56 protein-coding genes and 1 other RNA gene (2 of these 57 only partly in view) are annotated in these 57,671 nt (G+C 41.2%); 34 read left to right on the top strand and 23 right to left on the bottom strand.

Annotated features, from left to right (window positions below; all coding sequences use genetic code 11):
• The 12 genes in view from cysN to ACW689_RS03625 are tightly spaced (at most 37 nt apart) and all read left to right on the top strand, a layout consistent with a single transcriptional unit that may run on beyond the window.
• Nucleotides 1-723, top strand: partial view of a sulfate adenylyltransferase subunit CysN gene (gene cysN, locus ACW689_RS03680; protein WP_476288546.1) — the 3' portion only. Its footprint begins 705 nt before the window's first position; 723 of the gene's 1,428 nt are visible here — the last part of the coding sequence; its start codon lies beyond the left edge, outside the window; the stop codon is at nucleotides 721-723.
• Nucleotides 723-1,889: a nucleotide sugar dehydrogenase gene (locus ACW689_RS03675; RefSeq protein ID WP_476288545.1), complete on the top strand. Its 1,167-nt coding sequence runs from the start codon at nucleotides 723-725 to the stop codon at nucleotides 1,887-1,889. Before cysN ends, ACW689_RS03675 begins: the two co-directional genes overlap by 1 nt.
• Entirely contained in the window at nucleotides 1,876-2,763 is an 888-nt protein-coding gene (locus tag ACW689_RS03670; RefSeq protein WP_476288544.1) for a sulfotransferase domain-containing protein, read from the top strand. Before ACW689_RS03675 ends, ACW689_RS03670 begins: the two co-directional genes overlap by 14 nt.
• On the top strand, nucleotides 2,753-3,520 hold the full coding sequence (locus ACW689_RS03665; protein ID WP_476288543.1) for a glycosyltransferase family 2 protein: 768 nt from the start codon (nucleotides 2,753-2,755) through the stop codon (nucleotides 3,518-3,520). The genes ACW689_RS03670 and ACW689_RS03665 overlap by 11 nt, the downstream gene beginning before the upstream one ends.
• Complete coding sequence (locus ACW689_RS03660) at nucleotides 3,520-4,752, top strand: hypothetical protein (RefSeq protein WP_476288542.1); 1,233 nt, start codon at nucleotides 3,520-3,522, stop codon at nucleotides 4,750-4,752. The genes ACW689_RS03665 and ACW689_RS03660 overlap by 1 nt, the downstream gene beginning before the upstream one ends.
• Complete coding sequence (locus ACW689_RS03655) at nucleotides 4,749-5,750, top strand: glycosyltransferase (protein ID WP_476288541.1); 1,002 nt, start codon at nucleotides 4,749-4,751, stop codon at nucleotides 5,748-5,750. Before ACW689_RS03660 ends, ACW689_RS03655 begins: the two co-directional genes overlap by 4 nt.
• 4 nt (nucleotides 5,751-5,754) lie before the next feature.
• Entirely contained in the window at nucleotides 5,755-7,041 is a 1,287-nt protein-coding gene (locus ACW689_RS03650; RefSeq protein ID WP_476288540.1) for a flippase, read from the top strand.
• 20 nt (nucleotides 7,042-7,061) lie between these two features.
• Nucleotides 7,062-8,801, top strand: a complete 1,740-nt coding sequence (locus ACW689_RS03645) for an SLC13 family permease (protein ID WP_476288539.1) — start codon at nucleotides 7,062-7,064, stop codon at nucleotides 8,799-8,801.
• A gap of 35 nt (nucleotides 8,802-8,836) precedes the next feature.
• On the top strand, nucleotides 8,837-9,493 hold the full coding sequence (gene cysC, locus ACW689_RS03640) for an adenylyl-sulfate kinase (RefSeq protein ID WP_476288538.1): 657 nt from the start codon (nucleotides 8,837-8,839) through the stop codon (nucleotides 9,491-9,493).
• On the top strand, nucleotides 9,490-10,446 hold the full coding sequence (locus ACW689_RS03635; protein WP_476288537.1) for a DHH family phosphoesterase: 957 nt from the start codon (nucleotides 9,490-9,492) through the stop codon (nucleotides 10,444-10,446). The genes cysC and ACW689_RS03635 overlap by 4 nt, the downstream gene beginning before the upstream one ends.
• Before the next feature lie 37 nt (nucleotides 10,447-10,483).
• Nucleotides 10,484-11,893 carry a mannose-1-phosphate guanylyltransferase/mannose-6-phosphate isomerase gene (locus tag ACW689_RS03630; protein WP_476288536.1) on the top strand — a complete coding sequence of 470 codons (1,410 nt, stop codon included), beginning with the start codon at nucleotides 10,484-10,486 and terminating at the stop codon, nucleotides 11,891-11,893.
• A gap of 1 nt (nucleotide 11,894) precedes the next feature.
• Complete coding sequence (locus ACW689_RS03625) at nucleotides 11,895-13,301, top strand: phosphomannomutase (protein WP_476288535.1); 1,407 nt, start codon at nucleotides 11,895-11,897, stop codon at nucleotides 13,299-13,301.
• Nucleotides 13,302-13,545: 244 nt separating this feature from the next.
• Here ACW689_RS03625 and ACW689_RS03620 read toward each other — a convergent pair whose 3' ends face one another.
• The 8 genes from ACW689_RS03620 to ACW689_RS03585 form a co-directional block, all read right to left on the bottom strand.
• Nucleotides 13,546-14,259: a hypothetical protein gene (locus tag ACW689_RS03620; protein ID WP_476288534.1), complete on the bottom strand. Its 714-nt coding sequence runs from the start codon at nucleotides 14,257-14,259 to the stop codon at nucleotides 13,546-13,548.
• Nucleotides 14,260-14,273: 14 nt separating this feature from the next.
• Entirely contained in the window at nucleotides 14,274-15,005 is a 732-nt protein-coding gene (locus tag ACW689_RS03615; protein ID WP_476288533.1) for a tyrosine-protein phosphatase, read from the bottom strand.
• 308 nt (nucleotides 15,006-15,313) lie between these two features.
• Nucleotides 15,314-17,512, bottom strand: coding sequence for a GumC family protein (locus ACW689_RS03610; protein ID WP_476288532.1), 2,199 nt, complete (start codon nucleotides 17,510-17,512; stop codon nucleotides 15,314-15,316).
• Nucleotides 17,512-18,033 (bottom strand): polysaccharide biosynthesis/export family protein, encoded by a 522-nt coding sequence (locus ACW689_RS03605; RefSeq protein WP_476288531.1) that lies wholly within the window; start codon nucleotides 18,031-18,033, stop codon nucleotides 17,512-17,514. Before ACW689_RS03605 ends, ACW689_RS03610 begins: the two co-directional genes overlap by 1 nt.
• A 6-nt stretch (nucleotides 18,034-18,039) precedes the next feature.
• The gene (locus ACW689_RS03600) at nucleotides 18,040-19,242 is read right to left on the bottom strand and encodes an outer membrane beta-barrel protein (RefSeq protein WP_476288530.1); all 1,203 of its coding nucleotides are present in this window, start codon (nucleotides 19,240-19,242) and stop codon (nucleotides 18,040-18,042) included.
• Nucleotides 19,243-19,262: 20 nt separating this feature from the next.
• Nucleotides 19,263-20,666 (bottom strand): undecaprenyl-phosphate glucose phosphotransferase, encoded by a 1,404-nt coding sequence (locus tag ACW689_RS03595; RefSeq protein WP_476288529.1) that lies wholly within the window; start codon nucleotides 20,664-20,666, stop codon nucleotides 19,263-19,265.
• A gap of 514 nt (nucleotides 20,667-21,180) precedes the next feature.
• A complete protein-coding gene (locus ACW689_RS03590; protein ID WP_476288528.1) occupies nucleotides 21,181-21,570 on the bottom strand; it encodes a DUF2750 domain-containing protein in 390 nt (129 codons plus the stop codon).
• A gap of 56 nt (nucleotides 21,571-21,626) precedes the next feature.
• On the bottom strand, nucleotides 21,627-22,172 hold the full coding sequence (locus ACW689_RS03585) for a GNAT family N-acetyltransferase (protein WP_476288527.1): 546 nt from the start codon (nucleotides 22,170-22,172) through the stop codon (nucleotides 21,627-21,629).
• Nucleotides 22,173-22,235: 63 nt separating this feature from the next.
• On the opposite strand from ACW689_RS03585, the gene ACW689_RS03580 reads away from it, so the two are divergent.
• From ACW689_RS03580 to ACW689_RS03560, 5 genes are all read left to right on the top strand, one after another.
• Nucleotides 22,236-22,904, top strand: coding sequence for a tRNA-uridine aminocarboxypropyltransferase (locus ACW689_RS03580; RefSeq protein ID WP_476288526.1), 669 nt, complete (start codon nucleotides 22,236-22,238; stop codon nucleotides 22,902-22,904).
• A 787-nt stretch (nucleotides 22,905-23,691) separates the two neighbouring features.
• Nucleotides 23,692-24,696, top strand: coding sequence for a Fe(3+) ABC transporter substrate-binding protein (locus ACW689_RS03575; protein ID WP_476288525.1), 1,005 nt, complete (start codon nucleotides 23,692-23,694; stop codon nucleotides 24,694-24,696).
• A 16-nt stretch (nucleotides 24,697-24,712) separates the two neighbouring features.
• Complete coding sequence (locus ACW689_RS03570; RefSeq protein WP_476288524.1) at nucleotides 24,713-26,329, top strand: ABC transporter permease; 1,617 nt, start codon at nucleotides 24,713-24,715, stop codon at nucleotides 26,327-26,329.
• On the top strand, nucleotides 26,326-27,357 hold the full coding sequence (locus ACW689_RS03565; RefSeq protein ID WP_476288523.1) for an ABC transporter ATP-binding protein: 1,032 nt from the start codon (nucleotides 26,326-26,328) through the stop codon (nucleotides 27,355-27,357). The genes ACW689_RS03570 and ACW689_RS03565 overlap by 4 nt, the downstream gene beginning before the upstream one ends.
• A gap of 25 nt (nucleotides 27,358-27,382) precedes the next feature.
• On the top strand, nucleotides 27,383-28,303 hold the full coding sequence (locus tag ACW689_RS03560; protein ID WP_476288522.1) for a Dyp-type peroxidase: 921 nt from the start codon (nucleotides 27,383-27,385) through the stop codon (nucleotides 28,301-28,303).
• Between the two features lie 33 nt (nucleotides 28,304-28,336).
• Here the strand turns inward: ACW689_RS03560 and argR are convergent, their stop codons facing one another.
• Together argR and ACW689_RS03550 are read right to left on the bottom strand one after the other, a co-directional pair.
• A complete protein-coding gene (argR, locus tag ACW689_RS03555; RefSeq protein ID WP_476288521.1) occupies nucleotides 28,337-28,804 on the bottom strand; it encodes a transcriptional regulator ArgR in 468 nt (155 codons plus the stop codon).
• Between the two features lie 98 nt (nucleotides 28,805-28,902).
• A complete protein-coding gene (locus tag ACW689_RS03550; protein WP_476288520.1) occupies nucleotides 28,903-29,028 on the bottom strand; it encodes a hypothetical protein in 126 nt (41 codons plus the stop codon).
• Nucleotides 29,029-29,060: 32 nt separating this feature from the next.
• On the opposite strand from ACW689_RS03550, the gene mdh reads away from it, so the two are divergent.
• On the top strand, nucleotides 29,061-29,999 hold the full coding sequence (mdh, locus tag ACW689_RS03545) for a malate dehydrogenase (protein ID WP_476288519.1): 939 nt from the start codon (nucleotides 29,061-29,063) through the stop codon (nucleotides 29,997-29,999).
• Nucleotides 30,000-30,118: 119 nt separating this feature from the next.
• Here the strand turns inward: mdh and ACW689_RS03540 are convergent, their stop codons facing one another.
• Nucleotides 30,119-31,444, bottom strand: a complete 1,326-nt coding sequence (locus tag ACW689_RS03540; RefSeq protein ID WP_476288518.1) for a peptidoglycan DD-metalloendopeptidase family protein — start codon at nucleotides 31,442-31,444, stop codon at nucleotides 30,119-30,121.
• A gap of 148 nt (nucleotides 31,445-31,592) precedes the next feature.
• Between ACW689_RS03540 and tyrS the strand changes: the two genes are divergently transcribed.
• Complete coding sequence (tyrS, locus tag ACW689_RS03535) at nucleotides 31,593-32,792, top strand: tyrosine--tRNA ligase (RefSeq protein ID WP_476288603.1); 1,200 nt, start codon at nucleotides 31,593-31,595, stop codon at nucleotides 32,790-32,792.
• A 62-nt stretch (nucleotides 32,793-32,854) separates the two neighbouring features.
• Here the strand turns inward: tyrS and ACW689_RS03530 are convergent, their stop codons facing one another.
• The 4 genes from ACW689_RS03530 to folE2 form a co-directional block, all read right to left on the bottom strand.
• On the bottom strand, nucleotides 32,855-33,802 hold the full coding sequence (locus tag ACW689_RS03530; protein WP_476288517.1) for a cobalamin biosynthesis protein CobD/CbiB: 948 nt from the start codon (nucleotides 33,800-33,802) through the stop codon (nucleotides 32,855-32,857).
• Between the two features lie 16 nt (nucleotides 33,803-33,818).
• Nucleotides 33,819-34,526 (bottom strand): 5'-methylthioadenosine/S-adenosylhomocysteine nucleosidase, encoded by a 708-nt coding sequence (mtnN, locus tag ACW689_RS03525; protein WP_476288516.1) that lies wholly within the window; start codon nucleotides 34,524-34,526, stop codon nucleotides 33,819-33,821.
• 134 nt (nucleotides 34,527-34,660) lie between these two features.
• Entirely contained in the window at nucleotides 34,661-35,251 is a 591-nt protein-coding gene (locus tag ACW689_RS03520; RefSeq protein WP_476288515.1) for a DUF2726 domain-containing protein, read from the bottom strand.
• Nucleotides 35,252-35,338: 87 nt separating this feature from the next.
• Entirely contained in the window at nucleotides 35,339-36,259 is a 921-nt protein-coding gene (folE2, locus tag ACW689_RS03515) for a GTP cyclohydrolase FolE2 (RefSeq protein WP_476288514.1), read from the bottom strand.
• A gap of 210 nt (nucleotides 36,260-36,469) precedes the next feature.
• Here folE2 and arcB point away from each other — a divergent pair, with 210 nt between their 5' ends.
• Nucleotides 36,470-38,785: an aerobic respiration two-component sensor histidine kinase ArcB gene (gene arcB, locus ACW689_RS03510; protein ID WP_476288513.1), complete on the top strand. Its 2,316-nt coding sequence runs from the start codon at nucleotides 36,470-36,472 to the stop codon at nucleotides 38,783-38,785.
• 93 nt (nucleotides 38,786-38,878) lie between these two features.
• On the opposite strand, the gene arcA is transcribed toward arcB, so the two are convergent.
• The 5 genes from arcA to trmB all read right to left on the bottom strand — a co-directional run bounded on the left by arcA (nucleotide 38,879) and on the right by trmB (nucleotide 43,916).
• A complete protein-coding gene (gene arcA, locus ACW689_RS03505; protein ID WP_476288512.1) occupies nucleotides 38,879-39,595 on the bottom strand; it encodes a two-component system response regulator ArcA in 717 nt (238 codons plus the stop codon).
• 107 nt (nucleotides 39,596-39,702) lie between these two features.
• On the bottom strand, nucleotides 39,703-40,218 hold the full coding sequence (locus ACW689_RS03500) for a YfiR family protein (protein ID WP_476288511.1): 516 nt from the start codon (nucleotides 40,216-40,218) through the stop codon (nucleotides 39,703-39,705).
• Nucleotides 40,218-41,837 carry an ATP-binding protein gene (locus ACW689_RS03495; RefSeq protein ID WP_476288510.1) on the bottom strand — a complete coding sequence of 540 codons (1,620 nt, stop codon included), beginning with the start codon at nucleotides 41,835-41,837 and terminating at the stop codon, nucleotides 40,218-40,220. Before ACW689_RS03495 ends, ACW689_RS03500 begins: the two co-directional genes overlap by 1 nt.
• Nucleotides 41,838-42,096: 259 nt before the next feature.
• Complete coding sequence (locus ACW689_RS03490) at nucleotides 42,097-43,131, bottom strand: methyltransferase (protein WP_476288509.1); 1,035 nt, start codon at nucleotides 43,129-43,131, stop codon at nucleotides 42,097-42,099.
• 59 nt (nucleotides 43,132-43,190) lie between these two features.
• Nucleotides 43,191-43,916 (bottom strand): tRNA (guanosine(46)-N7)-methyltransferase TrmB, encoded by a 726-nt coding sequence (gene trmB, locus ACW689_RS03485; protein WP_476288508.1) that lies wholly within the window; start codon nucleotides 43,914-43,916, stop codon nucleotides 43,191-43,193.
• 127 nt (nucleotides 43,917-44,043) lie between these two features.
• On the opposite strand from trmB, the gene mutY reads away from it, so the two are divergent.
• Both mutY and ACW689_RS03475 read left to right on the top strand, forming a co-directional pair.
• Nucleotides 44,044-45,105, top strand: coding sequence for an A/G-specific adenine glycosylase (gene mutY / locus ACW689_RS03480; RefSeq protein ID WP_476288602.1), 1,062 nt, complete (start codon nucleotides 44,044-44,046; stop codon nucleotides 45,103-45,105).
• A gap of 41 nt (nucleotides 45,106-45,146) precedes the next feature.
• Nucleotides 45,147-45,422 (top strand): oxidative damage protection protein, encoded by a 276-nt coding sequence (locus ACW689_RS03475; protein ID WP_476288507.1) that lies wholly within the window; start codon nucleotides 45,147-45,149, stop codon nucleotides 45,420-45,422.
• Nucleotides 45,423-45,484: 62 nt separating this feature from the next.
• On the opposite strand, the gene ispB is transcribed toward ACW689_RS03475, so the two are convergent.
• Nucleotides 45,485-46,456, bottom strand: a complete 972-nt coding sequence (ispB, locus tag ACW689_RS03470) for an octaprenyl diphosphate synthase (protein ID WP_476288506.1) — start codon at nucleotides 46,454-46,456, stop codon at nucleotides 45,485-45,487.
• A gap of 367 nt (nucleotides 46,457-46,823) precedes the next feature.
• On the opposite strand from ispB, the gene rplU reads away from it, so the two are divergent.
• The 5 genes from rplU to ACW689_RS03445 all read left to right on the top strand — a co-directional run bounded on the left by rplU (nucleotide 46,824) and on the right by ACW689_RS03445 (nucleotide 49,752).
• Nucleotides 46,824-47,135, top strand: coding sequence for a 50S ribosomal protein L21 (rplU, locus tag ACW689_RS03465; protein WP_070985693.1), 312 nt, complete (start codon nucleotides 46,824-46,826; stop codon nucleotides 47,133-47,135).
• Nucleotides 47,136-47,152: 17 nt separating this feature from the next.
• Nucleotides 47,153-47,410, top strand: coding sequence for a 50S ribosomal protein L27 (rpmA, locus tag ACW689_RS03460; RefSeq protein ID WP_010383519.1), 258 nt, complete (start codon nucleotides 47,153-47,155; stop codon nucleotides 47,408-47,410).
• Between the two features lie 169 nt (nucleotides 47,411-47,579).
• A complete protein-coding gene (cgtA, locus tag ACW689_RS03455) occupies nucleotides 47,580-48,737 on the top strand; it encodes an Obg family GTPase CgtA (protein ID WP_476288505.1) in 1,158 nt (385 codons plus the stop codon).
• Nucleotides 48,738-48,806: 69 nt separating this feature from the next.
• Nucleotides 48,807-49,298 (top strand): type 3 dihydrofolate reductase, encoded by a 492-nt coding sequence (gene folA, locus ACW689_RS03450; protein WP_476288504.1) that lies wholly within the window; start codon nucleotides 48,807-48,809, stop codon nucleotides 49,296-49,298.
• Nucleotides 49,299-49,377: 79 nt separating this feature from the next.
• Entirely contained in the window at nucleotides 49,378-49,752 is a 375-nt protein-coding gene (locus ACW689_RS03445) for a DUF3718 domain-containing protein (RefSeq protein WP_476288503.1), read from the top strand.
• Between the two features lie 120 nt (nucleotides 49,753-49,872).
• Here ACW689_RS03445 and ssrS read toward each other — a convergent pair.
• Nucleotides 49,873-50,055, bottom strand: a non-coding RNA gene (ssrS, locus tag ACW689_RS03440) — 6S RNA.
• A 194-nt stretch (nucleotides 50,056-50,249) separates the two neighbouring features.
• Between ssrS and ACW689_RS03435 the strand changes: the two genes are divergently transcribed.
• Genes ACW689_RS03435 through ACW689_RS03420 form a run of 4 tightly spaced genes read left to right on the top strand, consistent with a single transcriptional unit; the run spans nucleotide 50,250 to nucleotide 54,481 of the window.
• On the top strand, nucleotides 50,250-50,807 hold the full coding sequence (locus ACW689_RS03435) for a UPF0149 family protein (protein ID WP_476288502.1): 558 nt from the start codon (nucleotides 50,250-50,252) through the stop codon (nucleotides 50,805-50,807).
• The gene (pepP, locus tag ACW689_RS03430; protein ID WP_476288501.1) at nucleotides 50,807-52,117 is read left to right on the top strand and encodes a Xaa-Pro aminopeptidase; all 1,311 of its coding nucleotides are present in this window, start codon (nucleotides 50,807-50,809) and stop codon (nucleotides 52,115-52,117) included. Before ACW689_RS03435 ends, pepP begins: the two co-directional genes overlap by 1 nt.
• Nucleotides 52,118-52,126: 9 nt before the next feature.
• Nucleotides 52,127-53,311, top strand: coding sequence for a 2-octaprenyl-6-methoxyphenyl hydroxylase (ubiH, locus tag ACW689_RS03425; protein WP_476288500.1), 1,185 nt, complete (start codon nucleotides 52,127-52,129; stop codon nucleotides 53,309-53,311).
• Entirely contained in the window at nucleotides 53,312-54,481 is a 1,170-nt protein-coding gene (locus ACW689_RS03420) for an FAD-dependent monooxygenase (protein WP_476288499.1), read from the top strand.
• 42 nt (nucleotides 54,482-54,523) lie between these two features.
• Here ACW689_RS03420 and ACW689_RS03415 read toward each other — a convergent pair whose 3' ends face one another.
• On the bottom strand, nucleotides 54,524-55,369 hold the full coding sequence (locus ACW689_RS03415; protein WP_476288498.1) for a LysR family transcriptional regulator: 846 nt from the start codon (nucleotides 55,367-55,369) through the stop codon (nucleotides 54,524-54,526).
• 131 nt (nucleotides 55,370-55,500) lie between these two features.
• Here ACW689_RS03415 and ACW689_RS03410 point away from each other — a divergent pair, with 131 nt between their 5' ends.
• The 3 genes from ACW689_RS03410 to gcvH all read left to right on the top strand — a co-directional run.
• Nucleotides 55,501-56,073 (top strand): hypothetical protein, encoded by a 573-nt coding sequence (locus tag ACW689_RS03410; protein ID WP_476288497.1) that lies wholly within the window; start codon nucleotides 55,501-55,503, stop codon nucleotides 56,071-56,073.
• A 120-nt stretch (nucleotides 56,074-56,193) separates the two neighbouring features.
• Entirely contained in the window at nucleotides 56,194-57,276 is a 1,083-nt protein-coding gene (gcvT, locus tag ACW689_RS03405; RefSeq protein WP_476288496.1) for a glycine cleavage system aminomethyltransferase GcvT, read from the top strand.
• A 55-nt stretch (nucleotides 57,277-57,331) separates the two neighbouring features.
• On the top strand, nucleotides 57,332-57,671 hold the 5' portion of the coding sequence (gcvH, locus tag ACW689_RS03400) for a glycine cleavage system protein GcvH (protein WP_476288495.1). It continues 50 nt past the right edge of the window; 340 of the gene's 390 nt are visible here — the first part of the coding sequence; the start codon lies at nucleotides 57,332-57,334; the stop codon falls past the right edge of the window.

Here is a 57,671-nt window from a genome sequence, read left to right as displayed (position 1 = left end):
GACAATAACTACACAGATTTCCGCTTTCCTGTGCAGTATGTTAACCGCCCAAATCTTGATTTTAGAGGTTTTTGTGGCACGGTAGCATCGGGCGTTGTAAAGCCGGGCGATGCAGTGACAGCATTACCATCAGGTAAAACAAGTACAGTTAAAAGCATTGTAACCTACGAAGGTGATATTGAAGACGCTTACGCAGGCGATGCAATTACCATTACCTTAAATGATGAAATTGACATTAGCCGTGGCGATATGTTGGTGCACTCCCACAATCTACCTGAAGTAACTAATAACGTTAGTGCCAATATTGTGTGGATGAGCGAAACTGAACTTGCGACAAACAAAGAGTATTTATTCAAGTTTGCATCAAAAGCAGTAACAGGCTTTGTTTCAAACGTAAAACATGAAGTAGACATTAACACCCTTGAAGTGAAAGCTGATAAGCAACAAGTCCTACCGCTAAATGGCATTGGCCTTGTAGATGTACAACTAAATGAAGCGATTGCTTTAGATGTGTATAAATCAGTAGAGCAAACCGGCGCATTTATTGTGATTGATAAGCTCACTAATGTAACAGTTGGCGCGGGTATGGTTGAAGCGTTATCTGAATCTGCTCAAAGTAGTATTGTAAAACGTGTTTATACAGAAGCTGAGATTGCCTTAAATCAATATGTAAGAGAGCACTTCCCTGAGTGGGGCTGTAGTAACGTTGAGGTTAGTAAGTAATGAAAATTGCTGTTGCTGGTACTGGCTATGTAGGCCTTTCAAATGCGATGTTACTTGCGCAACACAACCAAGTGGTTGCAATTGATATAGTAAAAGAAAAAGTCGATATGCTAAATGATGGCATATCACCTATTGTTGACGCAGAAATTGAAGAATTTCTTCAAAATAAAAATTTAGACTTTATAGCAACAACCAATAAAAAAACAGCCTATGAAGACGCTGATTACGTTGTTATAGCAACCCCGACTGATTATGATCCTGAGACCAATCACTTTAATACTAAATCAGTAGAAGCGGTAATAGCAGATGTACAAGCGATTAACCCGAAGGCTGTTATGGTAATCAAGTCGACTGTACCAGTGGGTTACACAAAACGCATAAAGCAGAAGCTATGTTGTAATAACATATTCTTTTCACCAGAGTTTTTACGTGAGGGTAAGGCCCTTTACGATAACCTACACCCATCAAGAATCATCGTAGGTGAAAAGTCTGAACGCGCAGAAGTATTTGCCAATTTATTAAAACAAGGTGCCATAAAAGAAAACGTACCAACGCTGCTTGTTGAATCAACAGAAGCTGAGGCTGTGAAACTTTTCTCAAATACCTACTTGGCTATGCGCGTATCGTACTTTAATGAATTAGACACCTATGCCGAAACGCATGGTTTAGATACAAAACAAATCATTGAAGGTGTTAGTTTAGACCCTCGTATTGGAAATCATTATAACAACCCGTCATTCGGGTATGGCGGCTACTGCTTACCAAAAGATACAAAACAACTGCTCAAAAACTTCGAAGATGTACCAAATTGTTTGATTAATGCAATAGTAGATGCGAATAGAACGCGTAAAGATCATATCGCTTTTTCTATTCTCAACAAACAGCCAAAAGTGGTTGGCATATACCGCCTTATTATGAAATCGGGCTCGGATAACTTCAGGGCTTCCAGCATTCAGGGGATCATGAAACGCATCAAGGCAAAAGGTGTTGAGGTAATTGTATATGAGCCGAGTCTAGACGATAAGCAATTTTACAATTCTGAGGTTGTGAATTGTTTAGCTGAATTTAAAGATAAATCAGATGTAATAGTATCAAACCGCCTGAACGAAGATTTAAGTGATGTGTTAGATAAAGTGTATACAAGGGATTTGTTTGGAAACGATTAAGTTTTTAGACTTATCTGAATTAGAGTTAATTATGAAAGTAAGTTTATTTTGTGTCGGCGCAGCCAAGGCTGGTACCACTTCCATTTTTGAGTTATTAAAGAACTCGAAACAATTAGAGATTCCTTTAGATAAAGAGCCACATTATTTTGGTGAATATTGTGTGGGGCCGAAAAAGTTTGAAACATTAAACGAATATCATTCGAATTACAAAGATATTAATTCAAATAGAAAGGCACTAGATTTTTCTACTTCATATTTATATTCAGAAACTGCCAGTAAAGAAATTTTTGAATATAACCCTGATGCTAAAATTTTGATCGTTGTTAGAAATCCAATAGATAGGGCTGTTTCTTTATATAATCATCAGAGACGCAGTATGTTGGAAAGTAAAGATATAGAAGCTGCTTTTAGTTCTGAATATGAAAGGATAAAATCGGGTTATGATTACGGTTTTCACTATGCTACTAGTGGTTTGTACTATGAACAGATTAAACGCTTTTATAATACTTTTCCAAAAGAGCAAATTTTAGTGCTAACTTTTGATGAACTGGTTAAAGAACAAAGGAGCACCTTAAGGAAAGTGTTAAACTTTTTTGATATCAGTGATATAGATGAGTCTGAAACGCTATTGCCACAAGAAAATAAAACCGGTATACCTAGAAATAAATTTATTCAAACCCTTTTAGTTAAGGACTACCCTTTGAAAGGAATTCTAAAAAAAATAGTTCCAGCTAGCTTAGTACAATCAACAAGAAAAAATAATGTCGGAAGTAAACAAAATGCTAGCGTTTCTCTTAAAAAATACCTTGCAGACTTTTTTAGAGAAGATCAACGAAAACTTCAGGAGTTTCTAAGTAATATAAATGACACGTAAAAATTTCTGTGAGATTACAATAGCAATCTCTACTTATAAAAATAGAGTTGTGGAAGCGTTAAAGATAGCTGAACAATTTATCGCTCAGGGTTTTAAAGTATTAATTGTTCATCAAGCTTCAGAACCTTTCGACTTTACTCATAAAGAAAACCTAGAGTATATCTTTGATAAAAGCAGAGGAGTGACTATTAGTCGAAATATTGCAGTATCAAATGTTAAAACAAAATATATTTGGTTTATGGACGACGATATCTCTATAAATATTCTAATTTTAAAAAGATATGCTGAATATGTTTTGGGTAATGATGGTGATTGTTACTTGTGCCGAATATCAGATGAAAATGGAAAACTACGTAAAAGATATCCTGATTTAAATAAAAAGATTAACAAGTTTAGTGTTTTAAATGTAGGTACAATAGAAATATTGGTCAAAGTAAGCCTGTTAATCCAAAAAAACATTATTTTTCCTGAAGATATGGGTGCTGGAAGCGAACTCCCCGTAGGCGATGAAAGCGTTTTTATGGCTAAGTTAATTGATGCGGGTCTTGACATCAAAGCTACTAATTTGATTCCCATAATTCATCCTGAAGATTCGTCAGGTACTTCATTCACAGCAAGTTTTTTAAGATCGAAAAAGTTATCTTTTAAACGAATCTTTGGATGGAAAGGTCATTTTTTATATATAATCTTTTGCATCAAAAACAAAGATAGTATTAAACAAGAAGGGTTAAAACTTTATCAGGCTGCGCTCATATAATGTTACTTTCCAAAAAAAGATTATCAACAGGCATAGTATTGACAATTTTGTTCTTTTCACTTTATGTTACGCCAGAAATTTCAGTTGGCAGCATGAAAATCCCTTATATGGTGCCTTATTTACTATTTTGTTTAGGTGTACTTTTACAACTGGTGCAATTGAAAATTGATAAGCAATTATTAAGGGGGTTTCTATTAATAGTAACCTTAAGCGTTTTATGTGTATTCATTGTGCCTAAAGTTGGTTCTTTTTTTACAGAGCGCCTGACGGGAGCTATTCAACTTATTTTGAGCTTTTCTTTGTTTGCTTTTCTTTTAAGAAGTGTAAAGCATATTGACATCGATATATTTCTGAAAGCTTTGATTAGCTTTTTGTATTTTCTTCTAATCATTGTGTTTGTTGAAAGACTAGGTTTCTTGAATCAGGAGTTTGATATAATAAGGGAGTTTTTATATGCAAATAGCCTTTACGTTGGCTATGAAAGAGACCTTATAATTTATGGATATAGACGGCCAATGGGACTAATGAAAGAACCAGCGCACTTAGCGTGGCTATCAGCGCTTTTACTTTTTGCAATTTATAGAATGAGGGCGCTTCCATTAGTGAATGTAATAGTAATTGGTTTATTATTCATGATTCTAATTAGCTCCCCAATTATATTACTATTTTTTCTTGCAATAGGCTTAGATAAGTTTATGGAAAGTAAGAAAAATGTGTTTTTTTTGTTTGTGTTCGGCTCTGCATTTTTAATAATCATAACTAAACTATTTTTCTTTGAAAGGTTGGATGGTTTTTCATCTGGAACTGACATTAGTTTTCTATCAAGAGTTCTAGGTCCCCCTATTGTTGCATTCAATGTTATAAAGGACTATCCGCTATTTGGACTCGGTTTAACGGCTGATACGTTAACTTCGGATTATGTTTATAGAGCTTTTTTCAATTTTGCAGATGCAAGTGCATTGAACAGGCTTGATGATGAAATACTTGCAAAGCGGGTAACCAATTATTTTTTTCTGTCATTTGTATATATGGGGTTGGTGGGGGTGTTAATATTTTATTTCACTATTTATTCACAAATAAAAGGTTGTCTAGCTACAAAAAAAACATCAGTAATCCTTTTACAGTTTATGTTGTTCTCATTAGGTATGGGGGGAATTGTTACTGCTAAGGTTTTCGTGGCACTTTTTCTTTTATCTTTCATATATTATTATAGAGAAACAAAAAACCAATGAAGTCAAAAATATCCATAATTATCCCCATATTTAATGAAGAAGATTTTATTGAAAAATGTCTTGATAGTATTTTTGAGTCTGTATTTGATGATCAGTCTTATGACTATGAGGTTTTATTAAGCGATGGGCAGAGTACAGACAAAACATTATCAATATTAAGAATGCTTAGTAATAAATACACTTTTAAACTTCTGACAAACTCAAAAAGAAAGCAAGTGTATGCGCTTAATCAAATGATAAAGTATGCATCAGGTGACTACATAGTGCGTTGTGACGCACACGCTACTTATCCTAAGGGTTATTTTAAAACATTAGTTAATTACTTAACTGAAAATGAAAATGTTGGCAATGTTGCTTATAGAGTGAACACTGTTCCTCTGGGAGATGGTCCAATCGAAAGTGCTATTGCTTTTTGTTTAGGCTCTAAATTCGGCGTAGGTTCGTCACATAGAACTCATGAGACTAATAATGTTGAAGAGTGTGATACTGTACTTTTCGGTGCCTGGAGAGCATCGATTTTTAAAGAAGTTGGTGAATTTGATGAATCATTCATACGTGGTCAAGATTTAGAACATAATATTAGAATAAAGAAAGCTGGCTTTAAGATTGTACAAATTCCGGGTGATTGTATTAATTATTTCTCCAGGAACAAACTTGGAAAGTTAAGTAAAATGATGATGCAGTATTCATCAGTTAAACCAGCAATTTACAAAAAGCATTCAATTTTCCCTAATGTTAGGAGCTTTGTACCCTTACTTTTTGTCATTACTCTTATCACTTTACTATATGTTAGCTTTAACGCTTTTACAGTTCTAATACTTGCATATATATTTAGTGCTTATACATTCTCTCTACCGTTACTGAGAAGTAAAGGTCTTAAATCCTACCTGGTTACTCCTTGCGTTTTTTTTATACAACACATCTCTCATGCCTTTGGATGGTTTGCAGGTATGTATAAGGTGATTAGTAATAAAACAGACTGGGAATCTACAAGGTAGTATTGTGTTAAGGAGAGTAGTCGAAGTTTTTTTCGTAAGAGGATTTGGTGCTGCGGCAGGTTTCTTAGTAACCCTTACCGTTGCCCGCTTTTTTAATGCCGTTGATGCAGGGTATTTACTGTTTTCTCTTGCTCTCGTGTCGCTGCTTGGAACATTAATTACACTTGGTTCACCTACTTTATTAATTAAGCTTGTGGGTGCTGAGGCGGATAAAAACTGGTGTAAAATTAATTTTGGATTCAGTAGCCTCACATTTTATACTTTGCTCTTAGGGTTATTATGTTTTACAGTTTTTATCTCTTTCGATAATTATATAGCTGAAATTTTTGATAAACCCGAATTAACTCCGTTAATGCCAATTGTTGGTGTTTCGTTAGCTGTGTTTGCGCTTGTACAGTTAATTGCAGGTGCTTTGCAAGGTAAGCAAGTTACCGTATTTGCAAGTATTGTACAAAACGTTGTTACGCCTTTGTGCTTCTTAATGCTGATAGCACTTGCCTACTTTTGGTCAGTGAATTTGGATGCGATACAAGGTTTAACCCTTTATTGTGTTTGTTTGCTATTTTCAGCACTTTTAGGTTTAACCTTTTGGTTTAAAGATAAACGCGCAAAGTTTAACTTATCTTTAAAGCTAGATAATTCTTTAAAACAAGCATTATTACCATTGTTTATGGTTATGATTATGACGCAGTGCGTGCAGTGGGCAGGGCAACTTGCTACAGGTAAATATTTAAGCGCTGAAAATATCGCTTATTTTGCATCTGCTCAACGTACTGCATTACTTGCAAGTTTTGTTCTCATTGCTGTTAATTTGGTCGTCGCACCAAAATTTGCTAATGCGTTTTCAAAAGGTAATCATACTGAGGTTGATAATTTATCTAAACTATCAAGCAAATTAATGCTTGTTATGGCCACACCGGTTTTGTTGTTTATGTTGGTGTTTCCTGAGTTTTTAATGGACTTGTTTGGTGAGGAATACGTTATTGCAGCACCTTTACTACAGATAATGGCAGTAGGGCAATTTATCAATGTCATTACTGGTTCAGTGGGGTACTTATTGAATATGACAGGCCATGAAAAAGATTTTAGAAATGTGGTGTTATTTTCAGGCCCACTCGCGATTTTTTTAGCGTTTTGGTTGACTAAAGATTACGGACTTTATGGTGCCGCTTATGCGACTGCTATATCAGTAGCGACGCAAAACCTACTTGCTGTATGGATGGTAAAAAAACGTTTGGGCTTTAATACCCTTAATATTTTTCGTAAATTACCTGTTAATGGCCCGCAGTAAAAGAGAAAAATAAGAATAAAATGGAATTGTTTTTTCAAAGTCAAACTTGGGTCGCGTGTAATATAATGGCACTGTTAGTTGCGCTAGTGGTGTTTAAAATTAGGCCGCTATTAGTGTTTGCTGGGGTGGCATCAGTGCTTTTTTTAACGGGTACGATTGCGCAAACAACGTATTTATCTGGTTTTACTAATAGTGCCTTGGTTACCCTCGTGCTGTTGTTAACCTGCAGTTTTGCTATAGAAAAAACAACCTTCATACGCAAGATTGGCAATGTGTTAAGTAAAGGTCGTTTTATTGGTAACTATTTTAAACTCCTAGTATGTGCTTGTTTTATGTCATCTGTTACAAATAATACAGCAGTGGTTGCCACCTTAATGGCAAGTATAAAACAAAGCTTACCCAATGATGCGAGTCGCTATTTATTACCGCTGAGTTACGCAAGTATTATTGGCGGTACGCTTACCCTAGTTGGTACCTCAACCAATTTGATAGTAGCCAGTTTTGTTGAAGATGCGGCGCTAACACCACTTTCGCTTTTTAGCACTACGCCAGTGGCAATATGGGTAGTGTTAGCATGCTTGCTTACTTTAATATGTACTATTCCACTATTACCTAAATTAACGTCACAAGATTCAGCTAACACGAATGCTTATTTTTTAGAAGCAAAAGTGCGGAATGACTCTAACTTAGTTGGTAAAACGCTACTGGAAAATGGCTTTCGCGATTTAGGCAGTTTGTTTTTAGCTGAGGTTATTCGTGGCGATAAGCTCATTAGCCCAGTAAGGCCAAGCGATATTATAGAAGCAGGTGATAGGTTGTTATTTTCTGGTGATTTAACTGATGTTGCTACGTTAGGGCAGTTCGATAAATTACAAATAGTCGGTGAAACCAGTTATAGCAATAACTTAAACTTAGTTGAAGTCATTGTATTACACGAAAGTAGCTTATTAGGCAAAACCATTAAAACAGCGCAGTTTCGAGCACGTTTTAATGCGAGTGTAGTGGGTGTAAAACGTGGTAACCAAACGCTATCAGGTGGGTTAGGTAAAGTTGTTATAAGTGCAGGTGATGTATTGTTACTTGCAGTGGGGAGTGACTTTAAAACGCGCAAAAACCTTAAACGAAACTTTATTATTTTGAATGATGATTTTGCGAATAACCTGCTAAGTAAACGTGCAAGTTTGCTTTCAGTGGTTGGTTTTATTGCCGTACTGGGTTTAGCGGCATTTAATATACTGCCTTTGTTAAAGGGCTTATTGTTATTGCTCGCCAGCTATATCTCGTTTGGGCTTATAAGTGTACAAGAAATAAGGCGAAGATTACCGTTTGAAATAGCCATTGTAGTTGGCTGTGCGCTTGCCATTGCGAGTGCCGTTTATAGTTCAGGTTTAGCTAATACGCTCAGTGACTACGTATTACTTATTACCAGCTATTTCGGTGTTTATGGTGCTTTTATTGGAGTGTTTATTGTGTCACTTATACTCACAGAGCTTATTACGAATAATGCAGCAGCGGCATTAGTGTTTCCTATTGCGTTAAGTGTAGCTAACTCCTTTGGCCTTGACCCAATGCCATTCATTATGGCAGTCGCATTTGGTGCAAGTGCAAGCTTTATAACCCCTTATGGTTATCAAACAAACTTGATGGTATATTCTGCTGGCGAATACCAGTTTAAAGACTATTTAAAACTTGGCTTGCCCGTTTCGTTTGCTTATACAGTCACTGCTTTATTTGTAATTCCTATTATTTACCCCTTTTAAACTTTTAATAAATTGACGGACTAACGTTTAACTCCATGACAAATACTCCATACATAAATAAAGAGACGGAAGCTAAATCGTCAGACGTTGTTTGGCATCAAGCAAGTGTTACGCATCAAGAACGTGTTGCCAGCAATAACCACAAACCACTCGTAATTTGGTACACAGGGCTAAGTGGCTCTGGTAAGTCAACCGTGGCTAATGCGGTAGATAGACAATTACATGATAAAGGCTGTAAAACTTACGTGCTTGACGGTGACAATGTACGCCATGGACTCAATGGTGATTTGTCGTTTACCGATGAAGACCGGGTAGAAAATATTCGCCGTATTGGCGAGGTCGCAAAGTTATTTGTAGATGCAGGCTTAATAGTCAGCTCTGCGTTTATTTCGCCGTTTAGGGCTGACCGTCAAATGGTAAAAAACCTGTTAGAGCCAAGTCAATTTATTGAAGTATTTATAGATACACCTATTTCTGTGTGTGAAGAACGAGATCCAAAAGGGCTTTATAAAAAAGCGCGCAGTGGCGAAATTAAACACTTTACTGGTATTAGCTCAGATTACGAAGCACCGATAACCCCTGAAATATGTGTTAAAACAGCAGAACAGTCTATTGAAGCCTGTGCAGAGCAAATTGTTAGTTATTTAATTCAAAATGAATATGTGCAGCCTACACAGGATACGCGACTATGATTTATGATGTTTTTAATGGTGATGCTGACGGCATCATTGCGTTACTACAGCTTCGTTTGAATGAGCCTGTAGAGAGTAAGTTAATCACAGGTGTAAAACGCGATAATAACTTACTAAAACATGTTGATTTATCACTTGCTACAAAAGTAAATGCCCTTGATATTTCGATGGAAAAAAATACGCAAGCGCTAGAGTTAATTTTAGCAAATAGTATTCATGTGTTTTATTGCGACCATCACAGGACTGGCAAAGTACCCAACTCTAGCTATCTTGAAACATTAATAGATACTGCACCGGAAATTTGTACTAGTTTATTAATCAATAAGATGCTTGATAATAAATATATACTATGGGCAATTGCAGCTGCGTATGGTGATAACTTGGTCTCTGTTGCCGATGAGCTGGCAGAAGAAAATGAGCTGACAAAAGAACAAAGGTCATTTCTAAAAGAGCTTGGTACATTGATTAATTACAATGGGTATGGTGCTAGCTTGGCAGATTTACATTTTGACCCGGCTGAGCTCTATAAGAAATTGAGTAATATTGAAAATCCGCTCCAACTGGAAAGTGATACCAGCTCTGTGTTTTATACTTTGCGAACTGGCTATGAGAAAGACTTAAAATACGTCAGCGATATAGAGAGTTACTTTTGTAGCGAATTGTGTGAAGTTTATGTTTTACCTTGTGAAGCTTGGGCAAGAAGAATTAGTGGCACGTATGGAAATCTGCTAGCAAATAGTAACCCAAGCAAAGCACACGCAGTGCTTACGCTTAACGAAGACGGTACATACTTAGTCAGCGTAAGAGCTCCCTTAGAAAACCGTATTGGCGCAGATGAAATTTGTACTCAATTTGTAAGCGGGGGAGGCCGAAAAGCAGCTGCGGGAATAAACAAGTTACCGCAAGACCAACTTACTAAATTTGTGCAAGTATTATCGAACTACTATAGATAATTTGTATCGATAATTGGAATCTAAGGCTATAGTGCTTATGTTTTTACCAATCGTATTAGCAGGCGGTTCTGGAACTCGACTATGGCCGATTTCAAGAGAGCGCTTTCCAAAACAGTTTCATCGGTTCGGAAAAAGTCAGCACACCTTGTTGCAACAAACCTTGCAGCGTTTAGAGGGACTAGAGCAATCATCGCCTTTGCTTATTTGTAACGAAGAGCACCGTTTTATTGCGGCAGAGCAGTTGCGTCAAATGAATGTGAATGATGGCAAGATAATTTTAGAACCAGTTGGCAGGAATACTGCACCAGCTATTGCATTGGCGGCTTTTAAAGCCATTGAGCAGGGGGAAGATCCTCTATTACTGGTACTGGCAGCAGATCATGTAATTAAAGATAGTAAGGCATTTCATTTAGCAATTGAGCAAGCATCAAATTTGGCCAGTGTTGGGCATTTAGTTACGTTTGGAATTGTGCCGACTCACCCTGAAACTGGGTATGGTTATATTAAGCGTGGCAATAGTGTTGATGAGAAAGGCTATGCTGTTGCTCAGTTTGTAGAAAAGCCAGATCAAGCTCGCGCTCAACAATATTTAGACAGTGGTGACTACTACTGGAATAGTGGCATGTTTATGTTTAAAGCAAGTCGTTATCTAAATGAGTTAAAGCGCTTTCAGCCTGAGATTTATAAAGCGTGTGAATTAGCGCTGGGTGAGCAAACGCCGGATTTAGATTTTATTCGCATTAATAAAGCTGAGTTTGAAGCATGCCCAGGTGATTCCATTGATTATGCGGTAATGGAAAAAACAGAGCATGCTGTAGTGGTGCCACTTGATGCAGGTTGGAGTGATGTTGGCGGTTTTGCTGCGCTTTGGGATGTCTCGGACCAAGATAAGAACGGCAATGCATTTCGTGGCGATGTCAAAGCGGTTGATACCCACAACACTTTGGTGTGCAGTGATGATAAATTAGTGGCTACAGTGGGTGTTCAAGATTTAGTGGTCATAAACACCAAAGATGCGGTTTTGGTGGCTCATAAAGATAAGTCACAACAAGTTAAAGCCATTGTGAATGAATTAAAAGCTGAGCATCGCCCTGAAGTGACTTTTCATCGTGAAGTGTATCGCCCTTGGGGTAAGTATGATTCTATTGATAATGGTGAACGTTTTCAGGTTAAGCGTATCACGGTTAAACCGGGCGCGAAGCTATCAGTGCAAATGCACCACCATAGAGCGGAACATTGGATTGTAGTTTCAGGTACAGCTAAGGTACTAATTGGTGATACTGAGCAGTATGTCACAGAGAATGAGTCGGTATATATTCCTATTACCCAAGTACATGCGCTAGAAAACCCCGGTAAAGTCAATTTAGAGTTGATTGAAGTGCAGTCAGGCTCTTACTTGGGTGAAGATGACATTGTGCGCTTTGAAGACAAATACGGACGGGCATAATATGCAAGCATGCGAAATCATTAAGCAAAGCGGGATTAGCTTTGGTACCAGCGGCGCAAGGGGCTTAGTAAGCCAGTTTACCCCGCAAGTATGCGGTGCGTTCGCCAGTGCATTTGTGGCGAGTCAAACAGAGGTAGCGCGAGTCGCGATTGCCATTGATAATCGTCCAAGCAGTCCTGCAATTGCACAGGGCTGTATTGCAGCTTTGAAAGCGCTCAATATTGATGTGGAGTATTATGGCGTAGTACCTACGCCAGCGCTTGCTTATGCAGCGCAGCTTAAGCAGATCCCTGCGATCATGGTAACGGGCAGTCACATTCCTTTTGATAGAAATGGCTTAAAGTTCTACCGCACTGATGGGGAAATAACCAAGGCGGATGAACAGGCTATTTTAAACAGCCAAGTGGCTGTAGAAATGTTTGATTTGACTGAGTTGCCTATAGCCGATAGCTTTGCACGTCAACAGTATTTAGCTCGTTATTTGAATGTATTCACAGGTCAACCGCTTGCAGGTAAACGTATTGGTATTTATCTACATTCAAGCGCGGGAAGAGCGTTATACCCAGAGCTATTTAAAGTTTTAGGGGCTGAGGTTGTCGAACTGGGTTGCAGTGATGAATTTGTGCCTATTGATACTGAGGCGGTTGCAGAAGAAGACAAGCAACAAGCTCGTGTTTGGTCAAAAGAGTATGATCTAGATGCGATTTTTTCCACAGATGGTGACGGTGATAGACCTTTATTGGCCGACGAAAATGGTGAGTACCTAAGAGGCGATATTCTGTGTTTATTGGCAGCTCAATATTTGAAGATTGAAGCGCTTGCTGTGCCTGTTAGTTGTAATACAGCCATTGAGCTAACAAACAGTTTTAAACAAGTAGTACGCACTAAAATAGGCTCACCGTATGTGATTGAAGTTTTTTCTGAACTTGCTAAATCTCATGCAAGTGTTGCTGGTTTCGAAGCCAATGGCGGCTTTTTATTAGCCTGTGATTTGCAGTTAAACAGCCAGACCATGCAACAACTGGCGACGCGTGATGCGCTTCTACCTGCTTTATGTGTACTCGTTGCTGCAAAATCGGGATCGATAAGTCAGCAGTTAAACAAACTGCCACAACGTTTTACGCATAGCGATCGAATCAAAGACTTTGCTACAACACGAAGTCAAGCAATTATAGAACAAGGCAAAGCAAAACCCTTAGTCCTGTTGGAGAAATTGGGGATTAAGGGAATTGTTGAGCAGGTAGATGTAACCGATGGCCTAAGGCTAACACTCAATTCTGGAGATATCGTTCACTTGCGCCCCTCTGGGAATGCGCCAGAACTTCGCTGTTATGCTGAAAGCGAGTGTGAGCCTCAGGCACAAAGAATCGTTTCAAATGTATTAGCAAAGGTTTCTGGGGGTTTTTAATACGCTTAGAAGACCCTGAAATAAATTCAGGGTGACGTGGTTATGGATTACTTTATTCTTGAGAAGACTATACGGCGACCCGATCCTGTTCGATACAATTTGGAATGACAAAAAGCGCTACAATATTTGCTGTTTCGTCATCCTGACGGAGGTCAGGATCTTACAAATATAAAATGTGTTCAAATAGCTAACATACCGTCATCCTGACGAAGGTCAGGATCTTCCAGAGAAAATACAGTTCCAGTTAGCACAGCTTTTTCAATAAATACTCTCTGCGCTTTTTATCTTCTGGTTGCTTTGAAAACTTAAAGTACGTGCATAGTACTTGTTGTTGATTGTAAAAGCGTGCTGTTTCAATAAGCTTTGTTAACTTACCGCCATTAAATGAACTCATTTTCTCGGCACTTTTAAAAACTTGTTGCTTTTGAGCAACAGTCAGTTCTGGCCAATAGGCTAAGCCTATCATCATGGTTTGGTTGAGCACTTGCCATGTGTATGGGCCAAACTGATGAGCCAATTCTAGCGTGTACAACGCTTGTTTAATATCACGTGCAAAAAAAGCCTGCTGGTGGGCGAGGTCGGCATAGGTTTGTGGCCAAGCGGGGCGTGAGTTTATCGACTGGCTATATAAATCAGCAATTGTATCATCGGGTTGTGCTTCAAATTGAGAAGCGCGGCCCCATTCTAATAGTTTGGCTTGGGTGACTTGGTAGTAACTTTGCGCTGAGTCGAAGGCCAGAGATGTTTCAGCTGCTTGTTTTGCATCATTGTACGCAAGCTCTGTTACAGGCTTGCCTTTTTGCCATAGGTCTAAATAGTACTTAGCTTTAAAGTGATAGGCGCTCCCTAAGGCCAAGTGGTAACTTTTTACAATTAACCAAATGCACAGCGGTGCTATGGCAGCTAAAGCTATATATTGCATATAGCGATTTTGAACTGGGTTATTATTATTTTTCAAGCCTACAACCTGTATTAATCAAATGAAAAGTGCGCTTTGGCAATGTCTTTAGGCGTCGTGTAAGTGAGCTTGTGCGCATACTCATCACCACAAAGTGCTGCTATTTTCTCTCTTGCTTCTGCCATTTTGGGGGGGCGGCGGTGCATTGAGTGGCTGTCACTTGCGACTATGCTAAATAGCTTTTCCTGCAGCCAGTATTCCGCGAGGGCTTTGGGTTTACTACCCATATCATCTAATACTGAGGCGGCGGTTAACTGAAATAAACAGCCCATATTAACGAATTGTTTAATTTTTTCAGGGTATTGCTGTAGCTCACGGTTACGCTCAGGGTGCGCTATCATAGGTACTACATTGTTGCTGAGTAACCATTTTACTAATTTGTCGGCCCCTGCGGGTATTTGGCTATGAGGCATTTCCAGTAGCAGCACTTTTTTACCTTGATATTCACCGAGGAAAGGTAGCTTATTTTGCGGTAATAGTGCCAGCATTTCCGTGCCGATGCGAACTTCTGCGGCGGCGCTTACTTGTACTTCACAGGATGAGTAGCTGAGCGCGTGTTTTACTTCACCAAGCGCGTTCATTATCGTGGTTTTATTGTTATCGAATGTACCAAAGTGAATGTGTGGGGTGGCTACGATATGCGTGATACCTTGTTTTACAGCTGCGTCGATCAGCAAAATGGAGTCTTTTATTGTTTTTGCACCATCGTCAATACCGGGAAGTATATGGCAGTGTAAATCTATCATTCTAAGGCCTTGAGCTGTTTCACTATGGAGTATTTTCGGCCGTATTGTACCGACTATTTGGTGTGAAGACTATAAAGGGGAGGGGAAATAAAAAAGCGTGAATCTACAATTAATACAAATCGTTTAGGAGATCCGGGCTTTCGTCAGGAAGACGACAGATGTTGTTTGACTATTGTCGTCTCCCTAATTAATTGCATAATTGACACTATTGCGTCATTCTGAACTTGCTACAGAATCTCTGCACTTTAAACAAGTGCGGCTAGAATCAACATGCGCGCTTAATGTTGTTGGTACTATAACCAATCCAGCTAAGCGGCTTTCCCGCTATCACTTTGCTCATACGCTTGGTAGTAACCATATTGGCCATAGTAGCTTTGCGCATCTTTAGTATCAAACTGGTTGAGTACTACACCAAACACTTTTGCATGTGCCTGATTGAGCTTAGCTAAGCTATTTTTGATTAAAGCCGTACGAGTCGAATTGGCTTTCACAACCATTACTACCGCGTCAGCCAAAGGTGAAATAACTAAAGCATCACTGACAGCCTGTACTGGTGGCGTATCGACAATGATTTTATCGTAGCGACGTTGTAGCTCAGTCAATAGCTCTTTAAAGCGAGGTTGTGCCAATAGTTCAAGCGGGTTTAGTGGGATTGCACCTGCCGGCATAACATCAACATGCGGCTTAACTTCACTTACAATACAATCGTCGATTGAGTCTGTCATAGCTAGGTAGTTTGCCAAACCTGCTTGATAAGTAGGCAAGCCAAGTCGTTTGCCCAACGTTGGTTTACGCATATCCGCATCAATAATTAATACACGCTCAAGGGCTGAAAATGCATAAGCCAAGTTCATTGACGTTGAAGTTTTGCCTTCAGATGGGAATGAAGACGTTACTTCAATGATACTCATCGGTCTATCAAGAGCCAACAAGCTCATTGAGGTGCGAATAGAGCGCACCGACTCAGCAAACATTTTCTGATCTTTGTCAAAGAAGGCTTCATCACGTTGCTCAGCCGCCTTTTTATCAAGTAGAGGCACATAACCTAAAACGCGCTGTGCGAGGCTGGTTTCCGCATCATGGCTTGACTTAATGGTGTCGTTTAAGCTGTCGTGCACAAACGCAATAACAATACCAAAGCCAATTGTAGCTACAAACACCAGAGCCACAATTAGTGACTTTTTAGGTTTAACTGGTTCTGAGGTAACAATGGCTCGGTCGGTAAAGCGCGCTACAGGAGAGTCAAAGTCGCCCGTCACAGCCGTTTCTTTTTGACGAGAAAGGAAATTATCGAATAGTTGGCGGTTGGTTTGTACTTCACGCAACAAACGGCGGTATTCAGTTTCAACCGAGCTTAATTGACTAAAGCTGCTACGTGCTTGCTCAAATTGTTGTTTGAGCGCCTCGTAGTTTTGTGATGCGGTACGTGCTTCGTCTTCAATACCTTGCACTAAGCGCTGAATTTGTGCGCGCAGGCTTTCTTTTACAGCACTAAGCTCCGATTGCACCGCAATCATTTTTGGATGCTTAGGACCATATACTTTAGACAGCTCAGATAACTTACGTTCAACCATGATCACTTCGCGCTTCACGTTTTGGATAGAGCTGTGTGAGGTGATCTCAGGTAAGCTCTCTAGCCGTGCAATATCATTTTTTCCGTACTTTTGTACTAGTTTTAAAAATGCTTCCGCTTCAGCGGCGCGTGAGCGAGTGGTCACTAGCTCCTTATTTAAGTTTTCAAGTTCTTGGGCATCTAGTGACGTAATGCCTGCAATATCTACAAGGTTATGCTCTTTTCGATAAGATTCTAAACGGCGCTCGGACTCATCCAATTGAGTACGTAACTCACCTAATCGACTACCCAACCAAGCATTGGCTTTTTGTGTAATGCCTAGTCTAGCTTCTAACTGTGAATTAATATAAGCATCACCTACCGCATTGGCGACTTGTGCTGCAAGTGCTGCATCGTGAGTTTCAAAGCTGATCTTTACTAATTGTGTTTTTCTAACAGGGCTGATTGAGAGTTTTTCTATAAACAAATCAATTTGTTTCTGTTTTAAAAGGATTGAAAGCTGCTCTGAGTTCAATTCGTCATTGCTTGCTGGTAAGAAATCAATACTTGCTTTGAGTCGGCTGAGGGCCGATGGCTTCATTAGAAAGTCAGGGTGCTGCGCAAGGTTTAGCTGATCAAACACACGTTCGGCAATAGAACGTGACTTTAATATTTCAAACTGAGTGAGATAATACTCTTGCTGTGAAGAGTTGATACCGTACACTTCTTCAATCTTGATAGCGCGGGCTTGCTCAGCCTCAATTAATAATGTGGCGGTTGAGCGAAATACGGGTTTCAAGCTTAAAACCACAAATACGGCGATCACAGACGTTAAAATGGCCAGCATTAAAATGCGCCATTTGGCTCGCATAATCACGGTAAAATAATGACGTAAATCGATCACTTCTTCTTGCTGATTTTCAGTAGGCTGAAGTGCGTTATGTACTGCGGTCATTAGAAAAATCTCTGTTCAATGGTAATGGTGTCACCGGCTTTTATACGCGCGGTTAATGAGCCTTGCTCTTTTTCACTTTTGGTGCCTTCGCGGCTAATAAATATTTTTTCGCGAGACGCACGTTCGGTCAAACCGCCTGCCAGTGCAACTGCTTGGTTGACGGTCATGCCTGGTTGGTATGGATAGCCACCGGGTTTTTTAACTTCACCATGAATGTAAAAAGGGCGGTATTCTTGAATACCCACAAAAACATTCGGTTGTACTAGATAGTCGCCTTTTAAGCCATTATAGATAAGCTGCTCAGCTTCTTTAATGGTGAGGTTGTTTAGGCTAACGACTCCTAAAAATGGGTAATTGATGCTGCCACTATCGGTCAGTTGGGTTTCAAGCTCTAAGTCTTGATGGCCAAATACCTTGATAATGACTTTATCGCCTGGGCCAAGCCTGTAAACACTTTCGGAAGCATAAGCGCTTCCGAAAGTTAATAACAAGCTTAGTATTAAAAATACTTTATATTTCATAAGCTCTTATAGTGTGAAGGTTGCACCTACAAATACCACCAACTTGTCAAAACTGATGTTTTGTTGTGTAGATGTTTTGTCTTGGAAGTCGATACCTGCTTTTAGGTCGATCCAACGTTTTAAGTCATAATTTGCAGCAACTGTGTATGACTTAGTGGTATCTTTACGGTTGCTGATACCAACGTAGTTTTCTGATTTATGGCTATAACCAATGTCAGTACTTACAAACTCATTCCAAGTGTGTGTCCATGTTGCACCATAGTTGGTATCACGGATGTAGTCACCAATGGTGCTTGGGTCACGAGCAATACGTGAGGTGTTGAACGCAACAGACGTGTACGTTAATGGTTGCCAAGTTACGCCAGCGCTCCAAGATAAACCGCTAAAATCTTCACGTGCTGCTGAATCAAAATCTTTGTCTTGATAACCAATGCGCACGTTACCGCTGGTCATTGCTGTGGCTTGCCACTCTGCACCCACCTGGTAGAACATGGATGATGAGTCTTTAGTACCGCGAGCATCGCTGATGTCTAGTACGTCATACTCGGCATCTTCAGACTTGATCTCAGCCACTAGGCTTGTGTATGCACCTGTGTCGTAGAAAAACGTAGAACCTATAGTGGTTGTTTCAACATCACGGAACTTAGAAATAGCCTCAAAGTTGGTGTAGTCTTTGAATGACATATCCGCTGATAATTGAATACGTGCAGGTGTTGATTGCGCACCGTATTGGTAGCTCGCACCAAAATTCGCAAAGCGGTATTTAGTTACATCGTTCTGTGCGCCACCCAAGCCTTCAGAGATACCCGTACCGCGCTCTTCGTGCGCATTTTGGTAGCCGGCTTTAAGGCTGTAACTGTGGTTTTGGTTAAGCTCAATCGCCGCTTCACCTGATGCATTGAAGTCTAGGTAGTTATCATCACTACTTGAAAAATACGTACCCGAAGCCAAACCAATTTGACCTGTGTACTTGTTCGTGCCTTGTTCAAGTTGTGCATTCAGCGTTGGTGCAACTTCTAAAATCGAGCTTGATTTCTCGTTGTTGCTAGTACGGGCAATGTTACTGTCGTGCTTGAACGCTGTGTACAAGCTAGGAATTAAGTCAATGCCTGATGATGTTTTGATCACGCCAGAATCGGTTGCTTCATTTGCTTGTACTGCTGAGCATACACTGATCGCCAAAAGTGGCAGCGCCAATTTAAATTTCATTTGCTTATAGTCCTCAAATATTAGTAAGCGTTCTTGCCTGTAAAGCCTTTAAATAAAGTTAAAAAGATAATTTTTATATCAAAAAATAATGACCATTTATTGATGTAATCTAGGTCGTACTCGATGCGCTTTTCCATCTTGTACAAGGTATCTGTTTCACCACGCCAGCCATTGACTTGCGCCCAGCCGGTAATGCCAGGCTTTACTTTATGGCGCAGCATGTAATAACTGATCTGTTTGCGATATTCTTCGTTGTGGGCAACCGCATGGGGGCGAGGGCCAACGACCGACATACTACCTAACAAAACATTAAAAAATTGTGGTAACTCATCTAAAGAGGTGCGCCTTAAAAAGCCACCCACTTTAGTGATACGTTTGTCACCTTTGGTGGCTTGCGTAACCTTGTCGGAATTTTCCATTACCGTCATGGAGCGGAACTTGTACACAGAAATTCTTTCTCCGTCAAGACCATAGCGAGCTTGTTTAAATAAAACTGGCCCTTTTGAGGTAAATTTAACCGCAGCAGCAATCATTAATAGCAGTGGTGAAATGAGTAATAAAACACTGGCACTGAATAAAATATCAAAAGTACGTTTGTAAAAATCACGGACCCCAAACATGGGAGACTCAAAGACACTGATAGTATCTAAATTGCCTACAGCACCAATGCGAGCATGCATTAGGTTCTTAAGCATAAAGTCTGGTAGTAACAGTACATCAATAGTGGTGTCACCTAACTTATTTAGCAATGCTTGAATACGACCTTCTGCCACCATGGGATAACAAATATATAACTTGGTAATTTTGCGCGACTGTGCCATTTCGATAGCGTCGGCTTCATTACCAATCAACAAGTTGCTATCAAAGCCTTCTTCGTTTAAGCGCTCTGCGGCTCTATCATCAAATATACCAATGCAGTTATGGCCTAATTCGTTGTGGACATTCAGTTCTTTGTAAAGGCGCATTGCGCTACTATTCATACCGATAATCGCGACTGGTTGTACGCCAATGCCACGCTTGCGTTTAATGGCTTTGATTTGCCTTGCAGTGACACGCCAGCTTAACAGTGAACAGGTAGACAAAATAGTCCAAGTGATCACCACAACCCGAGAGTAGGTTTCACTTTGCTTGAGTAAAAATAGGCCAGCGATGAGCAGCATAAAGGCTAAAAATTGTACAAATATCAGCAGATACAGCATTTGTGTGAATTTACCGACGCGCCAGGAACGGTATAGCTGAAGCGATTCGCCAATAAAACCGTACAGAACCATGTAAAGAGTGAGTAACAGAGCATAATCTTTATCAAAATTGACGCCATACAGCATGGATGCCAAAAATAAAGAGGCTGAAATGATAAAAAAGTCAATGAACCGGTAAAGTACCGAACCGGCATACATATCTAATCTAAATTGTGACGTGCCCATAAAAAATCCTCCGTGACGCAGTGACTTACTTCACCCAAGTCCCTCAAAGCGCCACGCATTATACATGCCTTGTACCTTCATTGGTAGACATAATTGCTAATAATCGAAAGGTACCCAAAATAGGGTTTAGTGTACATTAAAGGTACTTTTGCGTCTTATGAAATTTTTATAACCTGCAAATTTGTTAATTTTTTACACCTTGTTTTCAAGGGGGGTTGTTGGTTGCAATATTGAGATGCGCTATTAAACAATGCAATTGTGAAGTAAATGTGCACTGACTATTCAAATTTATTACTAGGGTTGATATGAGAAGCTAAGTAATAAGTAATACTGTTTAAAAAAATAATTGCTTCTGTTGAGCTCATTACTTTAGATGAAGTGAAATAGTTGAAAAAATTGTGAGTTTATCGCAATAATTCAGATGGCTTTGATTTAAAGAAAATACTCAGGGTAGGTGTGTTTAGAGAATAAAATTGGGGCTCACTCTACGCCCCAACTATGTAATATTAAATTTTTAACGTGCTTTACGATATTGTGTCAACTCGTAATCAAACTCATCTGGGTCAACTACGAGACCATCCTTTTCGGGAATAGGGAATACGGCAATTGACAGTTCATCGTCGGCTAAGCCATCGGTCCATTTTGCATGCCATTTTTTTAGGCTAATGGATACAGGCTGACAATCTTGCCAGTCTCCTGTGGCCCAAAGTTTGGCAAACTCTTCGTTAGGCCAAACTGGTACACAGTCTTCGCTGTCAGTATTGAGCATCACACAGCCATGCTCATCAGTGAGTATCCAAACCTTTTCTGTTTTCGTCACTTCTTTTATAAGGTACTTGTAACGTTGTACATTATCTTTATTAAGCATGGATTTTATATGATCAGGGCTTAGGGATTCAGTCATGGTGATTTCCTAATTCTATTCAATGGCACTATTTCAATATTAGTTAAGGTTTTATATTAGTTAAGGTTCTTGCGATATAAAACTGCTTCACATTCACCTAAAGGATCTTGGTGCATGTAGGTTTTTATGTATTCCATGCCCAGTTTTTTCATGATCTTGATGGAACCTTGGTTATCGGGTAATGCTGTAGCTGACAGTGCTTGAACCATTTTGTTTTTTTCCAATTCATGCGCAATGTGCTTCGCAGCTTCACTTGCATAACCTTTACCCCAGCTAGCTTGTTTAAAGCGCCAACCTAATTCTAGATCAGTTTCATTTCGATCATTGCCAAAAAAGCCCATAGGGCGCACTAACACCCAACCAATAAACGTATCCGTTTGTTTAATATTGACTTGCCAAAGGCCCCAGCCTTTTTCTTTATTCGTGAAAGCGTTTAGTCGAGGAATAAAGCTATTCATAATATCGTCCATTGAATTGGGCTTACCGCCGTTGATGTACTTCATTACCGCGGGATCTTGATCTAGTTCAAATAAGAGTTGTGCATCATTCTCACCCATTAAACGAAAACTCAATCGCTCTGAACTTGCTACTTTCATAGTCACTCCTTACTGCTTTTAATGATGAAATTGATTACAATGCGCGCCTAATTTTTATGAGGGCAGACTTTGAATAACTCGGTATTGGCGTTACGCCAGCAACAAATAGCCGCGGCAAAACGTGAATACAAAGCAAGAGGCTCAAAACTCACACGCTGTGAAACATGTTTACTTGCACAAAGTTTGTGTATTTGCGACTGTGTGCAAGTGGCTGATGACTGCCAAAGTGCGGTTTGCTTGTTAATGTATCACAATGAAAGCTTTAAGCCATCTAATACAGGGCGTTTAATTGCCGATGTTATTCCAGATAATCATGCGTTTAGGTGGGATAGAACTGAGCCAGATCCTGCTTTAATTGCACTACTTGAAAATCCAAGTTATCAACCTATCGTTGTGTTCCCTGCAGAGAATGTAGAACCAGAGCGTGTGATCACACAGGTTGAACGCGAATCGGGCAAGACCCCTTTGTTTGTATTTTTAGATGGTACGTGGCGTGAAGCTAAAAAAATGTTTCGAAAAAGCCCTTATCTAGATTCATTACCAGTTTTGTCAATATCGCCGCAATCCTTATCGGATTATCAACTGCGTGTTGCGCCTCATGCGCATCAGTTGGGTACCGCTGAGGTTGCCTGTGTGGTGTTTGAGGAAAATGATGAACCGCAAGCCGCGCAGCTACTCACTCAACACTTTATCGATTTTCGTGATGCATATTTAAAAGGAAAGCGTAAGAAAAACTAAGTGTGCTTTCGTATTAAGGGTTGAGAATTATCAGGGGCAAAAATAAAGAAGCGCGACTCAATGAGTCGCGCTGACGGAATCTTTTATAGCATCCTGCTATGTTGATAAATATCAACTTCCTAATTCGTCCAGCTCCTTGGTTTCGCTTAGCGTTTTGGTTATGCGAAATCTAGCGTCCTGCTAAGGTCCTCTTCTTCCTTGTGCTCCATGCGCTCCTTCCATTGATAACAGCATCCAGCTGTATTTCCTTTACCAAAGTCCTTTTGAATCCATTGTATGAGCCATCCTGCTCAATTCCTGTTACTTCCCATAAATCCAATTTACTGCGCGTCCAGTGCGCTTCCTATCCTTTTGTCTATCCTTGGTTGCTCCTGCAACTTAAAAAGCGTCCAAATTGCGTCGTTGTCCTTAATTGCCACATCCAGTGGTTTGGGCATCCATCCCAAGTTGACAGCTTGCTAAATACTGTATCGTCCTGAACTTGTTTAAAAGTATAATTGAAGGAGGAATTAGAACCAGTGCTTAAAAGCATTGTGACTTGGTTGAAAATATATCTAAATTTATTTTTGTTATATATTTTAGTGGTTTAGTTTGTAATTTGCCGTAAAGTCGGTGGTTGATTCCACCATTGCTTATTGATCGGTGAGATATATCTCACACGGTAATTCCAATCTACCTCGTGGATTACCTTAAGATGAACTGAACTCTTAGAGCGATCCTGTGTATAATACTGAATTACAGGTTAAAATTACCTGAATAATAATAAACCTTTGAATGGAGCTTAATTATGAAGCGCGCACTAGCTGTTCTTTTGGCCTCTGTAACGTGTTTACCTGCATTCGCGAACGGCGAAGTAAATATTTACTCTTTTCGCCAGCCGTTTTTGATCCAACCTATTTTAGATGATTTTACTGCCCAAACAGGCATTAAAACCAATGTGGTTTTTGCAAAGAAAGGGCTTATCGAACGCGTCAAACGTGAAGGAAAGCATAGTCGAGCGGATTTGGTACTCACCTCTAACTTTAGCTCGTTGATCCAATTAGAAGAGTTGGGTCTGACCCAGCCCATAAAAAGTGATCAAGTAAATAAAAATGTACCGAGCGCCTTTCGTGATCCAGAAGGTGATTGGGTTGCTTTGACCAAACGTGTACGTAATGTTTACTCATCTAAGGCGCGTTTAGGCGAACTTAAAACATTGAGTTATGAAGAACTTGCAGATCCCAAATACAAAGGCAAAATTTGTACACGTTCAGGCAAACATCCTTATAACTTAGGCTTGGTCGCGTCTATGGTGGCGCATCATGGTGAAGCATACACCAAAAAATGGTTAACAGATGTAAGGGCTAATTTGGCGCGTAAACCGCAAGGTAATGACAGAGCGCAAGTGAAAGCCGTAAAAGAAGGCTTATGTGATTTAGCGTTAGGTAACAGTTATTATTTTGGCAAAATGTTGACCGATGAAAAGCAAAAAGCATGGGCTGAGTCTGTCTATATCAATTTCCCTAATCAAGCAGGCCGAGGTGCACATTTAAATGTGTCGGGTGTGGTCATGACCAAATACGCAAAAAATGCAGAGAACGCCTTGAAGCTGATTGAGTTTATGACCAGTGATAAAGCTCAGAACATGTATGCATCGGTCAATATGGAATATCCCGTTAAGCCTGGTGTAAAACTTTCTCCGCTGGTTGAATCTTGGGGCACTTTTAAAGAAGACGCTCTACCGCTTGCGCAAATTGCTAAGTATCGACCTGTCGCACTTAAACTTATCGATGAAGTTAAGTTTGACCTGTAATTCAAGGGGTTAATTTTTGTCTAGATGGCAAGTGTGTGCGTGGCTGATAGGTTTGTGCCTATCAGCACCACTGGCATTTTTAATTATTGAGTCCTTGCAAGGCGATTCCGACGTTTTTAGTCATTTATGGAATACGGTCCTTTGGGATTACATCATCAATACCGTACTGTTAATTGCAGGAGTGTTGTTGCTCAGTTGTTTGATTGCTCTACCACTTGGCTGGTTAGCAGCGTATTGCCAGTTTCCTGGCAAACGCGTATTTGAATGGGCAATGATGCTGCCATTGGCCATGCCCACCTATATTATTGCTTATATATATACTGACTTGTTTGATTATGCAGGCCCCGTGCAAGTCACTTTGAGAGAGTGGTTTGGTTGGCGCTCTCCAGATGATTATTGGTTTTTTGATATTCGTACCTTACCGGGTGCGGTGGTCATGATAGCGTTGGTTTTATATCCGTATTTATTTCTTATCTTTAAAACAGCGTTACGTGAGCAATCATTTAAATTGGTTCAGGCGAGCCAGCTTATGGGGATGAGCCGTTTACAGAGTTTTTTTAAAGTCAGTTTACCGCTTGCTCGCGGTGCGGTTGTTGCAGCGCTTGCTTTGATCAGCATGGAAACCATGGCGGATTTCGCCACAGTCCACTATTTTGCAGTGAGTACTTTAACAACCGCCGTTTATGACACTTGGTTGGGCTATTACTCTTTAACCGCAGCGGCGAAAATATCTGGCATTATGTTACTGTTTTTGTTTGTTTCTTTATTGCTAGAGCGTCTTAGTCGCAAGAATAACGTGGTGCATGAACGTCAGCTCAGTATTAATACCGAAACGCTTTACCAACTTGAAGGTAAGTATGCGGTGCTGGCAACAGGCTACTGTATATTTATTTTAACTGTGGCATTTATTTTACCTGTGCTAGTGCTGCTAGGTTATGCCTTTGATTATTTCGAACAAGCTTGGCAAAGCGAGTTTTTTATCTATGCATGGCAAAGCTTGAAAATAGCACTTTGGGTGAGTGGTGTAGCGGTATTGTTAAGCTTGCTAGTGGTATTTTCACAACGTATTGGCGAGCAACAAACCAAACATATCCCTGGGCGATTTGCTAGCATGGGCTATGCGCTACCAGGCACTGTGCTTGCCATAGCTGTGCTGTTACCTCTCACGTTACTTGATAACTCCCTGAATGAATGGTTTGCAGATACAGGCTTTGAACCTGGTTTACTCCTGAGCGGCAGTATTTTTGCCATGATATTTGCGTACGTGGTGCGATTTTACGCCATTGCTCATGGTGCGGTGGAAGCCAGTTATGTGAGAATTAGTCCGTCACTTGATATGGCAAGTCAAAGTATGGGTAAAAACTTGCTGCAAACCTTAAGTTTGGTGCATTTTCCCTTACTGAGAAGGGGGATATTGACCGCTGCTTTACTGGTATTTATTGAATGTATGAAAGAGCTGCCTGCGGCGTTATTGTTGCGGCCGTTTAATTACGAAACCTTGGCAACGCATGTATTTCAATATGTCAGTGATGAACAGCTAGAACTTGCATCTATTTCCGCGTTATTTATTGTTTTGGTGGGCTTAGTGCCACTATATTTTGTTAATCGTTCAATGGAACAACATAGTCAATGAGCAGCTTAGTACTAGAAAATGTCTCTTACCGATACCAGCAACAGGCGGTGATTGCTAACCTCGATCTGAATGTTGCTCATGATGAAATCGTGTGTTTATTGGGGGCCAGTGGCTGCGGAAAAACAACCACATTGAAAGCGATTGCGGGTCTTATAAAACCACAGCAAGGGCGTATAGTCATTCATGGGCAATGCGTCAGCGATGGACATTTCTTTATGGCACCACAGCACCGAAATATTGGCATGATGTTTCAAGATTATGCATTATTTCCGCACTTGAATGTGGCGCAAAATATCGCCTTTGGATTGGCAAAACTTGATAAAGGTGCACGCGCACAGCGTGTATCGCAAATGCTTGAACTAGTTCGTTTAGAAGGTTTAGAAAAACGTTACCCACATGAGCTTTCAGGTGGTCAGCAACAAAGGGTTGCTATTGCCAGAGCGCTTGCTTATCGTCCTAACTTGCTGTTGCTTGATGAGCCATTTTCTAACATCGATACTCAGGTGCGTTATCAACTCATTAGTGACATTCGCAGTATCATTAAAGATCAACAAGTGTCGGCTATTTTTGTCAGTCACTCTAAAGATGAAGCCTTTGCTTTTGCCGATAAGCTAGCCATTATGCACGAAGGTAAAATTGCGCAAGTTGATAACGCGCAATCACTATTTCAACGGCCAAAAAGTAAAGCGGTTGCTGAATTTTTGGGACAGGGGATTTACCTTGATGCGAAACGTTATAATGGTGCCAGCGTCGCAACGCACTATGGTGATGTGCACTCACTGATTGAGTTGCCAAATGAAACTGAATCTGGACAGATCTACGTCCGCCCTCAACATATAGAGTTGGTGAACGATGTCAAAGGGGATGTAGAAGTGCTACAGCAAAGGTTTGTTGGCACCGATTACGTCTATCATATAAAGGTGGCTGAGCAGCAGCTAGAAGTACCGGCACCCGCTGAACAAATATTAGATACAAATAAACCTGTCTCTTTAAAAATCAAAGCGCATGCGGTAAATTTCTTTTCTTAACAGCAGATGAATACAAGGATAAAGCATGGCGCAAGCACAATCAGGGGTCTGTGCTGAAGCAAATTTACACGGGCTACATTTGTTTTTTAATGTACTGGAAGGCCAAGATGAGGCTGTACGTGCTGCGCTCGCTAATTGTGAACGTCTACAAAACGAATTAAGTGACCGATTTTCTGAGTCAATGGTATCAAGCTTTGTGGCTATTGGTGCTCAGTATTGGCCACATATTTACCCTGAGTTTATACCTAGTGAACTTAAAAGCTTCCCCAATATCACCAGTGCTGAGCATGTCGTGCATAGCCAGCCTTTTGACCTTTTGTATGTCATTCGCTCCGATAGAGAAGATGTAAACCATTTATTTGCACAAAGTGTGCTACATATGTTGGCGCCATGTGTGGAATTGGTTGCTCATGTGAGGGGGTTTCGCTTTTTGGATGGGCGTGATTTTAATGGCTTTGTATATGGAGGTCATGGTCCGCATGGCCGATTCAAGCGCCAAGTTGCGTTAGTGAATCAGCCACAAAGTGCTGATGACCAAGGCAGCTATATTCATGTTAAGCGCGTCAAGTTTGATATCGACGCTTGGCAACGCTTGTCACTGGAAGATCAAGAACAATTGATGGGTCGTACTCGTTTAGACAATATTTTAATTGAGCCAAAGGAGCGCAATAGCCATGCTACACTTACCGAACTTAAAGATGAACAAGGCCAGCCTTTGCTGTTAGATCAAAGCATGCCATTTGGCGATGTATTTGAACAGGGTAGCTTATGGCTTAGTTGCTCTGGTTCCGGCTCTGCATTTGAGCGAGTACTGGCATCAAAACTGGGTAATGCCCAGTGCTACGACCCTTTGCTAGATTACAGTCAAGCTGATATGGGCGCGGCGTTTTTTGCACCGTCAGTACAGTTTTTAAATGATATGGCAAAGATGTGTGAACAAAAGTGATGCGAAACAGTAAAGTCTGTTTCGCCATGAGAGTTACACGTTATCAAATAGTGTTTTGACACGCTCTAAAGTTGCGTCAATTTCCGAGACCTTCGCGGGGGCAATAAAAATAGTATCGTCGCCAGCGATGGTGCCTAATACACCATCCGCAGTGCCTAAAGAGTCAAGCAAACGTGCGATTAATTGCGCAGCCCCAGGGCTGGTACGAATAATGATCATCATTTCGTTATGCATAATGTCGATAACCAGCTGGCGCAGAGGGCTTTTGGCGGTTGGTACGCCCATCTCCGCAGGTAAACAATATACCATTTCTTGTTTGGCGTTACGTGTACGTACCGCGCCAAATTTGCTTAGCATACGAGAAACTTTACTCTGACTAACATTATCGAAACCTTGTTCTTTTAATGCGTCAACAATTTCCCCTTGTGAGCCAAAGTTTTCTTCTTTTAAAAGGGCCTTAAAGGCTTTGATCAAAGCTTCTTGTTTTTCTTGCGGCTGCATAACGTTTCATTCATTTATTTAGCGAATAAATGGATTTTACACAAAACTTGGGGGTTACCCAAATTTTTGCAATATTACGAGGGGTTAACTGTAGGCTTTTATATGCTCAAAGTGAGCGTAAAGGTGAAAGTGACAAAAGCTTTACAACTATAGTCGAAAAAATCATGAAAATAACTCGGATTAATTTGTTTTTGGCGGCGCTTTTCATTATCTTTACTGCTCATTCAATTCCACCTTCAAATTATGGAGAATTCACATGAAAGTTGCTGTATTAGGTGCCGCTGGCGGTATCGGTCAGGCTCTATCGCTTTTACTTAAAAATGGCTTGCCTGCAGGCTCTGAGCTAGCACTATACGATGTTGCACCAGTTGTTCCAGGTGTAGCTGTTGACCTTTCTCACATTCCAACTGCAGTGAAAGTTGCAGGTTTTGGCGCTGATGATTTAGATGCTGCGTTAATTGATGCTGATATCGTGCTTATCCCAGCTGGTATGCCTCGTAAGCCTGGTATGGACCGTGCTGACCTATTTAACGTGAATGCGGGCATTATCAAAACATTGGCTGAAGGTATTGTTAAAAACTGCCCTAAAGCGCTTGTAGGTGTTATCACTAACCCAGTAAACGGCACTGTGCCAATTGTTGCTGAAGTATTCAAAAAAGCGGGTACGTATGAAGCTTCACGTGTATTCGGTGTAACAACACTTGACGTTATTCGTTCAGAAGCATTTGTTGCTGAGCTCAAAGGTGTTGATGTATCTGAAGTTAAAGTACCAGTTATTGGTGGTCACTCAGGTACTACAATCCTACCTCTACTTTCTCAAGTGCCTGGTGTTACTTTCACAGACGAAGAAGTAGCAGCATTGACTCCACGTATTCAAAATGCGGGTACTGAAGTAGTAAATGCTAAAGCAGGCGGTGGTTCAGCGACGCTTTCAATGGGTGCAGCAGCAGCACGTTTCTGCTTCTCACTAGTGAAAGGTCTACAGGGCGAAAGCAACGTTGTTGATTATGCATATGTTGCGGTTGAAAATGGTGATGCGCCTTACTTTGCTCACCCTGTACGTCTTGGTAAGAACGGTGTTGAAGAAATCCTATCTTACGGCGAGCTAAGCGCATTTGAGCAAAAAGCAAAAGAAGACATGCTAGAAACGCTGAACAAAGATATCCAAGAAGGTATCGACTTTATGGCTAAGTAAGCCTAAAAGATTTAAGAAGCCCGCCTATGCGGGCTTTTTTGTGTCTGTAATTTGTTGGCTTGACTGATAGGCACAAAAAAGGCCTCTAATTGAGGCCTTTAATCAAAACTAGTTATAGTTTACTTATTTAACGCCAATTGCAGCTCACGATTACGCTCAAGTCTTACTAATAGCTCTTTTGCAATGGGTTTGAACTTAGCAAGCTCTGACTTTGGTAGTGGTTCAGATTTTGGTAAGTCGACCGTTTTCGGATTACGGTGCACACCATTAACCAAGAACTCATAGTGTAAGTGTGCGCCAGTCACGCGACCAGTTGCCCCCACAGTACCAATTTTTTGACCTTGCTTTACTTTTTGACCTGCTTTAACCATGCGCTTATTCAGGTGTAAGTACTTAGTCACATACTTGCTGCCGTGTTGGATAAACACATAGTTACCGTTTAAGCGGTTATAGCTTGATTTAATGACTTTACCATTACCAGATGAGACAACCGGCGTGCCCGTACGTGCTGAGTAGTCAATACCTCTATGTGCTGTAACACGGCCTGTTACTGGGTGTTTACGGCGCGGGTTAAAATTAGAACTAATGTACTTAAAATTAACCGGTGCACGTAAAAACGCCTTTTTCATACTGCGGCCTTCAGGGGTGTAGAAGTTGCCATCGCTGTGGCGTATTGCGCTGTAACGTTCACCCTGATTGATAAATTCTGCGGCAATAATCTTACCTGTGCCAATTTCTTCGCCGTCAACAAAATGAGATTCATATATAATGGCAAAGCTATCGCCTTTGCGAATATCATTGGCAAAGTCTACATCCCAACCGAAGATGTCTGCAAAGTTCATGATTTGGCGCTCAGACAAGCCTGCACTGATCCCCGCAGTCCAGAAACTTGAGCGGATCTCACCGCCTGCAGACTTAGCAACAGTTTCAATTTCTTTGCTTTGTATGGCGCTGTCATATTGACCATCTTGACTACGCGTGACAAACAAAGTATCTGTCTTTGAAAGTACATACTTGAGCTGTGCAAGTTCGCCGTTTTCGTCTTTTGCAAAACTTAAAACTTCACCAGGGTGAATATTAGTGAGTTTGCGTGTTTCAGCGTTGGTATTTACCAATTGATGCAGTGTTTGCGCGCTAAAGCCTGCTCTTTTGAAAATAATTGCGAGGCTATCACCAGATTTCACTTCATGATCAATATAGCTATATTCAGTTTGCTTTGGAGCTTGCGGGGCATCCACAGCATTTAATTCGGTAATATGCTCAGGTGTTTCGCTGATTTTAACTGGAAGTTCATAGCGTTTTCCAACCTCAAGGGCTTTTTTGTCATGATCTTTAGAGGCTGTCGCTTTTTCTGATGGCCATAACGCAACAATCAGCATCAAGGAAAGGAGACTAATAATAAGCAGTTTGTGTTTTTTGGGGAGCTTATGCACCACGTGAACCATAACGCGCCTTTTCTGCTGTCAAGAAAATATGTTAATAATATTGCAGGATATACGCAATAAAGCTGCAATACCAGTATTTTGTGCATTTAAACTCATTCAAATATAGGCTAGAATCGGCCGATAAACTGAATATTTGGAGCGAGGAATGGTGGACTTAGAAACTGCATTTGCTGAGATAAAACGCGGTGCAGAAGAAATTCTTATTGAAGATGACTTAAAAGAAAAGCTTAAGTCTGGGAGAAAACTGAAGATCAAAGCGGGTTTTGATCCAACAGCACCGGATCTGCATTTAGGTCACACTGTTCTTATCAATAAGCTTAAGACATTCCAAGATTTAGGCCATGAGGTTATTTTCTTAATTGGTGATTTCACCGGAATGATTGGTGACCCGACCGGTAAAAATGCGACGCGTAAGCCGCTAACCAAAGAAGACGTGCTTGCTAACGCAGAAACCTATAAAGAACAAGTTTTTAAGATTCTAGATCCTGAAAAAACCATAGTTGCTTTCAACTCTACTTGGATGGAAAAGCTGGGTAGTGCGGGCATGATCAAGTTAGCAGCCCGTCAAACAGTGGCACGCATGCTAGAACGTGATGATTTTAAAAAGCGTTATACGGGTGGTCAGTCAATTGCGATTCATGAGTTTTTATATCCACTAGTTCAAGGCTGGGACTCAGTGGCGCTTGAAGCGGATGTCGAGTTAGGTGGTACAGATCAACGTTTTAATCTTCTTATGGGTCGTGAATTGCAAAAAGAAGAAGGCCAAGCACCGCAAACGGTACTTATGATGCCATTGCTTGAAGGTACCGATGGCGTTCAAAAAATGTCGAAATCACTTGGCAATTACATTGGTATCACAGATGCGCCAAACGACATGTTTGGTAAAGTGATGTCAATTTCTGATGAGTTAATGTGGCGTTATTACGAACTATTAAGCGCATTATCATTGGAAGAAATTGCTGATCTCAAAGCGCAAGTTGAAAGTGGTCGTAACCCACGTGATATTAAGATCGAATTTGCCAAAGAGATGATCGCCCGTTTCCATAGTGCGGATGATGCAGAGGCTGCACATCAAGACTTTATCAAGCGTTTCCAAAAGAACGCACTGCCAGACGATATTCCTGAAGTGAGTATTGTGATTGATGAACCATCAACGTTTATCACAAACTTACTAAAAGAAGCTGGATTAGTTGCTAGTACTTCAGAGGCAATGCGTATGATCAAGCAAGGTGCAGTTAAGTTAAATGGTGAAGAAAAGGTTACAGATAGTAAGCTTGCTATTGAAAAAGGTAGCACAGCCATTTATCAAGTTGGTAAGCGTAAGTTTGCAAAAGTGACTGTAAACTAAATCATCGAGCTTACTCGTAAAAAACCAGCAAAACGGCTGGTTTTTTTATGCTTGAATAAAACCTATCTTTGCAGCAGGACTAAGGCGCTTAATATAGTTATCCACACCAGCGTTACTAGCAATAAAAAAAATGTATGAATACGTTTAAGTAAAGTAAGTAGGGCTTCAATATCATTGGCTTCAGGATGTCGTTGCACTCCCAAGCGCATCTTCTCAAAACGCTGTCCTAGGTAAAAACAAGGCCCACCTAACTGCACATTTAAGTTGGCAGCAAATAATGACAGTATCCAACCACTATTCTTTTGATAAAAATAGCGGGCGTAGGTTTTTAAATAATGCAGCACTTGTTTAAAGTTGAGCATGCTTGCCATGGATAAGATAAAAGCACGCAGTGGCAGCCACTCAATCAGATAAATTGTTTTTCTCAGTGGCGCCATAAAACGGCTATTGGGTACTACCACCGTTCGCCATGCATGATCGCACAGCAACAAAAGCTTGTAGGTAAGCGCAATCAACGGGCCAAATAACAAATACAGTAAAATCACAACATAGTAGTGGCGTATGGTATGCAAAGCAGTGCTGTCTATTGCGGCCTTGGCGATACCGACACTTGAAAGCTTGTCGACATCGCGAGAAACCATGCCCTTGAGCAATTGCCGTGCTGTTGATTTCTGCCCTTGGCGTAGTAATACCGCAATACGTTTGGCCCGTGTTGTAGTACGCGTATCGAGGCATAAGTAAAGTACTAGCCCCCCAAGCCATTGCGGATAATAGGCAAATTGTGCCAATGCAAAACATAAAATTAAGACTGTCACGATAGGGAGAATAAAAGCTAAGGTACCACTGAGAATTTGATAGCTAGGCGCTGCGCCAGCTTGGTAAACACGTTGTACAATGCCTTTAAAGACCAAAGTAACAATGGTGTTAGGATGATAACTGCTTTGTAGCGGCAAAAAATGCGCCGTCATCAGCGCTAAAATGAAAATCAGCAAGCCCTGTTGGGCTTGCATGAACTCGAGAAACATCTTAAAGCGAGACGCTCGTTAACTTTTCAAGCAACGCGGTCACTAGCTTGGATGAATTGATTGAGGCAACTTCTAAATATTCTTCAAAAGATTGTGGTGATTCTTTACCTGCGATGTCTGATAGTGAGCGGATCACAACAAATGGCGTATCTAACACGTGGCATGCTTGTGCAATTGCTGCACCTTCCATTTCCACAGCTAACATTGTTGGGAAATCAGCGCGAGCTTTGTCGATACGTACAGGATCACACATGAATGAATCGCCAGTACAAATTAAGCCTTTCATAGTTTGGGTACTTTCAAGGCTGGCAACACTTTGCTCTGCGGCTTCTATCAGCGCTTCGTGTGCTGCAAAACCAGCCGGCATTTGTGGTACTTGACCTATTTCATAGCCAAATGCTGTTACGTCTACATCGTGATGGCGTACTTCAGTCGAGATAACCACATCGCCTACATTTAAGCTTGGCTCAAACCCGCCAGCTGACCCCGTATTTATCACGCAATCTGGATTAAAATTATCAATCAGTAACGTTGTCGCGACCGTTGCTGCAACTTTACCAATGCCTGATTGGACGAGAGTTACAGTGTGACCTGCTAATTCACCTGTATAAAAAGTGAAGCCACCTTTAGTCATTTGCTGTTTGTTTTGTAGTGCATCACGTAAGATCGCGACTTCTGGCTCCATTGCGCCAATAATGCCAACATTCATGATTTTAATTCCTAAAAAAATTTGTGCATTAGTATACCTGAGCAGGGTCTAAATGCGAATTCTGTGCGTCAATGCGCATAAAAAAGCGGGAGAAGCTTTAAACTTTCACCCGCTATCAAATGTGTTTTAATGGATCAAATTTCAGCTAGTTGCGTTGATTGTGCTTTAGCTTGAGAAGGAGACAGTACCGCAGGCTTTTCAGTGCGGTTACGTACACGTCGAGGTGTTTGTGCTGCTTTGCCTATTTTAAATAAAATAGCACTGCGTACTTCTGAGGATTTATAGCCCGCTTTTACTTTCATACGAATATGTGGAATGCCAGCCGACTCAAGCGCACCATTCACAAACCAATCGCGCTGTGCTTTATGGCCGCCTTTGTTGGCGTTGTTAACGAGGTCAACCGCAGCGACGATTTTAAGTGTTTCTTTATCAACTAACACATAATCAAGTTGTTTGTTTTTAGCTTTGATCAGTGCCGCACGACGCGCTTTGTCTGATACGCCTGGTTTACATTCAATTAAGTCAATAAGCTTAACGCGACTGACTATTTTGAATTTGTCTCCTACAGCGCGCTCTAACAGCGTCAGAAAAGACGCTTCCACAGCACTAAATACAGAATCTTTTTTATTAAATGGATAAGGGTTGCCACCATTGTCGGTATATTTTGCCAATACCACTGATGCAACAACAACTAGAGCAAGTATTGATAATAAAGCAAATTCCATAAAACACTCCAAAACAACATTTTGACAATTTACATATCAAAAGCAAAAGTCATGCCTAATTTGGAGTGTTGTTTTATATTTTTATCGTTAAACCTGATAGCCGTTTGGTAGGCCTTTTACAGCGTATGCAACAGCATCATGGGCATGCAAAGATTCATAATGATTAATTTTGATGTAGTAATCTAGGTAATGAGATGCTTCAAACAATGCTTTCAGTTTTCTGGCCGCATCTTCGCAGAACATCAGGTTTTGTCCATTCAAACGGGCGAATTCTTGCTCATCTTCACGCTTTACCGCTGCTTGTACGGGGGTTTTAAGCTCGTTTTCAACGCTATTGATAAGTGCCAATACGTCAAACTCTTGACTATCACCTGCGAGCATTACTTTCATGTTAGCGATACTACGCTGAGAATGCGGCGTGGCGACAATGCCTTGTGTTGTACCAAGCCACTCGTGTACTTGTTCGTAGTTGAGTGCTTGGCCTGCAAACTTATCATCAAATGCTTGTTGAATAAGTTGGCGTGCAAGGGCTGCAGAGCAAGGGCATGTTGAAGAATAAGTTACATCACATGCAACTTCGAGTCGATATTGTTGTTCAACTAGAGTTGCGGTGATTGTGATTGGGTAGTTTTTCCATCCAAGTTTTTGACTTAATAAGGATTGTCGACGCAGTGGCAACTCAAAATGAAAAATGATTTTGGCTGCATTACTAATATCTTGATGGCTGGCTATAAACTGTTCTAACACACGCTTTATCGTGACTGGTGTCAGAGTTTGTTCACATGATAACTCGTCTAATGCAAGAAACAGTCGCGACATGTGAATGCCTTTTGCTTGTTCATCATGCAAATTAACAAACGCGTCAGCTTTCGCGGTGACAGGGGTCTCGTTTAACCCACTACTTGCGAATAAAAGCGGAAGTTCAATATTACCCATGCCAACCCAATTTAATGTTCCTGTTTGCAATGCTTTAGCTGTATCGGCAATATCTGGCATTATGGTCTGCATTTAAACCCTCATAATCACGACAATTAAAGGAGCGCATATTACACTATAATCGCCAAGGTTGCGCCTATTTGCGCATGTCTAAGTTAGTTGGAAATTCAAAAATGTGCATTGGGGAATACAGTTTCATTGCGTATCGGTTAATAAAAAGGATGATTCGCTTCTTGCATTAGCTTGCGTATAATGAGGGCGTTAAATGGGTATTTGGTAATTATGGTTGAGTCTTCTTTTGGCCCTTGGGCCCGTGTACTGTCAAATTTAGTTAATAAATACGGCGCAAAAAGTGCTAGCTTTATGTGCTACATTTTTGTGCTACTTATCACGTCTGTTCTAGCCTGCATGTTTTACTATGTTGCATTGGGTGAGATAAAAATTGTAGATGTGTTATCTGTCATGTTTTTTTCTGCGGTAGCCTCACCGGTCCTCATCTCGGTTACAATTCATTCAATTCGTCAGCTCGAAGACTCTAAAACCTATCTAGAGTCAGCAACTCAGCAAGAAAAATTGCTTAACCAAACACTTAAAGACAACATTAATCGTTTAAATAATGAAATTGATGAGCGAAAAATGGCTCTTCATGCGAAACATCGTGCCATTGAAGAGCTTCGTAGAGAAATCGCTGAACGCAAAAAAACACAGCAAGAGCTTGCACAGCAAGGCATGCTGTTGCGTTCCATTGTTGATTCCTCTCCTGATTTATTTTATTACCGCGATGAAAATGGCGTTTTTGCTGGTTGTAATAAGATGTTTGAGTTGGTTATTGGCAAGTCGAGTAATGAACTTATTGGCCATTCAGTCGAACAAATATACCCACAAAGCTACCTGCCAGAGGTGTTACGCACTGACAATGAGGTAGCGACAACCCACAAGCCAATTACGCTCGATGTTGAATACCCCGTTAACGATGAAAAGCGTTGGTTTGAAATGCGTAAGCTCCCGTTTATTAATGATGATGGTAAATACATTGGTTTATTGGCATTTGGTCGTGACATCACCAGCCGTAAAGAAGCAGAGCAAGCGCTAGAATCCGCCTATAAAGATAAAGGTAAGTTTATCGCTACTTTGAGTCACGAATTAAGAACTCCCCTGAATGGTATCGTCGGTTTAACGCGCATGTTGCTCGATACTGAGTTATCTAAGCAGCAGAAAAGTTGGTGTAATACGATTTTCTCAAGTGCTGAAACACTTGGTAATATATTTAACGATATTATCGACTTAGATAAGATTGATAGAGAGCAGTTGGATATTGCGACTGACAGTATCAATGTGTCAGATTTTATTAATGATGTGGTTAACTTTGCAGGACTTATTGCCGATCAAAAAGGCCTAGACTTCACAATTAATCGTACAGGTATGTTGGATGTGTATGCACAGCTCGATCCTACTCGATTGCGCCAGGTATTGTGGAATCTCATCAATAATGCCGTGAAGTTTACGCATAAAGGCGGTGTTACCCTGGAATGTCGTCGTGAAAACCGAGAATCAGGCGCTTGGTTGACTATCAGTGTGATTGATACAGGTCTGGGGATCCCAAGCGATCAGCAAGAACGAATTTTTGACATGTATTACAAAGCTCCTGATTTAACTGGCGCGAATGCGATAGGCTCTGGCATCGGTTTAGCCGTAACCAAAGCTCTGGTTCTTGCCATGAAAGGACAGATCCGCGTTAGCAGCATAGAAGGTCAGGGGAGTCGTTTTGATGTCGAAATACCACTGACATTATGTCATGCGCCTAAAGAGCAAAGCTATGCAGGTCGCAGTCTTTATATCTTGTTGGTCGAAGATGTGCCACTCAATGCGGAAATTGCCACTAACCTACTTGAACAACGCGGTCACGAGGTAATATGGGCTGAAACGGGTGAAGATGCCTTGTCTATGGTTGCCACTGAAGATGAGCTAGATTTGATTTTACTTGATATGCAGCTGCCAGATATTAATGGTGACCAAGTTGCTCGAGAGATTCGTGCTGATAGCCACTACGACAACTTGCCAATCGTTGCACTCACAGCAAACGTAAGAAGCGCAGAGCAAGAGTTGCAAGGGATTGATATTCAAGGAGCGCTCGCGAAACCAATCAATACAACGCGTTTGGATAGAATGCTAGCGGAGCTGTTTGGAATTGACGCAAAGCAAACCAATAACAAAGCATGCCACGATGAAATTTCATTAAGTGATGCACATAAAAAAGAGCTTGATATTGAGACGATTACAGACTTTATGGACTCAATGGGCGTGGACGCATTCAAGCGCAGTACGCAACTATTTGAGAAGCTAAACCCTAAGTATTGTGAAGAGTTGAGACAAGCACTTGTCAATGATGATATTGACGAATATTCGTCTGTTGCTCATAAGCTTAAGGGGGCAGCCGGTTCTGTTGGCTTACAGCTTGTACAATTACAAGCGAAAAAAATGGAGCTGGATGCAGAGCAAGCGAGTAGCGAAGATCTAAATAATTGGGTAATGGAACTGGAAGAGAAAATTAGCACGGGGCAGGTTTTGCTTGGCGAAGTGGTTGAGTTACTCGCGTGAGCCCGGTTGGTATAAGGTATAAAGCAGGCAAAAAAATAAGGGGCAACGCCCCTTATCTTAAATAATTGCAAAACTCCCTGAAACCAGATCTTCTTAGCTATCAATTTTCCCTATAAAACGATAGCCTTCACCATGAATGGTGCTGATCAATTCAGATGTGTTGCTGTCGCTTTCGAAGTGCTTACGAATACGACGAATGGTTACGTCTACAGTACGGTCATTGGCACGAAGCTCTCGGCCTGTCATATGCTTGATCAGCTGCTCACGGCTAAAAATACGGCCTGGAGAATCTAGCATTAAACGTAATGCTCTATACTCACCTTTAGGAAGACGCTTTGACTCACCTGCAGGTGACGTCAAACAACGGCTGTTCTCATCTAATTCCCAACCGTTAAACGTTATCACGCCGTTAGAATCTATTGCAGAGTCTTCACCAGATGAACCTGTACGAGAAATTAAGTTACGAGCACGAATCGTTAATTCACGAGGGTTAAATGGCTTGGTGATATAGTCATCAGCGCCAATTTCTAACCCAAGAATACGATCGACATCATTGTCACGGCCTGTTAGGAAAATAAGGCCAATATTTTTCTTTTGACGTAATTCACGAGCTAGAATTAGGCCGTTTTTACCCGGAAGATTGATGTCCATAACAACTAGGTTGACGTCGTCATGCGCTGTCAGCTTGTCATGCATATCATCGCCATCTATGGCTTCAATTACTTTGTAACCTTCCGCTTCAAATAAACTAACGAGGTTCAGGCGAGTTACGTCTTCATCCTCTACAATCAGAATGACTGGCGTTTGCATTATTAATTAACCTTTTCGGAATATATTATTTACATGAAATTCGGTACTATCTAATAAAACCGAATATTTACGATTATAGGAGTATATCTAATTGTTAACAAGTAAAATTAATTTGGATGAAACTTAGAAACTGCAAGCAATCTTGATAACACTTTAAAATTGTGTTGCGAAACTTGTTGCTTATTAATATACAGCCGAATCTTACTCCCTTCTTGGACTAAAGATGCTACTCCGCCACCTTCGAGAAACTCGATGCTTTCTCCCACAAAGACTGTGTTTAAGGGACTTGTATCGGTCCAAGTGGCAAGTATAACATCTTCATCACTTTCATCAACGTATGTGATATCACATAGCTCTGAAAGTTCCGCAAATTTTGCCTGTTTTCCAATTTTTATTATTTCAATCGGCAGATTTTTAATTTTTAAACTGCGATTCCCTGACAATATTAATCCGGGACCTTGCTCAATATTATAAAAACAAAACCGCGTGGCTGTTTTTGTTTGCTGATTCGGGAACTCAATAAATTTGGCCATTTGATATAAAAAGGCCGAGCGAACTTGATCTGGTGATTTGGCAAAACAAAATAAGGGCATAAAAGCAAATATAATGAATAAGGCCCTCATTAGTTAACCTCGCCTAATGGGAGTGTTAACACAAACCGAGCACCGTCGTTGTAACTTTCATCGAGCGATATGTTGCCATGCAACGCCTGAGTAATTAGGTTATATACGAGGTGCATACCCAAGCCACTGCCACCTTCTCCCCGTCGTGTCGTTACAAAAGGGTCGAAAATACGTTTTTTGATTGCACTGGGTACACCACTGCCATTGTCGCTGTAATCAATCATGAGCTGATTAGCATCTTTTTCAATTTTTATATTGATCGCATTGTTATGTATATCATTGAATCCATGTAGCAAGGAGTTTGAGATCAATTGCTCAAAAATTTGCTGTAGAGGGCCAGATTTACTGCTGATCACCATATCTGGTGCACACTCAATATTTATGTTTGGCTTTTTACTAGCGAGATCCGGTTTCATTGCTTTGAGAATGTTGTCGAGTAAAGATGCCACATTTACATCAGAGCTTAATTCTAGATCCTGACTAACTGCCACTCGTTTAAAGCTAGAAATCAAATCTGCAGCACGGTTTAAATTACGATAAATTAAGTCTAGGTTTTCTATCCCATCATTAATGAAGCGCTCAAGTTGCTTTGACGTTAAGCTTTTTTGTTCAAATGCAGACTTGATATCAGCAAGTTTATCTCTTAGAAGGGTAGAGCCTGTTACACCTAAGCCGATAGGTGTATTAACTTCATGGGCGACACCTGCCACCATTTGCCCAAGCGATGCCATTTTTTCATTTTCAACAATTTGATTTTGGTATTGGTGCATTCGCTCTAAGGTGTTAAGAAGCTCTTGGTTAGCTTCTCGCAGCGCAATGGTACGCTGATTCACTTTTTCTTCTAGGCTTTGATTGAGCTTTTTGATTTCTAGTTTGTCCGCTTGATGTCGCTCTATTTGGTTTTGTGTGCGAGTAAGCATGATATTGAGGCTGCTAGCTAGAATATTGATTTCTTCTATGTGACTGCCTGATGCACGGGTACTGTAATTGTGATTTTTAGACACATCTTGTAAAAGTGTGGACAGCTCTTCAATGGGCTGTGCGATACGTCTTTGGATCCCGCGAGCAACTAGCAGCACGAGCAAAAGTACAAACAATGTTAAGGTAATATCGACTAGAATTTTCGTATTAATGTATTGATTCAATCGCTCCAGACCACCACGAATATATACGTAGCCTTCGATTTTATCTTCATACACAACTGGTTTGATGAGCTCGACATAATCCTCGGTAATTTTTGGCTCTTTAAGCTCTTCAATGCTGTTGACTTTTAAAGGTACGGGAGGCGTTTTACTGGCGTTGTAACTGGTGAAAAATACAGGTTTATTCGTTACGTCATCAATGTCATATATATGAATATTTTTAACTAAATCGACTTCCTTGAACGATTTCAAACGTTTTTCTTCGGTTTTTCTATCTTCAAATATGAGCGTGATTTGTGCATTAAATGATACAATCTCCGCGATCATATCAAGCTTATTAACGATAAGTTGACGCTGCTCCTTGATGTCTAAGTAGGTTGAAATGGAAATAGATAAAGATAGGCAAAGTGCGGTAACCAGCATAACTGCGCTGATTAAGACTTTTCTTATACTTGTTTTAGATGCCTGCTTTGTCATTAGTCGCCTTGATCTACCTGGATAGCCACCACTTATTCGCCATATTTTGAGACCATTGATAAAGCCGAAATAGGTGCTAAATCTACCTGAGGTGATTTAGGTAGCTTTATCATACATGCAAAGCAAAACCAAGGCGTAATGGTATGAACACCATTCTAGTGTAGCAAAGAGATTGGATAAAATAACAAAAAAATCCCTGATTTTGCATGTTATTTTATCCAATTGCAGACTTTAAAAAGCACTTGTTAGGTATACAAGCTTACCTACTTGCTTGGTATACAGTAAATTTGTTGTTTTTTGCAAGAATTTCAAACTGACCAAACTGCTGTTCTAAAATTGGCGGATACTTTAAAAAGTTATTTGCCACTATCTGCATTTGTCCATTTGACTTTAAGAAGCGCTTACTGTGCTCTAAAAAGCGCTCAGCAATACCGTAGTCGGTCGCAATGCCTGTATGAAAAGGTGGATTACTAATTATGAGATGGTATTGGCCTGTTACTTCATTGAGACCATCACTTAATATTAGCTCTGCGCTTAGGTTGTTGATTGCAAGTGTTTGCTCTGTCGCATACAAGGCTAGCGCGTTCACATCTAAACAAAATAGCGATAACTCAGGCTGCTGCAAACCGAGAAAGGTTGCGATGATGCCAGCACCACATCCAAAATCGAGTATTTTACCTTTATAAGGCGCAGGGATATTTTCGAGTAGTAACTCAGTACCTATATCCAACTTACCATGGTTAAAAACGCCAGGTACGCTGATAACATCAAATTCAAGTCCTGCAACTCTAACTGTAAACGTGCTTTGATAATCTTGAATATCGAAGCGGTTCAGTTGTGCCAGTCCACCGAACTCATACAAAACACAATGCTTTGCACTTTCCAGTTTATAAAACTGTTCAGCATAAGGCTTTAACTGCTTTTCGACTGACTTAACCCCCCCCTTATTATCACCGACAACGAGTAAGCGAGTATGCTCATTAACTGACGCTCTAATATTATCGAGCATCATCAGTGCTTCGGGTTTTGATTTTGGGTAATAGTAGATGATTAAATCAAGGTCTTCTAGCGCAGGCAAACTATGGCTGACAAAGCTAGTCACATCAGTATGTTTAGCCGAATCGTGGTGATCAGCCACATTGTAGCTAAAAGCATTGATTGTGCTGTTTGGATTGAGCTTTTTTAGCTCTGTTAAAAAGCCATCCCGATTGGTGTTGATCACTAAAATGTTATTGCCTTGCAGTTCTTCTTCGTTGCGCAGTAACAGTAGGCTAGGGTTTGATAACTTAGTCATAAAAGCTCGATAGCAGGGCCATATAAGGCCCTTAATTGAAGAGTTAAAATACGGTGAGATTATTTCACACGTTTAAACATCAGATCCCAAACACCGTGGCCTAGGCGATGACCTCTGGCCTCAAATTTGGTCAAAGGGCGGTTGTCTGGACGCGGAACATAGTCATTATTCTCTGACAAATTTTCATATCCTGGTGCAGCTTGCATCACTTCTAACATGTGCTCAGCGTAGTTTTCCCAATCAGTAGCCATGTGGAATACGCCACCAATCTTTAATTTTTTGCGTAAGCTTTCTACAAATTCAGGTTGTACAATGCGACGTTTGTGGTGGCGCTTTTTATGCCATGGATCTGGGAAAAATAACTGCATGGTCGTTAAACTGCCATCGGGAATACAATCAGCCAATACTTCAACCGCATCATGTTCAAATACACGAAGGTTAGTAACTTGCTGCTCGTCAGCATCCATCAAACAAGCACCCACACCAGGGCGGTGTACTTCAATACCGATAAAATTTAACTCTGGAGCATTCTTAGCCATTTCGACTAATGACTTTCCCATACCAAAGCCGATTTCAAGTACAACGCCATTATCATTGCCGAATACTTGTGAAAAATCGAGCATGCCTTGCTCATGTACTAAGCCCATGGTTGGCCAGCACTTTTCAATCGCAGCTTCTTGACCTTTAGTCAAACGGCCTTCGCGTTTTACAAAGCTACGGACTTTGCGAATATATTTACCTTCTTGCTCAGCTTGTTCTAGCGCGGTTTTGCTCGATTCGTTCATAATCAATTCATTGGTCTAAAAAACGGGCGCATATTATCCCTGTTCGACGCGCCAAGTACAATAGCTTGACTGTTTTTAAAAGCGCTCTACACTGGCGAGCCATTAAGAAACAAGCAAGTAGTAGCAGATAATGCAGGTTACAAAACAGCAAGCCCAGTGGTTTGCCGAGCAAGTTGTTAATTGGTATCACCTTCATGGGCGTAAAACGCTGCCTTGGCAGTTAGCTAAAACGCCCTACAAAGTTTGGGTATCTGAAGTGATGCTACAGCAGACGCAAGTGGTCACGGTGATCCCCTATTTTGAGCGCTTTATGGCGCGCTTTCCCACCGTTGGTGCATTAGCGAGTGCCCCCGAAGATGAAGTGTTACACCACTGGACTGGACTGGGGTATTACGCTAGGGCTAGGAACCTGCATAAAACAGCGAAAATTGTCACTGAAAAGTATCACGGTGAGTTTCCAACCGCGCTAGAAGACATGATGTCTTTACCTGGTATAGGACGTTCAACGGCGGGGGCAATATTGTCGCTGGCGCTTGGCCAGCATCACCCTATATTAGACGGAAACGTAAAGCGCGTTTTGGCACGCTTTTTTATGGTTGAAGGCTGGTACGGTGTAAAAAAGGTTGAGAACCAACTTTGGCAGTTAAGTACCGATATAACGCCATCGGATAATGTTGCCCAGTTCAATCAAGCTATGATGGATTTAGGCTCTAGTCTGTGTTCAAGAAGTAACTTTGACTGCGAAGCTTGTCCTTTGGTGAGCCAATGTTTGGCACATCAACATAATCAAGTAAAAGCATTTCCAAATTCAAAGCCAAAAAAAGAAAAGCCAAAAAAGCAGGCCTATCATTTAATTGTTTCAGCAGACAACAAATTACTGATGGAGAAAAGGCCAAACTCTGGGATCTGGGGTGGTTTGTTTGGTTTTTTTGAGTTTCAATCCTTTCAAGAAGTCGAAGAGTTTGTCGCTCAGCAAGACCTAAAAGGGCGAATTCAATCACTCGAATCATTTACTCATATATTTACGCATTTTGAATTAACGTTGCACCCTCAAGTATTAAAGCTTGATTGTATACCTGATTTTGTTCATGAACGACCAATCATTTGGTATGACTTGAACGATCATGCAGAAGTAGGGCTTGCAGCACCGACCAAAAAGTTGGTTAAAGAACTAAGCGCATTAGGTTAAACTAGGCGTAATTAACTTGTTAAACTGATTTGGAAACCAAGATGGCACGTACAGTATTTTGTAAAAAGCTACAAAAAGAAGCTCCGGGTTTAGACTTTCAATTATATCCCGGTGAAGTCGGCGAGAAAATTTTCAACAATATTTCAAAAGAAGCATGGCAACAGTGGCAACATAAGCAAACTATGCTTATTAACGAAAAGCATTTAAATATGATGGATCCTGAGCATAGAGCGTTACTTGAAGAGCAAATGGTAGGCTTTTTATTTGAAGATAAAGAAGTAGAAATTGAAGGCTATCGTCCACCAGAACAGAAGTAACATGTATTGTTTGATAAAAATAAGGCCGCATTAAGCGGCCTTATTTTTATACGAAAGGAAAATTAGTGATCTCGTGCAACGGAGAGCTCGGCTAACGCGACCAGAGCCTGCTTATAAGGTGACTCTTCAAGCACGGATAAATATTCAATTGCTTTATTGGCTTCGCTTCTCGCTTTGTCCATCGCAAACTCTAGCGCTTTAGTTTGCTCTAATGTAGCTAAAATATCTTCAAGATAATTCATGCCATTACCCGACTCAATTGCTTCTCGGATTTGTTGTACTTGGTTTGGCGTGCCATGTTGCATCGCATAAATAAGTGGCAGAGTTGGCTTACCTTCAGCCAAATCATCCCCTAAATTCTTACCCATTTGCTCCGCGTTTGCACTGTAATCCAACACATCATCAACCAATTGAAAGGCTGTGCCTAAATGCATTCCGTATAGTTTTAAAGCTTCTTGAATCTCTTGTGAGTACTCAAGAACAACTGCGGGTAGCTGCGTTGCCGCTTCAAAAAGCTTAGCTGTTTTGCTGTAGATAACCTGCATATAACTTTGTTCAGTCGTGTCAGGATCGTTACAGTTCATCAACTGTAAAACTTCACCTTCGGCAATCACATTGGTGGCATCGGCGAGTATTTCCATCACCTGCATATTATTAAGGCCAACCATAAGCTGGAAGGAGCGTGTATAGATAAAATCACCAACCAATACGCTCGCCGCATTACCAAACTCGGCATTTGCAGTGGGCTCACCACGACGCAGCGCTGACTCGTCAACAACATCGTCATGGAGTAAAGTAGCCGTGTGGATAAATTCTATTATGGTAGCGAGGGTGATGTGCCTGTCATCTGAGCAATTAAGTGCTTTGGCTGCAAGTAAAGTCAGCATCGGACGGATACGCTTACCACCGCTGTTGATAATATACAGTCCAAGTTGATTAACCAACGCAACATCAGATTGCATTTGTGCGTGAATTAATTGGTTGACGTTAAGCATGTCAGGTTCGATTAACGTCTGGATAGTCTTGATATCCATTGTGCTCCAAGCCAAAGGTAAATTACGAAATACAGTGCGAGTGTACTACAAAAATTTAACTAGCTCGATATTTTGTCTAAATCAGCTAAAAAAAATAACTTATGATTTTATCTTGTTGATTTTTTGGGCAGTTAAAGAGCTGCCTGAAAACCTTTTCATCGCGTCTTAAAAGTGTAAAAAAGCGCTTTGGTTTATGTGCATTTTTGGATAAACTAGCAAAAAATAATGATTCGCCCTCGTCGCAGTTATTTTTTATTCACTTTCTACAAAAATAGGCTTGCTTGTAGTAAAGCATTAGCGTAAACTTCGCGCCCTATTGAAGAATATTAAGTTGCGTCGATTTGAGGGCGCACAGACGGAGTTAATTATGTACGCGGTTTTCCAAAGTGGTGGTAAACAGCACCGTGTGACTGAAGGTCAAACAATTCGTCTAGAGAAATTAGACGTTGAAACTGGTGCAGCAGTTGAATTCGATTCAGTACTTCTAGTTGCTGATGGTGAGAAAATCGAGATCGGTGCACCGTTCGTAAACGGTGGTAAAGTAACAGCTGAGGTTGTTTCACACGGTCGTGGTGAGAAGATTAAGATTGTTAAATTTAGACGTCGTAAGCATTCTCGCAAGCAGATGGGCCACCGTCAGTGGTTCACTGAAGTTAAAATCACTGGCATTAGCGCTTAATTTAGAGGTACAGAAAGATGGCACATAAGAAGGCAGCTGGTAGTACTCGTAACGGTCGTGATTCAGAAAGTAAACGCTTAGGTGTTAAGCGTTTCGGTGGTGAATCAGTATTAGCGGGTAACATCATTGTTCGTCAACGTGGTACTAAGTTCCACGCTGGCACTAACGCAGGTATCGGTAAAGACCACACAATTTTTGCAAAAGCAGACGGTAAAGTTGTTTTTGAACAAAAAGGTCCTTTAAACCGTAAATACGTTAGCATCATTGCTGAGTAATCGGTAAAAGATTAAAAAAACCCCGCTACGGCGGGGTTTTTTGTTTGTTCAAAATAAAGTTTTTGAAACTAAAGCCGCTATTTTGTGAATGACGCAATAATGACTAAAGCTTTAGTAGCAAAGGTATTATACTTCGGTATTAAATCCCCCCAGTCAAAAGAGAGTAACCATGAAGTTTGTCGATGAAGTTGAAATTCGTGCAGAAGCGGGCGATGGCGGTAGTGGCATTGTGTCATTCCGTCGAGAAAAATATGTCCCTGATGGCGGCCCTGATGGTGGTGATGGTGGGGACGGCGGAAGTGTTTACCTTATCGCTGATGAAAACTGGAATACATTAATAGATTATCAATTTGAGCGTTTTCACCGTGCTGAACGCGGAACGAATGGTCAATCTCGCAACTGTACCGGTAAAAAAGGCAGTGACCTTTTCTTAAAAGTACCTGTTGGTACTCGGGTAACCGATGTTGACACAGAGGAGTCTTTGGGGGACTTAACGCAACATGGTCAAAAGTTATTGGTTGCTAAAGGTGGCTTTCACGGCTTAGGCAATACTCGCTTTAAATCAAGTGTAAACCGTGCACCTCGTCAAAAAACACTGGGCACACCGGGTGAAGTTCGTAACTTAAAACTAGAGCTACTATTACTTGCTGACGTAGGCTTGCTTGGTTTACCTAATGCGGGTAAATCTACTTTTATTCGTAGTGTGTCTGCTGCTAAGCCTAAAGTTGCTGACTACCCATTTACGACGTTGGTACCCAACCTAGGCGTTGTGAGACCAGAAGCAAGCAAATCTTTTGTTATTGCTGATATTCCAGGTTTGATTGAAGGCGCCTCTGAAGGTGCAGGCTTAGGTATTCGCTTCTTAAAGCACCTTGAACGTTGTCGCGTGTTATTACACATTATTGATGTGATGCCGATCGATGGTACCGATCCGGTAGACAATGCTTTTTCTATTATTAACGAGCTACACCAATACAGTCCTAAGCTTGCAGAAAAGCCGCGTTGGTTGGTATTAAACAAGATCGACTTATTGCCAGAAGAAGAAGCTGACGAAATTTGTGAGCGCATAACACAGGAGCTCGATGCCGAGAAAGTTTACCGTATCTCTGCTATCAATAAGCAAAACACTCAACCGCTTTGTTATGACATCATGAGCTTACTTGAGAGCATGCCAAAAGATAAGTTTGAGGTAGAAGCAGAGCAAGAAGAAGTCGAGTTTAAGTGGGATACTTATCATCGCAAAGCAACCCAAGAAAGCAATGATGACGATTGGGATGATGACTGGGATGACGATGATTACGATGTTGAAGTAATCTACGAGCGATAATTTAGAATAATATAGATAAATAAGGGCTGTTTGGCCCTTTTTTAATACGAAAAATGAGAGAGGTTGAGTGTGATAATTTCCATGATAGCGGCAATGGCAAATAATCGAGTAATAGGTCAAGATAATCAAATGCCTTGGCACTTACCTGCGGATCTAAAGCACTTTAAGCGCGTCACATTAAACAAGCCAGTTATTATGGGTCGCAAAACATTTGAATCAATAGGTCGTCCATTGCCAGGCCGACGTAATATCATCATTACTCGTAATGCGCAGTATACAGCAGAGGGAGTTGAGGTGGTTACCTCCCCTGATGCGGCATTGTCGTTGGTAGAAGGACTAGACGAAGTGATGATAATTGGTGGAGGAAATATTTATGAACAGTTTCTTCCTGTGTGCCAGCGTCTATACTTAACGTTTATTGAACTGGATGTAGCAGGAGACACTTGTTTTCCTGACTATACAAAAGTTGCTCGTTGGCAGGTCACATCTGAGCAATCCTGTGCAGCTGATGAGCAAAATCCACATAATCATAAGTTCGTAACTTTACAGAAAAAACTATGAGTTTATTGCTAATTTTTGCGCAACTTGCTAGAATAGCGAACAAATTTGGGTACGAACAAAGTATTAGAAGGGTTTTGAGATGAAATTAACTACCGTGCTGGTTTCTGTTTCTTTATGTGCAGCGTCTTTAACATTTAGCCACAATGCAAGTGCTGACGAGCAGTTAGCGGTATCTTTGTGTGAATATGTTGCTGCTAATGATAAGGGCAACTTACGTAAGAAACTAAAAAGCTCGCGTGTGAAAATTCGTAACATTTTTGATGCCGTATTGTGTAATGGCAACAACTTGTTGCGCCATGCCATTGTTAGTAACGCGACAGACACAGGTAAGTACATCGTTAAAAACTTACCTAAAAGTGCTTTAAAAGATGGTGCCGAAATCGCTTGGGCTGAAGGCAATGGCCATGGTAGCTCACCTTTAATCGCGGTTATTAAAGAGCGCGCTGGTATCTAAATTAAGCTTTTGAACTCAAATATATGCAAATATTTGAAGTTAAGTAGCAAAGAAAAGCCTCACAAATGTGGGGTTTTTTTGTATCTAACGAGTTTTGAAAAGTGTGGTAGGTTTGAAGTGGTGTTCCCCGGCGGCGCGGATGCGGATGTCAGCCCTTGAACCCTGAGGTTCAAGGCGGAATGCAACAGCTTACCGTAGGCTTCTCGGTACTTGCCAAGCATGCTCAATAGCAAGCAAACTACATTCCTAAATAAAGTTTATCGGCTCAGGGACTTAATCTGCTGTCCTACGAGCTAGGGAACTATTTTAGTATATATAACATCTCTACAAGCTTAAACCATAAATCAAAAAATCTTGTTCGTTCGCTAGGTTTTTGTACGCCAATGATAGTTAACTGAGCAGAGTGCATGATTTTTAATCCATAGGATACAATTGCTTGGAGTTGCTATACTTGCAGTGTTAGCATAAAGCCATACACCGCGAGAAAAGTTACTTAAATGAGCGAATTAAAAGACTATACACAAGCACAGCTTTTGCTTGAAAAACACGATATTTATGTTGCCCCTGCTGAAGTGCATGGCGCTATCAGCGGCCTCTTGGCTTGTGGCTTAAATATTGAGGAAAAAGAATACTTAGGGCTACTGAGCGACGTATTTAATGAAGGGCAAAGCTTTAGTGAAGCGCTCAAGCAGTTTTTTGCCGCAATGTATAAACATGTCGTAGAGCACTTTAATGATAGCGAGTTTCATTTTGAGCTATTTTTGCCAAGTGAAGATGAATCTCTCGTGGATCAAGCAAATGCTTTGGTGGCTTGGGTATCCGGATTTTTGCTCGGTTTTGGCTTAAAGAAAAAAGACTACGGTAAGCTTTCTGCTGATGTTAAAGAAGTGATCGGTGACTTTACTGAAATTACCAAGCTAGATACACACTTTGACGATACAGAAGAAGATCAACAGGCATTTCACGAAATCGTAGAGTATATCCGTGTATCTGCATTGCTTTGCTTCGCGGAGATGGGTAAAGATACTTCAACACCTTCAAAGACCATACACTAATGATTGACACTAAAGAATTCTTAGCGCGCCGTGTGCGCTTGCTTGAACAGTTAGATAAAAATGCTGTGGCAATTATTCCTGCTGCAGTGGAGCTGACCCGCAGTCGGGATACCGAGTTTCCATTTCGTCAAGACAGTGATTTTTTCTACCTAACAGGTTTTAAAGAGCCTGATGCGGTTTTGGTTTTATGTAAAGACAAAGAAGAAAACGTTCAAAGCCACTTATTTTGTAGGAATAAAGATAAAGTAGCTGAGATCTGGCACGGTCGCCGCGTTGGTTTCGAACAAGCGAAAGCGCAGTACTTATTTGATCACACCTATCCGTTGAGCGAGCTCGATGAACAGCTTGCATTGCTCGTGAATACCAAACGAGTACTTTATTATGGTCAAGGTACCTACAGTGCATTTGATGACAAAGTATGGTCGTTATTAAATATGTTACGGGGCGCTCCTAAAAAAGGTTACCGTGCACCGGAGATCATTAAGGATATTCGCCCACTCGTACATGAAATGCGTTTGTTTAAATCAGATGCTGAAATAGCGGTGATGCGTAAAGCGGCGCAAATCAGTTGTGAGGCACATAAAAGAGCCATGCGTTTTGCCAAAGTCGGCGCAACTGAATATCAACTGGAAGCTGAAATTCATCACCACTATGCAATGCAAGGTGCTCGCCATCCTGCATACGGTACAATTGTAGGCTCAGGTAACAATGCCAATATTTTGCATTACACCGAAAATAGCGATGAGCTTAAAGACGGTGACTTAGTGTTGATTGATTCAGGCTGTGAACTAGAAGGGTATGCGGCGGACATTACTCGTACTTTCCCTGTTTCAGGCCAATTTTCTGAGCCACAAAAACAGATATATGAATTAGTGTTACAAGCTCAACAGGCGGCTTTTGCGCATGTTAAACCTGGCGGCACTTTAGTTGAAGCAAATAAAGCAGCAATGAAAGTAATGACCAAAGGTTTGATCCAGCTCGGTATTTTGGCTGGCGATTTAGATACACTGATGGAAAGTCAGGCATGTAAAGCGTTTTATATGCATGGTCTAGGTCATTGGCTTGGTTTAGATGTACATGATGTGGGTGAATATAAATTGGATGAAGCTGACCGTCCATTTGAACCGGGTATGGTGCTGACGATTGAACCGGGTCTTTACTTTGATGAAGATGCGCAAGTTCCCGAGCAATTTAAAGGCATTGGTATTCGCATTGAAGACGATTTACTGGTAACTAAAGCGGGATTTGAGAACTTAACTGCAGCTGTGCCAAAAACCATTGCACAAATAGAAGCGCTGATGCAACAGTAGGAGAGCGGTTTGCAGCAATTTGATATTCTCATTGTTGGTGGAGGCATGGCAGGTGCTTCCGCTGCTTTGGCGATACACAAACGGTGTCCCAAATATAAAATTGCCGTTGTTGAAGCTTTTGAGCCGATGGGTAATGTGCACCCAAGTTTTGACGACCGCAGCATTGCACTTGCAAGTCAATCGGTCACCTATTTAAGTCAACTGGGCTTGTTTAAGTCAGATTGGTCATTCACACAGCCTATAAAACAAGTACATGTGTCGGACCGAGGCCACTTCGGAAAAACGCATATTCATCATAAAGATTACCAATGTGATGCTTTAGGTTACGTTGTTGAAGTTAACCCTTATGGCGCTTTTTTGCATCAGCAGCTGCACGAAGCGGGTATCACACTGATGTGTCCAGCAATCATTAGTGACGTTGCTCAACAAGCAGAGCAAGTGAACGTTGTGTTGGGTGATGGAAAGCAGTTAAGTGCAAAACTACTCGTTATAGCCGATGGTGCTAAATCACCCACTCGAAGCATGTTAAATATTGCTTTTAATCACACTGCTTATGAACAAGGTGCGCTGATCGCCAATGTAAAAGTGCAAGGTGGGCATCAAGGACAAGCCTTTGAGCGCTTTACTGAACAAGGGCCCATGGCATTGTTGCCAATGAGTGATGACAGATATTCATTGGTTTGGTGTATGAACAGCGACAAACTTGAGCAATATCAGCAAATGAGCGAAGCACTGTTTATTGAACAATTACAGGCGGCATTTGGTTATCGAGCTGGGTTGTTTATCCAAGTGGGCGTTCGTTCTACTTACCCTTTGGTATTAGGCCGAGTAGATAAACTATTACATCACCGTACCCTTGTTATTGGAAATGCTGCTCATGCTATCCATCCTATTGCGGGCCAAGGCTTTAATTTAGGCTTACGAGATATTCAGTGTTTGGTTAAGCAATTAGCGTGTACAAATACAGATGAGCTTGGTAATTATGCATTTACGCGAAGCTATGAGTTGGCGAGAGAGAAAGACATTAACACTGTTATGACTTTAACTGACTCTTTAGTCAGGCTTTTTTCAAATTCATCAAGGTTAATGGCATTTGGGCGCAGCTGTGGTTTGTTTGCAATGGCTTTGTCTGAAGATTTAAAGGCACCGTTGGCAAAACAGCTAATGGGTCATGTGATCAAAGGAAGTAATTAAATGCAGCAAGTACAAGTTTGTATTGTGGGTGGTGGTGCAGTCGGGCTCACATTGGCCTTGGGCCTCGCACAGGCGAATATTAATGTACTCGTTATAGATAGTGGCAACGAACCTCAACCGTTGGCTGAGCAATTTGCCAATCGAGTGAGTGCCATTAGTTTAGCAAGTCAAACCCTGTTTCAGCGTTTGGGGGTATGGCAACATATCTGTGCTGCTCGTACCGCCCCCTATCATTATATGGATGTTCGAGATAAAGACAGCTTTGGTAAAATTGCATTTAATAGTAACGACTTAGATTTACCTGAGCTTGGCCATATCATTGAAAATGATGCTATTCGTTATGGTTTGTTCACTCAGCTTAAAGCAACGCCGAATGCTACTTTGGCATTTAACACGCGTTACCAAAGTATCCACCAAACCGACACCGATGTGTTGATCACCTTAGATGATGGCACACCAGTCATGGCCAAACTGTTGGTGGCGGCAGATGGCGCTAACTCTGCGATACGAGAGCAATTTAAATTACCGCTAACGTTTTGGGATTATGATCACCATGCGATAGTTGCTACCGTAAAAACTCAGTTTTCCCACGATGCTACGGCAAGGCAGGTTTTTTTGCCGACTGGCCCATTGGCATTTTTACCGTTAGCGGACGAATACTATCACTCAATTGTTTGGTCTACTTCCCCGAGTGAAGCAAAGCGGTTGATGGACTTATCGCGAGAAGATTTTAACAAAGCACTTAATGCAGCGATTGATGGGCAGTGCGGTTTGTGTGAAGTGGCTGATGACCGCGCTGTGTTTCCACTTCGCATGCGCTATGCAAAACAGTGGCTAAACAACAAAGTGCTATTAATGGGCGATGCGGCGCATACCATACATCCGTTAGCTGGGCTTGGCATGAATTTAGGCTTAAAAGATGCTGCTCTCCTTATTGATTTACTCAGTGATGGAGATGGTGAAGAGTTTGCGAGCCGAAAAACGCTCCGAGAGTATGAGCGCACGCGCAAACTTGATGCACAAAAACACATTGCGATGATGCAAGGTTTGAAAGAGCTATTTGAAGGCGCTCATCCATTGAAGAAAATGATCCGCGGTGTAGGCTTGAGCTTGGTCGATAACCTTGGACCAATTAAAAACCTATTCGCAAAAGAGGCCATTGGCAAATAACCGTTATTGTGTGAGCAACGCTTACATTGGGTTACTCATGACTTAGCTCAAACGAAGTGCGATAAATTCTGCGAGTTTATCTACCGCATGTACGGATTCAGCGGAGTTTTTCACTAAGCAAATACCTATTTGCCCAAGCTCGGGCAAATAGGCGGTGTGGCTTAGATAGTTTAAATCGGCGGGCACGGTACTTTTTGCCAGTACGGTGATCCCTAAACCTTCTTTTAGCGCGGCGATAAGCCCAGTTAAATCGGCGTTGCTGTAAATAATTCGGTGTTTAATGCCCGCTTGTTGTAGTGCTTCAATGGCGCGACGGCGATAAATACATCCCTCAGGCGCGGTAACTAAGGTAACTAGGCCTTCTTCGGCTTTAGATAAGTCGCCCACCCACACCAACTGATCTTGCATAAAAATAGGATGCTGCACGGAGTTCAGTTGTTCGTTCAGTGCTAATACTAAGTCAAACTGATCTTGTCGCGATGCTGACAGCAAATGCTTACTCAATCGGGATTTCACTTCGAGCGATACATCGGGATATAAAGATACAAAGTCGCCAATAATGGATGGCAAGATGCGGGCAGCAAACTCACTAGGTATGCCTAAGCGCACCTTACCGGTGACACTTTCTGAGGTGAACTGTTGAATAATGGCATCATTTTGCTGCAACATTTGCTTTGCCAGTGGCAGTAGCAATTCTCCATACTGATTAAGCACTTGACGTTGCCCCTGCTTTTTAAACAACTTGCAGTTGAGCATGTCTTCAAGACGCTTGACCTGTAGTGACACAGCCGGTTGTGAAAGACCGAGTAGTTCACCTGCTTTGGCAAAACCGCCTACTTCAACCACAGTTACTAAAGTACGCAAGCCATCAATGGATAAGTTCTTCATATTAATAAATACTATTTAACAAAGCTAATTACATAAGTATTATTTATCAATGGATAAATAATTACAATTTGTTGTTGGCTTTTGCCATCAATATACTCTGTGCTTATCGAAATTTAATTAAGGTGTCATCAATGACCTTTGCACCCACAATGTTTGCTAAGCACCGTCAAGGTACAACTCCTGCGCATAATTGCATGGTGGCAACCCAAAGCTTGACCGTGTTGGATTTCAGCGGCTTTGAAGCGACACCTTTTTTAAATCAGCAAATGGGTTTAAATCTCAATAAGCTGATGGCGCCAGGCCTTGGTATAAAAGGCACATTAGACAGCGGTGCAGCGTTTACCGTGTATTACTTCAGTGAGACTGCCTACCGATTTGTCGTTGAAAGCAGTGCTGTGACAAGTCTCGAGGAGTTTGTTGCCAAGCATGTAGAGGACTACGATATTGAGCTGGTGGTACGCGATGATTTAGCTATTACCACATTATCAGGTAGTCAGGCGTTTGATACCTTGATTTCTAGTTTTGAGCTAACACCGGGCTTAAGACTATCAGATGAACTTGTTTGCTACGGCAGGCAAAGCGGTGAAGTATTCGTTACCTCTTTATTAGAGGAAGGTGAGCAGCGTTATCAACTCATTGCGCAACAGCCTACACTACAAAAGTGGCAAGCTGAATTGCAAGCGCAAGGCTTTAACCTAAACTAAATCAAAATAACAAGGGCACTCTATTTTAGCGTGCCCTTGTTGCTATTGAATTAACCCCGCCTCTTAAGAGGTACAGTTCAGTAAGCGTATTTACTGAGTATTGATAAGTGAAGGACTGATATGACTTCTAAAACAGTGTTACATGCTAAGCATCTTGAAGCTGGCGCGAAAATGGTGGATTTTCATGGTTGGGAAATGCCAATCAATTATGGTTCACAAATTGAAGAGCACAACGCGGTGCGTAACGATGCAGGCATGTTCGATGTTTCTCACATGACGATTGTTGATGTTGCAGGCGATGATGCACAAGCATTTTTGCGTAAACTCGTAGCAAACGACGTTGCAAAGTTAAAAGTTCCTGGCAAAGCACTTTATACCGGCATGCTAAACGAGCAAGGCGGTGTAATTGATGACCTTATCATCTACTTCTTCTCAGAAACGAGCTATCGCCTAGTTGTAAACTCAGCAACTCGTGAAAAAGACTTAGCACACATTGCAAACGTATCTGAAGGTTATGCTGTTGAAGTCACAGAGCGTCCTGAGTACGCGATGATTGCAGTGCAAGGTCCAAACGCGAAAGCTAAAACAGCAGCAGTATTAAGCGACGAGCAACAAGCTGCGGTTGAAGGCATGAAGCCATTTTTTGGTGTTCAAGCTGGTAATCTATTTATTGCTACTACGGGTTACACCGGTGAAGATGGCTACGAAATTGTGGTACATAACGATGATGCGGCTGATCTTTGGCAAAAATTATTAGATGCGGGCGTGGCTCCTGCTGGCTTAGGTGCGCGTGATACGCTACGTTTAGAAGCGGGCATGAACTTGTACGGCTTAGATATGGATGAGTCTGTATCACCACTGGCTGCAAACATGGCGTGGACCATTGCTTGGGAGCCAGAAGATCGCGATTTCATTGGTCGTTCAGTGCTTGAGCAACAACGTGCAGACAAGAGCATCGACAAATTAGTTGGTCTAGTTTTAGAAACTAAAGGTGTACTTCGCAGTGGCTCTAAAGTTATCGTAGAAGGTGGCGAAGGTGTTATCACTTCTGGTACATTCTCGCCAACTTTAGGCTTTAGTGTTGCACTTGCGCGTGTACCGCGCTCTACAGGTGACACTGCCCAAGTTGAAATGCGCAAAAAGCTTGTTGACGTTAAAGTAGTGAAGCCTTGCTTCGTACGTAACGGCAAAGCAGTTATTTAATATTAAAAAAAGGGTGGCTTGACCACCCTAAACACCGAACCAAAGGAACAAAAAGATGAGCAACATTCCTAGCGAGTTAAAGTACGCGTCTTCACACGAGTGGGTTCGCGCTGAAGGCGATGGCACTTACACTGTAGGTATCACTGAGCACGCTCAAGAACTTCTAGGCGACATGGTATTCGTAGAATTACCAGAAGTAGACGACGAAGTAGACGCTGGTGAAGACTGTGCAGTAGCTGAGTCGGTTAAAGCGGCTTCGGATATTTACGCACCAATTACAGGCACTATCGTTGCTATCAACGAAGAGCTAGAAGACTCACCTGAAACGGTTAACAACGACGCATACGGCGACGGCTGGTTATTCCGTATTAAAGCTTCTGATGAGTCAGAGCTTG

It is taken from the genome of Pseudoalteromonas sp. ABE4_541 (assembly GCF_056312285.1).
The sequence above is the reverse complement of the archived record's forward strand: the minus strand, read 5'-3'. Positions and strand labels throughout refer to the sequence as shown.

Coding starts and splice junctions, on each gene's coding strand:
- ACW689_RS03675 (WP_476288545.1), top strand. CDS start 723: ATGAAAATTGCTGTTGCTGGTACTGGCTATGTAGGCCTTTCAAATGCG.
- ACW689_RS03665 (WP_476288543.1), top strand. CDS start 2,753: ATGACACGTAAAAATTTCTGTGAGATTACAATAGCAATCTCTACTTAT.
- ACW689_RS03660 (WP_476288542.1), top strand. CDS start 3,520: ATGTTACTTTCCAAAAAAAGATTATCAACAGGCATAGTATTGACAATT.
- ACW689_RS03655 (WP_476288541.1), top strand. CDS start 4,749: ATGAAGTCAAAAATATCCATAATTATCCCCATATTTAATGAAGAAGAT.
- ACW689_RS03645 (WP_476288539.1), top strand. CDS start 7,062: ATGGAATTGTTTTTTCAAAGTCAAACTTGGGTCGCGTGTAATATAATG.
- cysC (WP_476288538.1), top strand. CDS start 8,837: ATGACAAATACTCCATACATAAATAAAGAGACGGAAGCTAAATCGTCA.
- ACW689_RS03635 (WP_476288537.1), top strand. CDS start 9,490: ATGATTTATGATGTTTTTAATGGTGATGCTGACGGCATCATTGCGTTA.
- ACW689_RS03630 (WP_476288536.1), top strand. CDS start 10,484: ATGTTTTTACCAATCGTATTAGCAGGCGGTTCTGGAACTCGACTATGG.
- ACW689_RS03625 (WP_476288535.1), top strand. CDS start 11,895: ATGCAAGCATGCGAAATCATTAAGCAAAGCGGGATTAGCTTTGGTACC.
- ACW689_RS03615 (WP_476288533.1), bottom strand. CDS start 15,005: ATGATAGATTTACACTGCCATATACTTCCCGGTATTGACGATGGTGCA.
- ACW689_RS03610 (WP_476288532.1), bottom strand. CDS start 17,512: ATGACCGCAGTACATAACGCACTTCAGCCTACTGAAAATCAGCAAGAA.
- ACW689_RS03605 (WP_476288531.1), bottom strand. CDS start 18,033: ATGAAATATAAAGTATTTTTAATACTAAGCTTGTTATTAACTTTCGGA.
- ACW689_RS03600 (WP_476288530.1), bottom strand. CDS start 19,242: ATGAAATTTAAATTGGCGCTGCCACTTTTGGCGATCAGTGTATGCTCA.
- ACW689_RS03595 (WP_476288529.1), bottom strand. CDS start 20,666: ATGGGCACGTCACAATTTAGATTAGATATGTATGCCGGTTCGGTACTT.
- ACW689_RS03590 (WP_476288528.1), bottom strand. CDS start 21,570: ATGACTGAATCCCTAAGCCCTGATCATATAAAATCCATGCTTAATAAA.
- ACW689_RS03575 (WP_476288525.1), top strand. CDS start 23,692: ATGAAGCGCGCACTAGCTGTTCTTTTGGCCTCTGTAACGTGTTTACCT.
- ACW689_RS03565 (WP_476288523.1), top strand. CDS start 26,326: ATGAGCAGCTTAGTACTAGAAAATGTCTCTTACCGATACCAGCAACAG.
- ACW689_RS03560 (WP_476288522.1), top strand. CDS start 27,383: ATGGCGCAAGCACAATCAGGGGTCTGTGCTGAAGCAAATTTACACGGG.
- argR (WP_476288521.1), bottom strand. CDS start 28,804: ATGCAGCCGCAAGAAAAACAAGAAGCTTTGATCAAAGCCTTTAAGGCC.
- ACW689_RS03550 (WP_476288520.1), bottom strand. CDS start 29,028: ATGAGCAGTAAAGATAATGAAAAGCGCCGCCAAAAACAAATTAATCCG.
- mdh (WP_476288519.1), top strand. CDS start 29,061: ATGAAAGTTGCTGTATTAGGTGCCGCTGGCGGTATCGGTCAGGCTCTA.
- ACW689_RS03540 (WP_476288518.1), bottom strand. CDS start 31,444: ATGGTTCACGTGGTGCATAAGCTCCCCAAAAAACACAAACTGCTTATT.
- ACW689_RS03530 (WP_476288517.1), bottom strand. CDS start 33,802: ATGCAAGCCCAACAGGGCTTGCTGATTTTCATTTTAGCGCTGATGACG.
- mtnN (WP_476288516.1), bottom strand. CDS start 34,526: ATGAATGTTGGCATTATTGGCGCAATGGAGCCAGAAGTCGCGATCTTA.
- ACW689_RS03520 (WP_476288515.1), bottom strand. CDS start 35,251: ATGGAATTTGCTTTATTATCAATACTTGCTCTAGTTGTTGTTGCATCA.
- folE2 (WP_476288514.1), bottom strand. CDS start 36,259: ATGCAGACCATAATGCCAGATATTGCCGATACAGCTAAAGCATTGCAA.
- arcB (WP_476288513.1), top strand. CDS start 36,470: ATGGTTGAGTCTTCTTTTGGCCCTTGGGCCCGTGTACTGTCAAATTTA.
- arcA (WP_476288512.1), bottom strand. CDS start 39,595: ATGCAAACGCCAGTCATTCTGATTGTAGAGGATGAAGACGTAACTCGC.
- ACW689_RS03500 (WP_476288511.1), bottom strand. CDS start 40,218: ATGAGGGCCTTATTCATTATATTTGCTTTTATGCCCTTATTTTGTTTT.
- ACW689_RS03495 (WP_476288510.1), bottom strand. CDS start 41,837: ATGACAAAGCAGGCATCTAAAACAAGTATAAGAAAAGTCTTAATCAGC.
- ACW689_RS03490 (WP_476288509.1), bottom strand. CDS start 43,131: ATGACTAAGTTATCAAACCCTAGCCTACTGTTACTGCGCAACGAAGAA.
- trmB (WP_476288508.1), bottom strand. CDS start 43,916: ATGAACGAATCGAGCAAAACCGCGCTAGAACAAGCTGAGCAAGAAGGT.
- ACW689_RS03475 (WP_476288507.1), top strand. CDS start 45,147: ATGGCACGTACAGTATTTTGTAAAAAGCTACAAAAAGAAGCTCCGGGT.
- ispB (WP_476288506.1), bottom strand. CDS start 46,456: ATGGATATCAAGACTATCCAGACGTTAATCGAACCTGACATGCTTAAC.
- rplU (WP_070985693.1), top strand. CDS start 46,824: ATGTACGCGGTTTTCCAAAGTGGTGGTAAACAGCACCGTGTGACTGAA.
- rpmA (WP_010383519.1), top strand. CDS start 47,153: ATGGCACATAAGAAGGCAGCTGGTAGTACTCGTAACGGTCGTGATTCA.
- cgtA (WP_476288505.1), top strand. CDS start 47,580: ATGAAGTTTGTCGATGAAGTTGAAATTCGTGCAGAAGCGGGCGATGGC.
- ACW689_RS03445 (WP_476288503.1), top strand. CDS start 49,378: ATGAAATTAACTACCGTGCTGGTTTCTGTTTCTTTATGTGCAGCGTCT.
- ACW689_RS03435 (WP_476288502.1), top strand. CDS start 50,250: ATGAGCGAATTAAAAGACTATACACAAGCACAGCTTTTGCTTGAAAAA.
- pepP (WP_476288501.1), top strand. CDS start 50,807: ATGATTGACACTAAAGAATTCTTAGCGCGCCGTGTGCGCTTGCTTGAA.
- ACW689_RS03420 (WP_476288499.1), top strand. CDS start 53,312: ATGCAGCAAGTACAAGTTTGTATTGTGGGTGGTGGTGCAGTCGGGCTC.
- ACW689_RS03415 (WP_476288498.1), bottom strand. CDS start 55,369: ATGAAGAACTTATCCATTGATGGCTTGCGTACTTTAGTAACTGTGGTT.
- ACW689_RS03410 (WP_476288497.1), top strand. CDS start 55,501: ATGACCTTTGCACCCACAATGTTTGCTAAGCACCGTCAAGGTACAACT.
- gcvT (WP_476288496.1), top strand. CDS start 56,194: ATGACTTCTAAAACAGTGTTACATGCTAAGCATCTTGAAGCTGGCGCG.